The organism is Mesorhizobium sp. B2-2-4 (genome assembly GCF_006442375.1).
Taxonomy (GTDB): Bacteria; Pseudomonadota; Alphaproteobacteria; order Rhizobiales; family Rhizobiaceae; genus Mesorhizobium.
Genome location: NZ_VFWB01000006.1, coordinates 1 through 57,671, shown reverse-complemented (window position 1 = coordinate 57,671; position 57,671 = coordinate 1). Strand labels below are relative to the sequence as shown.

Genomic DNA, 57,671 nt, shown 5'->3' with positions numbered 1-57,671 from the left:
CGGATGGTTATAGACCGTGTGCCAGATGTCGAGCCGGTCCGAGAGCGGCGACAACAGATCATAATAGAACGACACCGGCGGCAGCGGCGCGCGCGCCGCCCCCTTCAGCTTGGCTGCGAACGGCATTTCGGCGGCGGTCTCGCGCATCAGCCTGTGGGAATCCTCGCCCATATTGTCTGGCATCTGCACGGCGAGCGCGCCGCCGGGCGCAAGAAAACCCATCAGCCGCTGGAAGACATCAGGATGTTCCGGCAGCCACTGGAACACGGCATTGGCGAAGATCACATCGACCGGTTGAGCCGGCGCCCATGTCGAGGCATCGGCAAGGTCGAAGCTGACATTGGGCAGGCGTGCCCTAGCCTTCTCGATCATGTCGGGAGACGTGTCGAAGCCGCTCACCTGTGCATCCGGCCAGCGCGCGACCAGAAGCTCCGTCGAATTGCCCGGCCCGCAGCCTATGTCGACAACCCTGCGGGGGAAGTCGACCGGCACCTGCGCCACCAAGTCGCGCACAGGACGCGTGCGCTCGTCCTCGAACTTCAAATATTGGGCGGCGGACCAATCGGGCTTTGCTGGGCTGTTCAACGGTAAGACCTCGCGGCGGTTGCCACCTTCCATGACCGGCGCGACAAGCCGGCTATCCCAATTGGGTGACGATCCCGTCGTCGCCGACCCGGAACCGCCACTGCAATAACGGCCCTTACCGCGTCAGCCTCTTATGCGTCATGCGGTGCGGGGCCGCCGCCTCCGCGCCCAGGCGGCGAAGCTTGTCCTTCTCATACTCCTCGAAATTGCCTTCGAACCATTCGACATGCGCGTCGCCCTCGAAGGCGAGCATGTGGGTCGCCATGCGATCGAGGAACATGCGGTCGTGGCTGATGATGACAGCGCAGCCGGCATAGGCTTCCAGCGCATCTTCGAGTGCGCTCAGCGTCTCGGTGTCGAGGTCGTTGGTCGGTTCGTCGAGCAAAAGCACATTGCCGCCGCCTTTGAGCATCTTGGCCAGATGCACGCGGTTGCGTTGGCCGCCCGAAAGGTTGCCGACCTTCTGCTGCTGATCGCCGCCACGGAAGTTGAAGGACGAGCAATAGGCGCGGCTGTTGACCTCGTGCTTGCCAAGCTTGATGACTTCGGCGCCACCGGAGATTTCTTCCCACACCGTCTTGTTCGGGTCCAGCGCGTCACGGCTCTGGTCGACATAGCCGAGCTTGACCGTCTCGCCGATGCGGATCGACCCCGCATCAGGCTTTTCCTGGCCAGTGAAGGTCTTGAACAGCGTCGTCTTGCCAGCGCCGTTCGGGCCGATGACGCCGACAATGCCGCCCGGCGGCAGCCTGAACGACAGGTCCTCGATCAAAAGCTCATCGCCGAAGCCCTTGGTGAGCCCTTCAACCTCGATGACGACATTGCCGAGGCGCTCGCCCGACGGAATGACGATCTGCGTGTCGGTCGGCTTGCGATTCTGCGACTGCTCGACCAGTTCCTCATAGGCCTTGATACGGGCCTTGGACTTGGTCTGGCGCGCCTTCGGCGAGGATTGGATCCACTCGCGCTCGCGCCAGATCGACTTCTGGCGGGCGTCGTCCTCGCGGCCTTCCTGGATCAGGCGTTTGGCCTTGGCGTCGAGATATTTGGTGTAGTTGCCCTCGTAAGGGATGCCACGGCCGCGATCGAGCTCGAGAATCCATCCCGTGACATTGTCGAGGAAGTAGCGGTCGTGGGTGATGATCAGCACCGAGCCCGGATAGTCGCGCAGGTGCTTTTCCAGCCACGCCGTGGTCTCGGCGTCGAGATGGTTGGTCGGCTCGTCGAGCAAAAGCAGGTCGGGCTGTTCCAGGAGCAGCCGGCACAGCGCCACGCGGCGGCGCTCGCCGCCCGACAGATTGGTCACCTCGGAATCGGCCGGCGGGCACTGCAGCGCGTCCATCGCCATCTCGACCTGCTGCTCGAGGTCCCAAAGGTTGAGCCGATCCATCTCGTCCTGGAGCTTGGCCGACTCGTCTGCCGTCTCGTCGGAATAGTTCATCATCAATTCGTTGTAGCGCTCGATGATGGCGGTCTTCCTGCCGACGCCGTCCATGACGTTTTCACGCACGGTCTTGCTGTTGTCGAGCTGCGGCTCCTGCGCCAGGTAGCCGACCGTGGCGCCTTCGGCCAGCCACGCCTCGCCCTGGAACTCCTTGTCGAGCCCGGCCATGATGCGCAGGATGGTCGACTTACCCGAACCGTTAGGACCGAGAATGCCGATCTTGGCGTCCGGGTAGAAGGACAGATGAACGTTATCGAGCACCTTCTTGGTGCCGTAGGCCTTTGACAGGCCTGACATGTGATAGATGAACTGGCGTGCCACGCGCGCTTTCCCTGAAAAACTGACTGATTTGTCGATCTGAATGGAGGTTGGCCGCTATGTAGGCGATGCGGAGCCGAACGGCAATCGCTTTCGCCGCATCGAACCGATCACAGGCCGCACAACAACGGGCGTTGGCGCCCCGGCCTGCCTGCCGGCTGGAATGAGCTCAGGACCTACTGGAACCCGATTGCGTCGACGGTTCCGGTCGGGCAACCGGCCTTGTTGGTCGGCACCGAGGCCAGCAGCAGGTCCTTGAGCGAGCTGTTTGGGCCGATCGGACCGGCAAGGCCAAGCGTCAACTCTCCGATCAGCCGCCGGCCGCTCGACGGATCGATGACACAGGAGACGCGCACGCGATCGCCGGCGCCGGCGCCAAAAGCCTGGTCGAAGGCGCCGCGGATCTGGTCCGCCGTCAGCTTGCCGCCGATGTTCTTGGCGAAGAGATCGCGCACCGCTGAGCCGTTCACCGCGCGCATCAGGCCGAGTGCGTCGGAAAAATACTCCTGCTGGTTCTTGCCGTAGCAGGTGCCGTGCTTGATCCATTCATGCCGCTCCAACTGCGAAGCGGTGCCCGGCATAACCTTGTCGAGTTCCGCGCGCGTGCCGGCGTCCAAATTGACAGGCGGAAGATCCTTCCAGTGCGCCGGACTGTCGTTGGCCTTGTCGCTGGCCGGTACCTGGCAATAGAAGTTCCCGTTCGGCTGCGGCCACAGGCCGTGCAAGGTGAAGTTGCTGGCATCGAATTCATTCGGGTTTTGTGCCTTGCATTCGCTCTTGCTGGACTTGGTCTCGCAAAAAGCCGGCTGCCAGCTCAGCGCGAAGACATATTCGGGTTTTCCTGACGCCGCAGGCTTGCCCTGCCCGCCGGGGGTCGCCGGCAGCGTTGCTGCGCTGCTGCCGGAGAGATGTCCGCAACTGACCTTCACCCAGCGCCGATCCGGATCTGCGCTCGGCACCAGGATGAGATAGTGCGTCGGCGCATCCTTGTTGCCCGCCAGCAGCTGATAGCTCTGTCCGGCATCAGTCGAGACATTGCCGGGATTCTTGCCGTTCTTGATGGCTTGCGTCGCTGGACAGGAGGCGTCGGCAACGAAGGTGCCACTCATCCTGACGTCGGCATGGGCCGCACCCGTTAACGATGCCGCCAACATGGCCAATCCGAAAACAACAGCAATGCGCATGGGAATCCCTGGATGAAAAAGGTGGGCGACAGACTGAAGCTGTCTCCATGTCAGAATTGCGATATTCCACCGGCCAGACGCAAGAAACATCATCGCGAGAAATCCGGAATGGCGGATTGACGCTGAACCGGCCCCGGCGCAAACAAGGCCGGCGCCACCGAGGCGGGCCAGGGTGGAAATCACTGAATGTCATTCAGCCAGCAGCGCATGGTCCGTTCGCCGACCGGCGCCGACCTCAATCTTCTGGTCCGGCAGGCCGACGGCCATCCGCGCGCCGTCATCCAGATCAATCACGGTCTGGCAGAACATGCGGCGCGCTATGATCGTTTTGCCGATTTCCTGGGCGCGCGCGGCTTTAGCGTCTATGTTCACGATCATCGCGGCCATGGCGCAACGAAGGCGCCCGACGCACCGCTGGGCAGGTTCGCGCATGAGGACGGCCCCGCCAAGGTCATCGCCGATGTCGGCGCCATCCATGATCTCATCGCCAGGGAGCAGCCGGGCCTGCCCGTCATCCTGTTCGGCCATTCGATGGGCGCGTCCGTGGCGCTGAACTTTCTCCTGGCCCATTCGAACCGCGTTCACGCCGCCGCCATCTGGAATGGCAATTTTTCAGCTGGCCTGCTCGGGCAGGTGGCGCTCGGCATCCTTGCATGGGAAAGGATGCGGCTCGGCTCGGACGTCCCATCGCGCCTGCTGCCGAAACTCACCTTCCAGGCCTGGGGTAAGGCGGTGCCCAACCACCGCACCTTGTTCGACTGGCTGTCACGCGATCCCGCCGAGGTCGACAAATACATCGCCGACCCGCTATGCGGCTGGGACGCCTCGGTGTCGATGTGGCGCGATGTCGTGCAGATGGCGCTCAATGGCGGCAGGGACGCCGGTTTCGTCGGCGTTCGGCGCGACCTCCCCGTCAGCGTCGTGGGGGGCGAAAAAGACCCTGCCTCGGATTATGGCAAAGGGATCATCCAGCTTGCCGGACGCATGCGCAAAATGGGCTTTTCGAATCTCGTTTCAAAGGTTTACAGCGAGACCCGCCACGAAAGCCTGAACGAGGTGAATCGCGACATCGTCATGGACGATTTCGCGGCATGGGCCGAGACGATCCTGACGCGATGAAGCGTTGGCCCATTGCAAGAGCCGTGACAGCGGCAATCTCTGTTGATAGAGGCTTCGGTTCCGACCAATTCTGGTGATTTATGGCTGAGCCCCCGCTGAAAGGCGTCCGCGTCGTCGAACTCGCCCGCATCCTTGCCGGGCCCTGGGCCGGGCAGTTGCTTGCCGATCTCGGCGCCGACGTCATCAAGGTCGAAAGCCCGGACGGCGGCGACGACACCCGCAAATGGGGCCCGCCCTTCGTCATGGGCAAGGATGGCGAGAACCTGTCGGCCGCCTATTACCATTCCTGCAATCGCGGCAAGCGCTCCATCGCCATCGATTTTTCGACACCGGAGGGCGCCGAAACCGTGCGCCGGCTGGTGGCAACGTCTGACGTGCTGATCGAAAACTTCAAGCTTGGCGGTTTGAAGAAATACGGACTCGACTATGACAGCCTGCGCAAGATCAATCCGCGCCTCGTTTATTGCTCGATCACCGGATTCGGCCAGGACGGTCCGTACGCGCCGCGCGCCGGCTACGATTTCATCATCCAGGGCATGGCCGGCATGATGTCGATCACCGGCGAGGCGGGACGCGAGCCGCAGAAGGCCGGCGTCGCCATCTCCGACATCTTCACTGGCCTCTATTCCGTCATCGCCATCCAGGCGGCACTTCGCCACGCCGAAAAAACCGGCGAAGGCCAGCACATCGACATGGCATTGTTCGACACCCAAATCTCGGCGCTCGGCAACCAGAACCTCAACTATATCGTCTCCGGCAAGTCGCCTGTGCAGATGGGCAACGCGCATATGAACATCGCGCCCTACGAGGTGCTGCCGGTCCGGGACGGTCACATCATCCTGGCGGTCGGCAATGACGGCCAGTTCGCCAGGTTCTGCGCGGTGGTCGGGCTGGACGAATTGCCCGGCAATGCCGATTTCGCCACCAATCCGGCCCGCGTCGCCAACCGGGCGGCGCTACGCGAGCGGATCGTCGAGGCGCTGAAGACCACGGATCGCGACCCGCTGCTGGCCAAGCTGGAAGCGGCCAGCGTGCCGGCGAGCCCGATCAACACGATCGGACAGATGTTCGCCGACCCGCAGGCGATCGCGCGCGGCATGCGGCTCGATCTCGACGACGGCCATGGCAATCTTCTGCCCTCGGTTCGCGCACCGATGATCATGTCCGAAACACCGCTCGTCTATGAGCGCCCCTCGCCCCGCCTGGGCGAACATACTGACGAAATCCTTGCCGAACTGGAGAGAGCAAAATGAAAACCGGCGGACAATTGATCGTCGACGCGCTCGAGGCCAACGGCACCGACCGTATCTTCTGCGTGCCAGGCGAATCCTACCTCGCGGTGCTCGACGCGCTGCACGATTCGGCGATCCGCACCATCGTCTGCCGCCAGGAGGGTGGCGCCGCCATGATGGCCGACTGCCAAGGCCGCCTGACCGGCAAACCCGGTATCTGCTTCGTCACCCGCGGCCCCGGCGCCACCAATGCCTCCGCCGGCATCCATATCGCCATGCAGGATTCAGTTCCCGTGATCCTGTTCATCGGCCAGGTCGCCAGCCACGCCAAGCAGCGCGAGGCCTTCCAGGAAGTGGACTATGTCAGGTTCTTTGGCGACATCGCAAAATGGGTGGTAGAGATCGACGATGCGTCGCGTATTCCCGAATTCGTCACCCGCGCCTTTGCCGTGGCGACCTCCGGACGCCCAGGTCCCGTCGTCATCTCGCTGCCGGAAGACATGCTGACCAGTGTCGTCGATGCACCGGCCGCGATCGCCTACACCCCGGTCGAGACCAGCCCCGCCGAAGCCGAACTCGACCGGCTCGAGGCGCTGCTCAATGCCGCCAAACGACCGATCGCGATCCTGGGCGGCACACGTTGGGATTTCCAGGCTGTTCAGGAAATCACCCGCATCGCCGAGGCGTGGTCGCTACCGGTCGGCTGCTCCTTCCGCCGCCAGATGCTGTTCGATCATCTGCACCCGAACTATGCCGGCGATGTCGGCATCGGCATCAACCCGAAGCTGGCGACAGCAATCAAGCAGGCCGATCTGGTGCTGCTGATCGGCGGCCGCATGGGCGAGATGCCGTCCTCGGACTATACGCTGCTGAAGAGCCCCTACCCTGACCAGACGCTGGTCCATGTCCACCCCGATGCCGGCGAACTAGGCCGCGTCTACCGTCCAACGCTTGCGATCAACGCCTCGCCCGCCGCCTTCGTGCGCGCCTTCGCCAACCGGAAGGGACCGGCATCGCCGGGCTGGGCGGCGGAGACGGCAAAGCTCCATGCCGCTTATCTCGACTGGTCGACCCCACCGGAAAGCGGTCCGGGCGCCGTCCAGATGGGGCTGATCATGACCTATCTCGAAACGGTGCTGCCCGACGATGCCATCCTGACCAACGGCGCCGGCAACTACGCCACGTGGGTGCACCGCTTCCATCGCTTCCGCCGCTTTGCCACACAGGGCGCGCCGACCTCAGGCTCGATGGGTTACGGAACGCCGGCGGCGGTAGCGGCCAAGGCGCTTTATCCGGATCGCACCGTAGTCGCTTTCGCCGGCGACGGCTGCTTCCTGATGAACGGGCAGGAATTCGCCACCGCCGTACAATACGGGTTGCCGATCATCGTCATCGTCGTCAATAATGGCATCTACGGCACCATCCGCATGCACCAGGAGCGTGAATACCCCGGGCGGGTGGTGGCCACGGACCTCAAGAATCCGGACTTCGCCGCCCTGGCGCGTGCCTATGGTGGCCATGGCGAAACGGTGGAGAAAACCGCCGACTTCGCCCCTGCCTTCGAGCGTGCTCGCGCCAGCGGCAAGCCGGCAATCGTCGAAATCCGGCTCGATCCGGAGGCAATCACCCCGACCCGAACGATGACGCAAATAAGAGACAAGGCCTGAAAGTCGGTTTCCGGCAGGAGAAAGGGCGGCGCTGTCCCGCAAAGCTTTCGCAAGCAAATACGGGCGCGCGCCCCGAGCGACGTCGCGTTACATCGACGCCGCCGCCTTTTCGATCTGACCGCGGATCTCGCCGTCCTTGTTGGCCGCGGTGTGTATGTTGACGTAATACTTGCCGGCCTCCAGATCGGTCACCTGCGTATCGGTCAATGTCGCCGATCCCTTGATCGGGCTCTTGAGTTTTTTGAACGGGATTACGGGGTCCGCATTTTCCCCCTTCGCGGCCGGGCCATGAATATGTGCGGCCGTCGCCGGCCCGCTGAGGCCGGAGTATTTGACGTTCCAACTGAGTTTCTTCTTGGCGGTGTCAAAGGTGAATGTGGCGGTTCCCTTGCCCTTGGTGGTAACGGGTGGGCTCTGCTGGCTGCCATCGAGCGTCGCCTTGAACTTCATCATGTCGGCCAGGGCCGGCGACGCGAACAGGAAAGCGGTCGAAATGGCCAGCGCCGAAAGCGTCGGCAAGACGGTCTGTGTGCGCATGAAGAACCTCCGATTGGCTGTAGCATCCGCCGTGGCTCCCCGCACGCGCATGCCTCCGACGCAACGCTCGGCCGCCCCAATGTATCCAGGCACACGCTTTTGTGATTTGGCCGCATGAAAAAGGGGCGGTCGCCCGCCCCTCCAACATCGTCCATCAAGCCCCGTCACGAGGCCGTTTTGAGGCCTACTTGATCGCCTTGTCGGTGATCGCGGTGGTATAGGCGCCCTTCGGCTCCTTGGTGATGATCTTCTGGTCGAGCAACGCCTTGGCGGTACGCTCATAGGTCGCCGGGTCGAGCTTGCCGTCGGCATTGTCGATGAGCTTGGCGACTTCGCTCATCATACGCTTCTGGTGGTTCTCGTCCTGGCCGCCGCCATCCATGACGATCTCCGCCGCTTCGTCATTGTTGTCGACGGCGTATTTCCAACCCTTCATCGAGGCGCGCACGAAACGCACCATCTTGTCCTCGAAGGCCGGATCCTTGAGCTTATCCTCCGACGCATAAAGCCCGTCCTCGAGCAGGTCGTTGCCCATCGCCGAGTAGTTGAACACGGTGAGTTGCTCCGGCTTGTAGCCGGCGTCGATCAGCTGCCAATATTCATTATAGGTCATGACCGAGATGCAATCCGCCTGCTTCTGAATCAGCGGCTGCACGTCAAAGCTCTGCTTGAGAACGGTGACGCCATCCGGGCCGCCATCGGTCTTGAGGCCAAGCTTGTTCATCCAGGCGTAGAACGGATATTCGTTGCCGAAGAACCAGACGCCGAGCGTGTGGCCCTTGAAGTCGGCTTCGGTCTTGATCGGGCCGTCTTTCGGGCAGACCAGTTCCATGCCGGCCTTCTTGAACGGCTGGGCGATGTTGACCAGCGGCACGCCCTTTTCGCGGGCTGCCAGCGCGCCGCCCATCCAGTCGACGATGACATCGGCGCCGCCGCCGGCGATCACCTGCTCGGGCGCAATGTCGGGACCGCCCGGCTTGATGTCGACGTCGAGACCCTCGGCCTCGTAGAAGCCCTTCGCCTTGGCGACGTAATAACCGGCAAACTGGGCCTGCGTGACCCATTTCAGCTGCAACGTCACCTTGTCGGCGGCCATTGCCTGGAACGCGGCCAGCGACATCGCGCCGGCCAGTACAGGAACAATCAGTCTTTTCATTTTTTTCCCTCTGGAGTTAGTGCCCAAACCCACCGCCCCTATCCACCACGGACAGAGGGATGCCAAAACGTGACGGCTCTTTCGACAAGAGCGACCACACCATAAAAGACCGAACCCGCAAGGGCTGCAACTGCGATTTCGGCCCAGACCATGTCGATGTTCATCCGTCCGACTTCGGTCGAGATGCGGAAGCCCATGCCGACGACAGGCGTGCCGAAGAACTCGGCGACGATGGCGCCGATCAGCGCCAGCGTCGAGTTGATCTTCAGCGCGTTGAAGATGAAGGGAGCGGCGGCCGGCAGCCTGAGCTTGATAAGCGTCGGCCAGTAGCCCGACGCATAGGTGCGCATCAGGTCGCGCTCCATATGGCCGGACGCGGCCAGACCGGCGACGGTGTTCACCAGCATCGGGAAGAAGGTCATGATGATGACGACAGCCGCCTTGGACTGCCAGTCGAAGCCGAACCACATCACCATGATCGGCGCCACGCCGATGATCGGCAGCGCCGAGACCATGTTGCCGATGGGCAGCAGGCCGCGCCGCAGGAACGGCACCCGGTCGGCGAGAATGGCCGTGACAAAGCCGGCGCCGCTGCCCACGATATAGCCGAAGATAACAGCCTTGAAGATGGTCTGCCGGACATCGGCGCCAAGGATCGGCAGCGAACTGGCGATGCGCGCGCCGATGGCGCTCGGCGGCGGCAACAGGATGAACGGGATGCCGGCGCCACGCGTCACCGCTTCCCAGATGATCAGGATCCAGGCGCCGAAGATGGCGGGGATGATCAGGCGCAGCGCCGTGCGCATCCAGCTTGCGGTGGGGTGCAGTCCCGATAGCACCGCGACGCAGCGCCAGCCAAGCAGCCAGGCGGCCGTGAGCAGCACGAAATACGGCGCCAGTGCCGTGCCTTCGAAACCAGCGATACCTGAGATCAGCAGCCAGGCGACGAGGTGGGCGCCGACGAACAGTACGACCGCTTCCACAAAGCGCGAAATCCTGATCATCGAGACCAGGGCCGTCAGCATGGCAAGGCCAAACATCAGGCCCTTCGTTCCGAGATAGGGATAGTTGGCGCTGGTTGTCGGGTCCGCTAGCGCCGCCGCTTCCGGCTTCGACATGGCGCCGAGTGCGACCGCCATCAGGCACAGCACGATGGCCAGCACAGCCTGCCAGGAAGGCTTCAGCCGGTTCATGCCGGCCTCCCGCCCATGGCGCGGTCGACGAGGCGCCCGGCAATGCCGACCACCATGACCAGCAGCGCGGCCACGATCGAGCCCGCGACAAGCGCCGACCAGATGTCGATGGACTGGCTGTAATAGGCGCCAGCGAGCAGCTTGGCGCCGATGCCGGCGACGGCGCCCGTCGGCAGTTCGCCGACAATGGCGCCGACCAGACTGGCCGCCACCGCCACCTTCATCGAGGTGAACAGGAACGGCACCGAGGCCGGCACGCGCAGCTTCCAGAAGGTCTGCGCACGGCTGGCATTGTAGGTGTGCATCAGGTCGAGATGCATGATCTCGGGCGAGCGCAGGCCTTTCACCATGCCAACCGTCACCGGGAAGAACGACAGATAGGTCGAAATCATCGCCTTCGGGATCAGGCCGGTGATGCCGATCGCCGCCAGCACCACGATGATCATCGGCGCCACCGCCAGGATCGGGATGGTCTGCGAGGCGATGATCCATGGCATCAGGCTGCGGTCGAGCGTCGCCACATGTACGATGCCCACCGCGATGATGATGCCGAGCGCCGTGCCGAAGGCAAAGCCCAGCAGCGTCGAGGACAGCGTCACCCAGGCATTGTAGACCAGGCTGCGGTTCGAAGTGACGTTGCGCAGGAACGTGTTCTCGAAAAAGTTCACCGCCACCTGGTGCGGCGCCGGCAGCGTCGGCTTCGGCTGCGAGAGCGTCTTGCCGATGAACTCGACGGTGCCGGGCGTTTCGTTGGCACGTTGGTCGAGATCGCGCTGGAACGGCGTGTTGAGTATGACGGCGAAGACGTACCAGAGTACGACCACGCCGGCGAGGATGGAGGTTACCGGGATGACCTTTGAGCGGAAGGTGTCCATCTAGCGCCGCCCTTCTCCTCTCCCCACCGGGGAGAGGGTGGCCGGAGCGAAGCGGAGGTCGGGGGCCCTTGCCTTCGTCATCCTAGGGCGAAGCAAGGAGCGAAGCGACGCGGCGCAGACCCTAGAATTCATGCCGTTACCTCTCCGCTCCGCGACCATTCGGAATATGGCTCCCTCCGCGCCGCTTAGCCTGCCGAATATTCTCGACTGTTTGCGCCTTTCGGCAGGCGTCACGGCATGGATCCTAGGGTCTACGTATGCCGCTTCGCGGCTACTCCGCCCTAGAATGACGAAGGCGTAGGTGGCCGCTCCTTCGTGAGGTGGAGGCGCCTTTCGGGGCGCTGCCGCCAGTCCATCCTGCCCCCGCTCAATCATCATAGCTGTGCCCTGCCCTTAAGCCGTCTCGCACCCGTGCGGCGATCGCCAGGAACTCCGGCGTCTCGCGGATGTCGAGTGGCCGCTCCTTCGGCAGCGTCGATTCGATGACGTCGCTGACGCGGCCCGGACGCGGCGACATGACGACGATGCGCGTCGATAAATACACCGCCTCGGGAATGGAGTGCGTGACGAAGCAGATGGTCTTGTTGGTGCGCGCCCACAATTGCAGCAATTGCCCGTTGAGATGGTCGCGCACGATCTCGTCCAGCGCGCCGAACGGCTCGTCCATCAACAGAAGGTCGGCATCGAAGGCGAGCGCGCGAGCGATCGAGGCGCGCTGCTGCATGCCGCCGGAAAGCTGCCAAGGATACTTCTTCTCGAAGCCGGAAAGGTTGACGAGATCGAGCGTGCGCCTGATCCGCTCTCCCTGCTCCGCCCCGGACAGACCCATGATCTCCAGCGGCAGCGCGACGTTGCGCTCGATGGTGCGCCAGGGAAACAGGGCGGCGGCCTGGAAGACATAGCCGTAGGCGCGTTTCTCGCGCGCCTGTTCTGCTGTCATGCCGTTGACCGAAATGGTCCCCGAGGTCGGCTTCTCAAGATCGGCGATGACCCGCAGCAAGGTCGTCTTGCCGCAGCCCGACGGCCCGATGAAGGAAACGAACTCACCCTTGCCGATGGTCAGGTCGACATTGGACAGCGCCTGTACCGGCCCGTCATTGGTCTGGAAGGTCAGGCCAAGCTTGCTTGCCGCGACGACGGCTGGCGAAATCCCCGTCATCGGCCGCGGCCTGCCTGTTCCTGCCCCTTTAGTGCCGGCCCGATTCCGATTGCTTTTATCGCGATGTTGTTTTCCACTCGCCCAGTCCCATTGGTCTTGTTCCACTCATTCGACGCCCGGAGTTTCCCCGATGTCGCCTCAACCCACTTGCCATCTTATCCGCCCTGAAAGCTCTTATGAAGGCAAGCAGGGATTGACCTATTTCGCCGGTATCGCCACCGAGTCGGTCGGCTCATCTGGTATCTGCATGCATGTGCTCACCATGCCGCCCGGCGCCCGCGCCAAGGCGCATCTGCATGAGAACCATGAAACGGCGATCTACGTGCTCTCCGGCGAGGTCCATACCTGGTACGGCGACCGGCTTGAGAACCACATCGTCGCCAAAGCCGGCGACCTCTTCTACATTCCGGCCGGCGTGCCGCATCTGCCCGCCAATCTGAGTGGGGCCCCGTCTTCGGCCGTCATTGCCCGCACCGATCCCAAAGAGCAGGAAAGCGTCGTCCTGCTGCCGGAACTGGATGCATTGGTCGCCTGAAGCCGGCCTTGCGGGGCTAAGCGCCCATCGGCCAATTGCTTGAGGTTTGCGCTGCCCCTCATCGCCCTGCCGGGCACTTCTCCCCGTATAGGGACGAGGAGAAGGACGATTTCGCGAAGGATTTCGCCGATTTCCAGCGTTGCCGGAAAGGGCGCCAAGATTGCGTTCAGTTCCCTTCTCCCCGTCCCTATACGGGGAGAAGGTGCCGGCAGGGCGATGAGGGGCAGCACCAACTTCGGCAATCATCAGCACCCGGAAACTTCCCCGCACACGGTGCCGTCCTTGTCGGCGATCATCAGTTTCTTGGCGCTTTTCGAGCTGCGCAAGCTCAAACCCCAGTCGCCGGAATGCCTGTCCGCTCCACCTTGCGCGGCGCGGTGATCTCCTTCCAGGTCGACAGTGCCCGGTTAACCGCCGCGTTCGGCTCGCGGCCAACGAACTGGCCATGGCCAGGCTTGGCCTTCACCTCGGTCTCCTCGATCGACAATTCGCCACGCGAGAAGACATAGCGCGGCAGGCCTGTCACTTCGACGCCTTCGAAGACATTGTAGTCGATGACCGACTGCTGCTTCTTCGAAGAAATGATCTTCTTGCGCTTGGGATCCCACACGATGATGTCGGCATCCGCGCCTTCGACAATGGCGCCCTTTTTCGGGTACATGTTGAGGATCTTGGCTATGTTGGTCGAGGTTACGGCGACGAATTCGTTCATCGTCAGCCGCCCGGTGTTGACGCCCCTGGTCCACAGCACCGGCATGCGATCCTCGAGGCCGCCCGTGCCGTTCGGGATCTTGGTGAAATTGCCGACGCCGAAGCGCTTCTGGTCCGTGGTGAAGGCGCAGTGGTCGGTCGCCACCACCTGCAACGATCCCGCCTGCAGGCCGGCCCACAGCGAATCCTGGTGTAATTTGTTGCGGAAGGGCGGGCTCATCACGCGGCGCGCCGCATGGTCCCAGTCCTTGTCGAAATACTCACTCTCGTCCAGCGTCAGGTGCTGGATCAGTGGCTCGCCGAACACCCGCATGCCTTTCTGACGCGCCCGGCGGATGGCCTCGTGCGCCTGCTCGCAGGAAACATGCACGACGTAGAGCGGCACGCCGGCCATGTCGGCGATCATGATGGCGCGGTTGGTCGCCTCGCCTTCCACTTCCGGCGGGCGCGAATAGGCGTGCCCCTCCGGGCCATTGTTGCCGGCGGCAAGCAGCTTCTGCGAGAGCGCCGCGACCACGTCGCCATTCTCGGCATGCACCAGCGGCAGCGCGCCGAGCTCGGCGCAGCGCTGGAACGACGCATACATCTCGTCGTCGTCCACCATCAGCGCGCCCTTGTAGGCCATGAAATGCTTGAACGAGGTGATGCCCTTGTCGACGACGGTGGCCATCTCGTCGAACACCTGCTTGCCCCACCAGGTGATCGCCATGTGGAAGGAATAATCGCAGGACGCCTTCGAGGTCTTGTTGTCCCACATCTGCAAGGCCTCGAGCAGCGACTGCTGCGGCGACGGCAGGCAGAAATCGACCACCATCGTCGTGCCGCCGGCTAGTGCCGCGCGCGTGCCGGACTCGAAATCGTCGGCCGAATAGGTGCCCATGAACGGCATTTCGAGATGAGTATGCGGATCGATACCACCTGGCATGACATAACAGCCGGTGGCGTCGAACTCATGGTCGCCGTGTAGGTCGGAGCCAATGGCGACGATCTTGCCGTGCTGCATCAGCACGTCGGCCTTCCATGTGCGGTCGGCGGTAACGATGGTGCCGTTTCTGATGACTTTGGTCATTTTTCTCGTTCCCTTGTTCCTTCGCGCTTCTTGCGAGCAGCGTTTGGAAATCCAGCTTTCCAGCTTACTCCACGATGACCGCTGTCTCCACCACGGCATGGAACAGCACGTCGGCTCCTGCCGCCGCCCATTCCTTGGAGATCTCCTCGGCCTCGTTGTGGCTGAGACCGTCGACGCAGGGGCACATCACCATGGCGGTCGGCGCGACGCGGTTGATCCAGCAGGCGTCGTGGCCCGCGCCCGAGACGATGTTGCGGTGCGTGTAGCCGAGCCGGTCGGCGGCATCACGGATCGCCTTGACGCAGCCCTTGTCAAAGGTGACCGGATCGAAATGGCCGACCTGCTCGATCTTGTACTGGATGTCGAGCGCCTCGCATATCGTGTCGATGCCTTCGCGGATGCGCCCATCCATGGCGTCGAGCACTTCCTTCTCCGGCGAGCGGATGTCGATGGTGAAGACCGTGCGCCCGGCGATGATGTTGCGCGAGTTCGGATAGACTTCCATGTGGCCGACCGCGCCGACGGCGTCCGGCTGGTAGTCCATGGCAATCTCGTGCACCAGTTCGATCACGCGCGCCATGCCGAGCCCGGCATTGCGGCGCTTGGGCATCGGCGTCGAGCCGGTATGCGCCTCCTTGCCGGTCAGCGTCACCTGCTGCCATTTCAGCCCCTGTCCATGGGTGACGACGCCGATGTCGATGCCTTCGTCCTCGAGGATAGGCCCTTGCTCGATATGCAGTTCGAAAAAGGCGTGGATCTTGCGATCGCCGACCTTCTCCGTGCCCTTCCAGCCGATGCGCTCCAGTTCCTCGCCGAATTTCTTGCCGTTCTTGTCCGTATGCTCGTAGACGTCGGCCTGGTCGAGCACACCGGCGAATACGCCGGACGCCATCATCGCCGGGGCAAAGCGCGAGCCTTCCTCGTTGGTCCAGTTCGTGACCACGATCGGATGTTTGGTCTTGATGCCGAGATCATTGAGCGAGCGCACGACTTCCAAGCCGCCGAGCACGCCGAGCACGCCGTCATACTTGCCGCCGGTCGGCTGCGTGTCGAGATGGCTGCCGACATAGACCGGCGGCAGGCTGGGGTCGGCGCCTTCGCGCCTGGCAAACATGGTGCCCATCTCGTCGATGCCCATTTCGAGCCCGGCGGCATCGCACCAGCGCTTGAACAGATGCCGGCCCTCGCCGTCCTCGTCGGTCACGGTCTGGCGATTGTTGCCACCGGCAATGCCGGGGCCGATCTTCGCCATCTCCATGATGGAATCCCACAAACGGTCTGAATTGATTCGCAGATTCTCGCCGGGTGCGGCCATTCAAAACCTCTCCAATTGCGTGGCGTTCCCCTCCCCCTTGAGGGGAGGGTGGCCGCGAAGCGGTCGGGTGGGGTCGCCGGACATGCGCTCGACCTTCCCTTTGACCACCTGCGCAACATGCCAAGGGTTGTTTATGACATCGGGCTCATCGACGCGAAAGACATCAAAGCCGAGCGAGCGCAGATAGGCATCACGAACGGCATCATGCCGCTTGCCCTTCTCGTGTTCGTGCAGATCGCCATCAACTTCAACGATCAGCTTCACGGCGAGGCAGGCAAAGTCAACGATATAAGGCCCGATCGGACACTGACGACGAAACTTGATGCCGGCCGATTTCAGCTCGCGCAGTTCATACCAGAGCAAGGATTCACCCCTGGTTGCGTGAACTCGAAGCGCGCGCGCCTTTTGGCGCATTTCGTAGCTCACGCGAGTGCGGGGCATCAACGGCAGCCTCGCGGCAACAGATCAGGTCGGCACCCCGTCGCACCGACCCCACTCGACCGCTTCGCGGCCACCCTCCCCTCGAGGGGGAGGGATATCCGCGCCCAGTTCTTCAATCGATCGACCTCAGTACCTCACGCACATGATCGATCAGTTCGTTGATCTGGCCCTTGGTGATGATCAGCGGCGGCGACAGCGCGATGATGTCGCCGGTAGTGCGGATCAGCGCGCCGCGCTCGAACGCCTTGACGAAGGCCGAGAAGGCACGCTTGGTCGGCTGCCCGGCGATCGGCGCCAGCTCGATCGCACCGATCAGGCCGATGTTCCTGATATCGATGACATGCGGCTCGCCCTTCAGCGAATGCAGCGCGTCTTCCCAATAGGGCGCCAGTTCCTCGCCGCGTGTGAGCAGGCCCTCTTCCTTGTAGGTGTCGAGCGTGCCGAGCGCCGCGGCGCAGGCGATCGGATTGCCGGAATAGGTGTAGCCGTGGAAGAACTCGATCATGTGCTCGGGGCCGGTCATGAAGGCGTCGTGGATTTCCTTCTTCACGAACACCGCGCCCATCGGGATGACGCCGTTGGAGACGCCCTTGGCGGTGGTCATGATATCAGGCGTGACGCCGAAATAATCGGCCGCGAACGGCGCGCCAAGACGGCCGAAACCGGTGATGACCTCGTCGAAGATCAACAGAATGCCGTGCTTGGTGCAGATTTCGCGCAGCTTCTGCAAATAGCCCTTGGGTGGCAGGATGACGCCGGTGGAGCCAGCGACCGGCTCGACGATGACGGCCGCGATGGTCGAGGCGTCATGGAGCGCAACGATGCGCTCCAGCTCGTTGGCAAGCTCCGCGCCATGTTCCGGCACGCCCTTGGAGAAGGCGTTCTTCTCCGGCAGGTGGGTGTGCGGCATATGGTCGACGCCGCCGAGCAGCGTGCCGAACATCTTGCGGTTGGTGACGATGCCGCCGACCGAGATGCCCCCGAAATTGACGCCGTGATAGCCGCGCTCGCGTCCGATCAGACGGGTGCGCGAGCCCTCGCCCTTCACGCGGTGATAGGCGATCGCCATCTTCAATGCGGTCTCGACCGATTCCGAACCGGAATTGGTGAAGAACACGTGATCCATGCCCTTCGGCGCGACGTCGACCAGGCGGTTGGCCAGTTCGAACACGATCGGGTGGCCCATCTGGAAGGCCGGAGCGTAGTCGAGCTCGGCGGCCTGCTGCTGGATCGCCTCGGTGATCTTGGGCCGGCAATGGCCGGCATTGACGCACCAGAGGCCGGCGGTGCCGTCCAGCACCTTGCGGCCATCGCTGGTCGTGTAGTGCATGTCCTTGGCGGACACGAACATGCGCGGCGCCTGCTTGAACTGCCGGTTTGCCGTGAACGGCATCCAGAATGCACTGAGATCGTTCGGCGTGACTTTCAGCCGGTTGGACATGACCAAGACTTCCCCTTGTAACCTGTTTCGGTACGTCCAACGCTTGGTCTTTGCCGCGCTTTCGTGCTACGCAAATTTTTGACCGATTGGACAAACGTTAGCACCGCCCTGTCGGCGGTCAAGGGATTACTAGCGGAAATGCGGCTCCTGAAGTGCGTTCCACAGGCCGGGGAAAAACTGGTCCAGAGAATTGGGCCAGACCGCTTTCAACACGAGGGCGCGCAACGGTGAACACCAGCACGGAAGCCCCTCGCCGTACCCGCATCCAGCAGGAGAAGCGCGAACTCATTCTCGAAGCCGCGCTCGAGGTGTTCTCCACCAATGGCTTCCGCGGCTCGACCATCGACCAGATCGCCGAAGCCGCTGGGATGTCGAAGCCCAACCTGCTCTATTACTTTCGCCGCAAGGAAGACATTCACGAGACGCTGATGCAGCGCCTGCTCGACACATGGCTGGCGCCGCTCAGGGAACTCGACGACATCGGCGATCCCCTGACCGAGCTCAGGAGCTACATCAGGCGCAAGCTTGAAATGGCGCGCGATTTTCCGCGCGAGAGCCGGCTGTTCGCCAACGAGATTCTGCAGGGCGCACCACGCATCATGCCCTTGCTGACCGGCGAACTGAAGACGCTGGTCGACGAGAAGGCAACCGTCATCAAGGGCTGGATGCGCGCTGGCAAGATCGCCAGGACGGATCCTTGGCACCTGATCTTCTCGATCTGGGCGACGACCCAGCACTATGCCGATTTCGACGTCCAGGTCCGCGCCGTGCTCGGCCCGAACCGCGGCGGCGACGGCCGCTTCGAGGACGCAGCGAGATTCCTGGAGCAATTATTTCTCGACGGGTTGAAGCCGAAGGCCTGACCCTGCGCTGAAGGCTCAGGCGCTGCGCCGCTCGGCCGGCAGTGCATCAAGCAAGCTCTGCAGCTTGGCGATCGAGTTCTGCTCGGCCAGCGGCGTGTAGACGACCAGCCGCATGTCGGATCCATCGTCAATCGACAGGCTCATATGCTCGAAGGCCATGGCGCCGGCCGTCGGATGGCGGACGTGCTTCAGACCCGTCAGCTTTCGCGCTACGTCACGTCGGGGCCACCAATCGCGGAACTCGGGGCTCGAGCGCATCATCAGCGCGATCAGCCGGTCGAAATCGGGATCACCGACATATTTGGCGCTTTCGGCGCGAAACGAAGCGAGCACCACGCGAGCAAGCTCTTCCCAGTCGACGAGCAGGCGACGGTGCTGCGGGCTTGTAAACACCATGTGGACGATGTTGCGGGCGTCGCCTTCCAGCAAGCCATAATCGCCGAACACCGCGACGGCTGCCGGGTTCCAGGCGAGCACGTCCCAGCGCCGGCCAACCACATAAGCGGGTTGCAGCACAAGACTTTGCAGCATGTGCAGCAACGGCCCGTCGACCTTTTCGGGCGTTGCCCCACGACGCTCCGGCTGTTGGCGGCCGGCGAGGATGAACAAATGCCGCTTCTCGACAGCGTCGAGGCGCAGCGCCTCGCAGAGCGCCGCCAGCACCTCCACCGAGGGCCTGACATCCCTGCCTTGTTCCAGCCAGGTGTACCAGGTGGTGCCGACACCGGCGATCATCGCCACCTCCTCGCGCCGCAGGCCCGGCGTGCGCCGCCGCGCGCCGCAGGCAATGCCGGCGGCCTGTGGCGAAAGCCTCTCGCGGCGCGAGCGCAGGAAGGCGCCGAGCTCGCGCCGGCGGCTGTCTTCAGCGGAATGAGAAGGAGCATCCATGACCCTATTATAGCAGTACCGATACCAGGATAAAGTTTGAACTGTTTGGCGCGCACCCGCTGCCCCATCTTCTGTCGAGAGCAACGAATGGAGGCTCAAACATGGACCTGAAAGACAAGACAATCCTGATCACCGGCTCGACCGACGGTGTCGGCCGGGTCGTCGCGCAACGGCTGGGCGCAGGTGGCGCCCGGGTGCTGGTGCACGGACGCGACGCGGCGCGCGGCAAGGCCACGGTCGCGGACATCGAGGCGGCCGGCGGCAAGGCCGAGTTCTTCGCAGCCGACCTCGCCTCGTTGGCCCAGGTGCGCCGGCTCGCCGAGGCCGTGCGTGAAAAAACCGCTCGGCTCGACATCCTCATCAACAATGCCGGTGTCGGCACGGCTGGCCAAAACGCCAAAAGGCAGGTCAGCGCCGACGGCTATGAACTGCGCTTCGCCGTCAACTATCTCGCCGGCTTCCTGCTTACGGAGGGATTGCTGCCCCTGCTGAAGGCCAGCGCGCCGGCGCGTATCGTCAACGTCGCCTCGGCGGGCCAGCAGGCCATCGACTTTAGCGACGTCATGCTTACCCATGGCTACAGCGGCGTGCGCGCCTACTGCCAGAGCAAGCTGGCGCAGATCCTGTTCACCATCGATCTCGCCGAGCAGCTCAAGGGCAGCGGGGTTACCGTCAACGCCCTGCACCCGGCGAGCTACATGAACACCACGATGGTCCGGCAGGCAGGCGTCACGCCATGGAGCTCGGTGGAGACCGGCGCCGAGGCCATTGTCAATCTCGCCACCTCCCCCGCGCTCGAAGCGCGCAGCGGCCTCTATTTCGACGGCCTGCGCGAATCCCGCGCCGACGCCCAGGCTTACGACGCCAGAGCAAGACAACAATTGCGCGACTTGAGCCTCGACCTTGTCGGGCAGGCTACAGTGAAGAGGGAAGAGCGTTCATGACCAGCAAGATCGAACACACAGTCGTCATCGGCGGCTCGTCTGGCATCGGCCTGGCGACGGCGCGCAAACTGCTCGGCCCCGGCATGAAGGTGACCATCACCGGGCGCAATCAGGACAAGCTCGTCAGCGCATGGAAAAGTCTCGGTGGCGCCGCTGACAAGGCGGCATTCGATGCGTCAAAGCCGAATGAAGTGCGCCACTTCTTCGAGCGTCTCGGCCCGTTCGACCATCTCGTTCTGGCCGCGAGCGGCGGCAAGGGTCTTGGCCCATTCCAGACGCTTGACCTTGCCGATATCGCTGGCGGCGTCGACGAAAAGGTGCGACCGCAATTGTCCTGCCTGCAGGCGGCCTTGCCGACGCTGGACAAATCAGGATCGGTCACCTTCATCTCGGCGGTATCCGCCCAGCTCGCCACGCCGGGCGTCGCCGGCATCGGCGCCGTCAATGGCATGCTCCTGACGGTGGCGCCGGTCCTGGCCGTCGAACTGAAGCCGCTGCGCGTCAACGTCGTGGCGCCCGGCGTCATCGACACACCCTGGTGGGACTTTCTGCCGGACGAGCAGCGACAAGCGGTCTTCGCGGAATATGCCGGCAAGACGCCGGTCGGCCGCATCGGCCGCGCCGAGGACGTCGCCTCGGCCATAGCCTTCCTCGTCTCCAACGGCTTCATGACCGGCCAGGTGCTGACCTGCGATGGTGGTTTGCGGTTCGCGGCCTAGCTGCAACCGTCAAAGCGATTGGGCGATCAGCGTCAGGAAACCGCCGCTCAGCGCGACATTGCCAACAAAACCATTGATACGCGACGCACGCTCCTGTCCCTGATGGTCCCAGAAATTGTGGACCATCGGCGTGGCGACGATCAGGAACATCACCAGCGCCATACAGGCAATCGCGGTCCAGAAGCCCGCCATCACCAGCACGCCGGCGACGATCTGCAATACGATGCCGACCGACAGCGCCAGCCGCGCCTGCGGCACGCCTCGCGCGGCCATCAGCCCCGTCAAGAAGCCCGCGTTCTGAATGTTGCGCAGGCCGGCGAAGACAAACCCGCCGCCAAGCAACAGCCGGCCGAGAACCAACAAGGCGGCGGGCAAATCGGCAAGCATCAAACGCTCTCCCTTTGAAATAATGGGAGCGCCGCCTCCCTTGGCGGCGCTCCGATCGTGATCGAACAATCAGGCGGCCTTGGCGGCAGGCATCGGATGAATGGCGTGGAACGGAATGCAAAGCCGGTTCCAGGTATTGATCATGCCCAGCGCCACGGAGAGCTTGACCAACTCCTCTTCCGAGAAATGTTCCAGCGTGCGGGCATAGAGTTCGTCCGAAACACCATTGTTGGCGATCAGCGTCACGGCCTCGGTCCAGGCCAAAGCGGCGCGCTCGCGCTCCGAAAACAGCGGCGATTCCTTCCAGGCCGAAACCAGATAAAGCCGCTGTTCGGTCTCGCCGTCGCGCCTCGCCTCACGGCTGTGCATCTCGACACAGAAGGAGCAGCCATTGATCTGTGAGGCCCTGAGCTTGATCAGGTGCAGCAGGCTTTCCTCGAGCCCGCATTCGTCGACCGCCTTATTGAGCGCCGACACCGCTTTCATGATCTCGGGCGCCTTGGCGAAGAACTGGAGCCTCTGTCTCATCATCTTTCCTTTCATGCTTGCTTGGTTGAACTGGATTTCTGCTGCCGCTGGTGGCGCTCGGTGAAAGCGCAGCTTGCCGCGACCGACCGCGGATCGGCGCCTTTCATGAAGTCCGACACGATGTCGGACAGCCTGACCTCGGCCAGCGCCGCGCGATAGGCGCGCTCCGCCTTCAGCATCGCAGCATTGATGCCGCACGGCCTGACATAGGCCGATGCATCGAGTTTCGTCGGGCCGCGCTGGCGGATTTCGCCGCATCGGAAAGCCGGCTCGCGCCCTTCGACCGCCAGCACGATGTCCAGCAGCGTGATGCGTTCGGCCGGTTTCGCCAACCGGTAGCCGCCCGCCGGCCCAGGAACGGATTCCAGGATGCGCGCAGCGGTGAGCATGTTGAGATGTTTCAGGAGATAGCTCGGCGACAGGCCAAACGCCTCCGCCAGGGCCGCACCTGGCATGGTGCTGTCGCCATCGACGCCAGCCAGCGTCGCCGCGCAGTGGATGGCCGCTTCGACGCCATCGCCGAGTTTCATGATACCAATCTCCGATACATGGATAACTTATATCCTGGATATTTTGTATCTGCAATAGCAAAATGAAAACGGCGCCCGAGGACGCCGCTTTTTCCTTGATTGTTCCGCCCTACTCCGCCGCCACCTTGGCCATTGGGTTGTTCGGGTGCGTGGTCCAGTTGGCGTAGACCGGCGACACAGGCATGCCGGTGCGCTGGTCCATCACCCCGGCGGCCAGCGGCTCCATGGTGATGCAGTTGTCAACCGGGCAGACATTGACGCAAAGATTGCAGCCGACGCATTCGGCCTCGATCACCTCGAAATGCCTGACGCCGTCGACCATGCTGGTGATCGCCTGATGCGAGGTGTCCTCGCAGGCGATGTGGCAGCGGCCGCATTTGATGCAGGCATCCTGGTCGATATGCGCCTTGGCGACATAGTTGAGGTTGAGATACTGCCAGTCCGTGACATTGGGCGTGGCACGGCCGATGATGTCGTCGAGCGAGCGATGGCCCTTCTCGTCCATCCAGTTTTCGAGACCGGCGATCATCTCCTGCACGATCTTGAAACCGTAGGTCATCGCGGCCGTGCACACCTGCACGTTTCCGGCGCCGAGCGCCATGAACTCGGCAGCGTCGCGCCAGGTGGTGATACCGCCAATGCCGGAGATCGGCAGCCCCTGCGTTTCGGGGTCGCGCGCGATCTCGGCCACCATGTTCATGGCGATCGGCTTCACCGCAGGGCCGCAATAACCGCCATGCGAGCCCTTGCCGTCGATGGTCGGCATCGGCGCGAAGCTGTCGAGATCGACGCCGGTGATCGAGTTGATGGTGTTGATCAGCGACACCGCGTCGGTGCCGCCGGCATGTGCTGCTCGCGCCGGCTTGCGGATATCGGTGACGTTGGGCGTCAGCTTGGTGATGACGGGCATGCGCGTGTACTGCTTGCACCAGCGCACAACCATTTCGATATATTCCGGCACCTGGCCGACGGCGGCGCCCATGCCGCGCTCCGACATGCCGTGCGGGCAGCCGAAATTGAGCTCGATGCCGTCGGCGCCGGTTTCCTCGACAAGCGGCAGGATCGCCTTCCAGCTTTCCTCGACGCAAGGCACCATGATCGAGGCGATCAGCGCCCGGTCGGGCCACTCCATCTTGACCTGCTTCATCTCACGCAGATTGGTCTGCAAGTCGCGGTCGGTGATCAGCTCGATGTTGTTGAGGCCGAGCAGACGGCGGTCGGCGCCCCAGATCGCGCCGTAGCGTGGGCCATTGACGTTGACCACCGGCGGGCCCTCTTCGCCCAGCGTCTTCCAGACGACACCGCCCCAACCGGCCTTGAAGGCGCGCACGACATTGTAGGCCTTGTCGGTCGGCGGCGCCGAGGCCAGCCAGAACGGATTGGGCGATTTGATGCCGACGAAATTATTCCTGATATCTGCCATGCTCATGCCCTCCCGTTCGAGGTCAGTGCCCGGTGAATGGATTCCGCCGCATCACGCCCTTGCGCCACGGCCGAGACGGTCAGGTCGTCGCCACCGAATATGCAGTCGCCGCCGGCCCAGACCTTGGCCAGCGAAGTGCGCCCTTCCGCATCGACCTTGATGCGCCCGGCCTCGAGCTCGATCGCAGCACCGCTGCCGTTGAGCGCAGCGGGGACGAAACTCTGTCCGATCGCCTTGAACACCTGGTCGGCAACGAGGGTCAGCGTCTCGCCGGTGCCGGCAAGACTGTCGCCGTTCATGGCGGTGTATTCAAGCTCGATGGCATTGACCTTGCCGCCTTCGGCAATCACCCGCTTCGGCTGTAGCCAGTGTCGGATGACGACGCCGTTGGCGGCCGCCAGGTCCTGCTCGAATTCGGAAGCATTCATATGTTCCTGGCCGCGCCGGTAGCAGATCGTCACCTCCTCGGCGCCAAGCAGCTTCGACTGCACCGCGGCATCGATCGCCGTCATGCCGCCGCCGATGACGACGACGCGGCGGCCGACCGGCAGGCCGGAGAGATCGCTGGCTTGGCGCAGCTCGGAGATGAACTCGACGGCGTTGGTGACGCCCACGGCGGCCTCGCCATCGGCGCGCAGCGCATTGACGCCGCCGAGCCCCATGCCCAGAAACACCGCGTCATAATTGCGGATCAGGTCGGAAAGCTGATAGTCGCGGCCGAGCGCCTTCCCATTTTGGATATCAATGCCGCCAATCGAGGTGACGTAGTCGACCTCGGCCTGGGCGAAATTGTCGACGCTCTTATAGGCGGCGATGCCGTATTCGTTGAGCCCTCCCGCCTTCGCGCGCGCTTCCAGGATTGTGACGTCGTGGCCATGGCGGGCGAGCCGATGGGCGGCGGCAAGGCCGGCCGGCCCGGCGCCCACCACGGCGACCGTCTTGCCTGTCGGCGCGGCACGTGGATAAAATTGCCTGTTCTCGCTCATCGCGATATCGGTGGCATAGCGCTGCAGCCGACCGATCTGCACCGGCTTGCCTTCCGCCACTTCGCGCACGCAGACCTCCTCGCACAGCGTTTCGGTCGGGCAGACGCGAGCGCACATGCCGCCCAGAATGTTCTGGTCGAAAATGGTCTTGGCCGAGCCGATCGGATTGCCCGTGGAGATCTGGCGGATGAACAGTGGAATGTCGATCGAGGTCGGGCATGCGTTCATGCACGGCGCGTCGTAGCAGAAATAGCAGCGGTCGGCTTCGACCAGCGCCTCGTGGTGGTCGAGCGGCGGATGCAGGTCGGAAAAATTGTCCGCATACTGATCGGCAGGCAGCCGGCCGCCTGCAATGCCTTCCCTGAACTGGCCTTCTGCCATCGTCAGTTCCCCTTGTTTTCGTTTTAGGGAAGGCTAGCACGTTTTATTTTTTTATCAATTGGTCAATTTTCTACATAAGCCTCTGAAAAGGCTCGAATAAAATATGATAATTTAATTCACGTTTAACATCGTAATGCGCGAATGTCGAACTTTCGAGGAAGGACGGTCCGCTAAGCGGCGAGCCGCAATCATGGCATGCCTGGCGAGCCGCAATTATTCCTCCGCTGCCGGATTTCCGTCTCGAAGATCGTCCTATGATGGATCGAAGGACGATCGACGCAAAAGGTGAGGAGACCGACGATGCCGAAATCCCCAATGCCCTTCTTCTGGTACGAATTGATGACATCAGACCTCGACGCCGCCGAGGCGTTCTATACCAAGGTGGTCGGCTGGACCGCGCAAGCCTTCGACAAGGCTCCCGGCATGCCGCGCTACATCGTCATGAATGTCGGCGAGCGTGGCGTCGGCGGGCTGATGACGATGCCTGAGGATGCCGCCAAGATGGGCATGCCTCCCGCCTGGCTTGGCTATATCCACACCAGGGATGTCGATGCTGCCACGGCGTCGCTGCAGAAGGCCGGCGGCGCCGTTCATCGCCAGCCCGACGACATTCCGGGCGTCGGCCGCTTCGCCGTCGTCGCCGATCCGCAAGGCGCGACCTTCATGTTCCTGCAGCCGAACGGGCCCGACCAGCCGGTCATGCCGGCCAGCACGCCGGGCCATATCGGCTGGCACGAGCTTTACACAACCGACTGGAAGGCCGCGTTCGACTTCTATTCCAGCCAGTTCGGATGGACCAATGCCGGCGATTTCGACATGGGGCCGATGGGAACCTATCAAACCTTCGCGGCCGGCCCCGAATCCGGTGGTGGCATCATGAACAAACCCGAACAGATCTCGGTGCCGGTCTGGCAGTTTTATTTCAACGTAACCGCCATCGACGCGGCGGCAAAACAGGTGACCGACAATGGCGGCAAGATCCTGATGGGCCCGATGGAGGTCCCCGGCGGCAGCTGGATCGTGCAGTGCCAGGATCCGCAAGGCGCCCATTTCGCCTTGATGGCGCCCGGACGGTAAGGGGCTCAACGTCGCACAGGAGGACGGCCTTTGATCGTAAGATTGCTTGGCGCCGAGCTATTCCGGCGTCAGCACCGCGACTTTCAGGCCTGCCTTTTTTGCACCGCTGAACTGGACGGTGGCCGGGCCGGGCGCAAGCTTGAACCGAACGCTCTTGCGAATGTCCGGACAGGTCTTGACCCCGCTGTAGCCGGCCAATTTCACGGTATGGCCGTCCTGAATGACATCGATCCAGGCTTCGCCCGACAAGCTTATCTGGATGCCTCCTTCCGGCGGCACAACCATGCTGGCGACAGCGCCGAACGTGCCAGGCGCCGGGGCACGTTCCGGCGGGAGGGCGAATTCCGCTGTCTCGGCCGGCACCAGAACCAGATCGGCGGCAGCGCCGACCGCCAGCGTCGTCCCGACGCAGCAGAAGGAGGCGCGGCGAACAGCGCCTGCTCGCGCGTTACCGGCCATTTGAAAGCCTCGCAGCCGGCATCCTCGGCCATCGCGAAGCTTGTACCGGCAAGGATTGCGAAAAAGCTGATGACGACTTTTTTCATGGCGAGAGACCCCCAAACGATTTCAACTATCTACAGATCGATACAACCAGAGGGATAATTATGCAACCTTAGGGAGAAAATATCGACGCATTGCGGAACATCTCGCATCACCGATTGTTGATGTCCGGTAGCGGGAAGTGAATGGTCCATCTCGGGGCGATAATCTAGGCCGGACCTGGGGGTGAAACGGAGTTTCAGATGGCGCTTTTTGAAGGCTTGGCCCGATACCAGCCACAGGCGCTCGGCGTTCTGCGCATCATAACCGCGCTGCAGTTCATCGAGCATGGCAGCCAGAAGCTGTTCAATTTCCCGGCAAGCGCCGAACCCCACGCCCTCAGCGGGTTGACGCTGACAGCCGGCATTCTCGAGTTCGCCGGCGGCATCCTGCTCGCGCTGGGGCTGTTTACCCGCCCAGTCGCCTTCCTTCTGGCGGGCGAGATGGCGATCGCCTATTTCATGGCGCACATGCCGCGCGGCTTCTTCCCGGTCAACAATGGCGGCGATTTGGCGATCTCGTTCTGCTTCATCTTCCTCTATCTGTTCTTCGCCGGCCCTGGCGCCTTTGCGCTCGACAATCGCCGCGCTGCCTGATGCGAGCCGGATGCGGATTGTTCACGCCCGCATCCGCTCCAAATTGGCGTCGAACAGCGGCACCGGCTGCATGCGTGCGGCATGGCGCTTGCCGAGGATTTCGATCTCGAAGCCTTCGCTCTCCTCGGCGATCTCCTTCGGCACGTAGCCCATGGCCACCGATTTCCTTGAATGATGCGCATAGCCGCCTGACGTCACCCAGCCACGCACCATGCCGCCGAACCAGATCGGCTCGTCGCCGATGACATCGGCGTCGGCAGCCTCGACGATGAAGGCGCGCAGCCTGAGCCTGCCGCCCTGCTTGCGCTCTGCCAACGCCGCGGTCTTGCCTATGAAATCGGCTTCCTTGCCATAGGCGACAAAGCGATCGAGCCCTGCCTCCAGCGGTCCGTAGATCGGCCGGTATTCGCGCGCCCACGAGCCATAGTTCTTTTCCAGCCGCAGTGCGTTCAGCGCACGGGAGCCGAACAGGCCAATGCCGAACTCCTCGCCCGCCGCCATCAGCGCCTGGAACGCCGCGCGCTGATATTCCGGCGCCACCCAGATTTCATAGCCGAGATCACCGGTGTAGCTGACGCGGCCTACCAGGCACGGCGCCATGCCGATATCCATCTTGCCGATGGCCATGAAGGGAAAGACGGCGTTCAAGACGTCCGTCCGCGTGACCTTGGCCAGCACGTCCCGCGCCTTCGGCCCGGCGACGGCAAGGCCGGTGAGTTTCGCGCCCGAAGCCTCGATGCGGACAGAACCATCCGCGGGCAGATGCTTTTCGAACCAGCGCATATGGTACTGCTCGGCAATGCCGGAACCGGCGATGAACCACTCCTCGCCGCCGAGATTGGCCAGCGTGAAATCGCCGATGAGCTTGCCGTCCTCCTTCAGCATAGGCGCCAGCGTCATGCGGCCTGGCCTCGGCAGCTTGCAGGCGAGCAGCCGGTCGAGCCATGCAGCAGCCCCCCCGCCTGTCACGCCGTATTTGGCGAAATTCGAAATCTCGGCGATGCCGACGCCCCCGCGAACGTTTGCAACCTCCCTGCCGACATGCGCGAAATCGCTCGAGCGACGCCACGAGAACTCGTCCTTGACGCCTTCGGGCGCGTACCAGAGCGGCACTTCCAGCCCATAGGACACGCCCCATTGCGCGCCCTTGGCCGACAGCAGGTCATAGACCGGCGTGGTCTTCAGCGGCCGTCCGGCGGGCAATTCCTCATTGGGGAAGCGTATCGAAAAGCGCCTGGAATAGTTCTCGCGCACCTTAGCGTTGGTGTAGGCCATCGTCGCCCAGTCGCCATAGCGCGACACGTCCATGGCCCAGATGTCGGCGCCGGGATCGCCCTCGATCATCCAGTTGGACAGCGCGAGCCCAACGCCGCCGCCCTGGCTGAAACCGGCCATGACGCCGCAGGCCACCCAGAAGCCCGGCAAACCGCGCACCGGCCCGACCAGCGGGTTGCCGTCAGGCGCGAAGGTGAAGGGTCCGTTGATGATCTGCTTGATGCCGGTGTTCTGAAAGGCCGGGAAATGCCGGAAGCCGACTTCCAGCGACGGCGCGATGCGGTCGATGTCCGGCTCCAGCAATTCATGGCCGAAATTCCACGGCGTCTGGTGCTCGGACCATGCCTTGTTGGCCTTCTCATAGGTGCCCATCAGCATACCGCCGCGCTCCTGGCGCAAATAGAGCTCGCCGTCGAAATCGACGGCGTGGATGATCTCGGTGCCGGTCTTGGCGTTCCAGGCGGCGACCTCCGGCATGTCCTCGGTGATCAGATACATGTGCTCCATGGCCAGCACCGGCAGTTCGAGCCCGACCATGCGGCCGACCTCGCGCGCCCAAAGGCCACCGGCGTTGACGACATGCTCGGCCACGACCTCGCCCTTGTTGGTGATGACGCGCCACAGCCCGTCGGGACGCCGCACGATGTCCTCGACCTTGGTGAAGCGCTCGACCTCGGCGCCCAGCTTACGCGCAGCCTTGGCATAGGCATGGGTGACGCCGGAGGGATCGAGATGGCCGTCCTCCTTGTTGCGGACAGCGCCGACGAACTGCTTGGGGTCGAGCAGAGGCATCAGTTCGGCCGCTTGTTTCGGCGAGATTTCTTCGAGATCGATGCCGAGATAGCGACCCTTGGCGACGACGCCACGCAGCCAGTCGAGCCGTGCCTCGGTCGCCGCCAGCAGCACGCCGCCGGTCAGATGCACGCCGGTCGCCTGGCCGGAAAGCTCCTCGATCTCCTTGTAGAGGTTGATCGTGTATTTCTGCAGCTTGGCGACGTTGGGATCGCCATTGATCGTGTGCATGCCGCCGGCCGCGTGCCACGTCGAGCCTGAAGTCAGCTCGTCTCGCTCCAGAAGCACGACGTCGGTCCAGCCATGGCGGGCGAGATGGAACAGCACGGAACACCCGACAACCCCGCCGCCAATGACCACGACCTTTGCATGCGATTTCATGGGTTCTTCTCTGATATCAGTGAGTTGGATGGGCTAGATGATTCAAAACGGGACGTTCGTGGCGCATCACGGCTCGCCCGCCCCAATCGCTTCCTTGCGCTTGGTCACGTAGGCCTCCAGCGCTTCGCGCACGGTGACGTCCATCGGCGGCTCGACATAGTCTTCGAGCGCCTTCTTCCACAACCGCGTGGCGCGCGCGGTTGCGTCGAGGCCGCCGGCTTCCTGCCAGGCTTCAAAATTCTGCCAGTTCGAAAGCATCGGCTGATAGAAGGCCGTCGCATAACGCTCCAGCGTGTGCGGCTCGCCGAAGAAATGGCCGCCGGTCGGCACCGCGCCCAGCGCCTCGACGGCAAGCTCGGCCTCGTCGACCACGATCGGGCGCAAAAATTCCATCATGTGCTGGATCATTTCGACGTCGATAATGAATTTCTCGAACGACGCCGTCAGCCCGCCCTCCTGCCAGCCGGCGGCGTGATAGACGAGGTTGCCGTGGCCGAGCACAGCGCCCCACAGCGCCATCAACGTCTCGTAAGCGCCTTGCGCATCGGCGGCGTTGGAGGCCGAGCCCGGCGTTGTCCGGTAGGGCAGCCCGTAACGCCGTGCCAATTGCCCCGACGCGATGTTGGCCTTGGTGTTTTCAGGCGTGCCGAAGGCCGGCGCGCCCGACTTCATGTCGACATTGGAGGTGAAGGCGCCATACATGACCGGCGCGCCCGGACGCACAAGTTGCGTCAGGACTACGCCGAACAGTGCTTCCGCATTCTGCTGCGCGAGCGCACCCGCCAGCGTCACCGGGCTCATCGCGCCCATCAGCGTGAACGGCGTGACTGCCACAGACTGGCCGAATTCGGCCATCGTCATCAGCCCCTCGGCCATCATCTCGTCGAAACGGCGCGGCGAGTTGACCGAGATGATGGTGGCGATGCCGGGATCGTCGCGCAACTGGTCCAGCGTCAGCCCACGCGCGATCGCCATCATCTCGATCCCGTCCAGCGCCCTGCCCCGGCCGATCGCCGAGACATGGAAGCTTTTGTCGGTCAGCGTCAGATTGGTGAAATAGGTGTCGAGATGGCGCGAATTGGCCGGCAATTCGACCGGCGCGCAGACCTGGTTACCGAGCATGTGCACGCAGTTGAAATGCTGCGCCAGCCGGGTCAGATCCGCATAGTCGCGCAAATTGCCGGGGCGGCGGCCCCGCGCCATGTCGTGCACATTGGGCGGCCCCGCAACGAGCGTGAAATTGATTGTGTTGCCGCCGAGATGAACGGCGTTGGCCGGATTGCGCGGTGTAAGGGAATAATTGGACCGCGTCGTCTTCAGCGCCTCGTCGACCATGCCGCGGTCAATGCGCACGTTCGCCGACGCGTGGTCCACGCTGGCACCGGCCTGCTCGAACAGCGAGAGCGCCCGCGGGCTCATCACCTCGATGCCGAAATTCTCCAATATGTGCATCGACGCCTGGTGGATCGCCTCGATCTGGTCGGGCGACAGCAAGGCCATCGGCGGATAAGGATTGGTCACCCGCCTCGCCGGCAGCTGCGGGATAGGCCCTGGTCCCCGGTTGCTGGTGCGCTCGGCGCCGCGCTTGCGTCTTGGTTCGTTCATGCCAGGCATCAAAGCCTCGGCAAACCGCGCCAGCTGTCAGAAATACGCCGTTTGCGGGCGCGATTTTAACCGAGGCGGCATTTTCGAAACATCGATTTATGAAAAGCGACAAGATATGTCGGGTGATCAATATGGCATTTTTCTGAAGCGCCCGCATCGGCGGCCCGTTAACGAGGGCAGCAAGATTCCCTTTATGATTTGAGCCTATTGCTCTGCCGATGCGTAGGTCGAGTTTTAGTAAAATTGTAGCGGTTGGTGTGCTGCTGGCACTTTCGGCCTGTGCGACGGCCCCCAGCCACATCAACAATGTCTGCGCCGTCTTTGACCAGAATGACGGCTGGTTCGACAATTGGCAGTCGGCCGCCGAACGCGCCGAGCAGAAATACGGCGTGCCCGTCCCCGTGCTGATGGCGACCGTGCGCAAGGAATCGGGATTCAAGAGCAACGCCCGGCCGCCGCGCACCAAACTGCTCGGTTTCATCCCATGGAAGCACGTCTCGTCGGCCACCGGCTTCTCGCAGGCGCTGGACGGCACCTGGTCGCAATATCAGAGCGAAACCGGCAACTGGGCGGCGCGCCGGACCAAATTCGCCGACGCCGTCGATTTCGTCGGCTGGTACCATTCCAAGACAGCGGATACCTACGGCGTCGCCCGCAACGACACCTACAATCTCTACCTTGCCTACTATCTCGGCTGGACCGCCTATGGCCGCGGCAATCGTGGCGATTCCGGCGTCCAGAGCTATGCCCGGGCCACCGACAAGATGGCCCGCGACTATGCCGAACAGCTAAGGCAGTGCGGCAGCTAAAGGGCTCCCGCTACAACGACAGCATCTGTCAGCGCGGCTTCCTGCCGAACACCTTGATGTATTCCGCCTCGCCGCCCTTGGCGAGCGCCTTCGCCTGCTTGACCCAGTCCTCGCGCTCGATGCGGCCCTGGAATCTCAAATGGTCGTCGACCCACTCCCGTTCGGCCTTCTTCCACGAGGCAATTTGAGCGTAGGTGAAGATACCGAGGCCATTGAGGATGGCTTCCGTCTTCGGACCCACGCCGGATATCAATTTCAAGTCGTCCGGCTTGGCAGGCTTGGAGATGCCGGCGGGTCGGTTCCTGTCGGCCGCGCCATCACGCGCCGCGCCTGGTCTGGCCGCACGGCCGCTAATTGGTGCGACACGCGCATTCTCTGCCTGGCGGCCCTCGCCAAGCGTTCTCGGCGTGAAAGGCGCGGAGGTCGCGTTGGCATCGGTCGCCGGTGCACCTGTTTCGGAGACCTCGTCGCGCACCTCGTGGCGGCGGGCTCGCCACACGGCTTCTGTCTCCTCGGCGTCCTCTCCCACCGCGCTGGCTTCCGCACTGGCGGTCTTGCCATGTGGTCGGTTGGGTGGCTGACCGGCAAAGCCCGGGCCGGCCCCATGCGGCGCGTCGTCCGGCACGCCCTCATGGTCGGCATGCTGCTTGTCGAACTTGATCACCGGCTCCATCGTCGCCAGAACGTCGTCCGAGAGCCAGCACAGGCTCATGTGCCCGTCCCCCAGGTTCTTTACCGGCGGCACCTTGGTTTCGCAGAGATTATCCGGCACCAGTCTCTTGTAGCCGCAGCGCGTCTGGAATGGACAGCCTGTCGGCGGGTTCATTGCCGAGGGTATGTCGCCCTCCAGCACGATATGCTTCTTGATCACGCTGGTGTCGGCGATCGGGATCGCCGAAAGCAGTGCCTCGGTGTACGGATGATAGGGCGGCGCGAAGATCTGGTCGGTCGTGCCTTGCTCGACGATATAGCCGAGATACATGACGACGACCCGGTCGGCGATATAGCGCACGACCGACAAATCGTGGCTGATGAACAGCATCGTCGTCTTATTCTTGCGCTGGATGTCCATCAGCAGCTCAGTCACCGCCGCCTGCACCGACACGTCGAGCGCCGAGACCGGCTCGTCGGCCACCACCACCTTGGCATCGCCGGCAAAGGCGCGCGCCACGCCGATGCGCTGCTTCTGGCCACCCGAAAGCTGGCGCGGCTTGCGGCTCTCGAAGGCGCGCGGCAGCTTCACCAGGTCAAGCAATTCCAGCATGCGCTTGCGCCGGTCGGCGACGGTCTTGCCGACGTTGAATTTTTCCAGTGTGCGGATGATCTGCGAGCCGACCGAATGGCTGGGGTTGAGCGTATCGAACGGGTTCTGGAACACCATCTGGATCGACGACACCGTGTCGACGCTGCGGCTCTCGATGCCGGTCGACTGGATTTCCTTGTTGGCGAGCGTGACCTTGCCGGAGCTCGCCGTCTCGAGCCCGAGCAGTACTTTGGCCAGCGTCGATTTTCCGCACCCGGATTCGCCGACAATGGCGACGGTTTCGGATTCGCGCGCCGTAAACGAAATCGTCTCGTTGGCCTTGACGACGCGGCCCTCGCTTGAGCCGAACACCTCACTGCCGCCAACCTTGTAGTATTTTCTCAAGTCCTCGATCTTGAGTACCGGTGCGCCCGGCACGACCTTCTCATTGACCTTTTTGGCGCCGGGCGGCAGGGCGTCCCAATCGATTTCGTTGAAGCGCACGCAGCGCGAGAAATGACCTTCATGTCCCGCGACTTCGATCATCGGGATTTCGGCGGCGTTGCAGACGCCCTCGACGAAATGGTGGCAGCGCGGACCGAAATTACAGCCCTTCGGCCTTTCATGCGGCAGGGGCAGCTGGCCGGGGATCGAGATCAGCGGCCGCGAGTTCTTGTCGGCGCCCGGCAGTGGAATCGAGCGGAAAAGGCCCTGCGTATAGGGATGGCGCATCTGGTCGAACACGTCCTTGATCTTGCCGGTCTCGACGGCCTCGCCCGAATACATCACCGTGATGCGGTCGCAGGTCTCCAGGATCAGGCCAAGATTGTGCGACACGAAGATCATCGAGGTGCCGAACTTCTCGCCCAGCCCCTTGACCAGTTCGACGATGCCCGCCTCCACCGTTACGTCGAGCGCCGTCGTCGGCTCGTCGAGGAGAAGCAGCGCCGGCTTCGACAGCAGCGCCATGGCGATGACGATGCGCTGCTGCTGGCCGCCCGAAAGCTGGTGCGGATAGGAGCGCATCATGCGTTCCGGATCGGGAAGCTTCACCGAGCGCACCATTTCGAGCGCACGTTTATAGGCCTCCTCCTTCGACACCTTGTCGTGGATCAGCGGCACTTCCATTAGCTGCTGGCCGATCTTCATCGCCGGGTTCAGGCTCGCCATCGGCTCCTGGTAGATCATGGCGATCTTGTTGCCGCGGATGCTGCGCAGCTCCTCCTCGGAGAGCTCGCCCATGTCCTTGCCCTGGAACTTGATCTTGCCGCCGACAATCTTCCCGATGTTGGAGAGGTCGCGCATGATGCCGAGCGACACGGTCGACTTGCCGCAGCCGGATTCGCCGACAATGCCCATCGCTTCGCCGGGCATGACCGTGCAGGAAAAATCCATCACGGCCGGTATCTCGCCCTTGCGGGTGAAGAAGGAGATCGACAGGTTTTCGATCTCGATGATCGGCCCATTGTTCGGCTTGGCCGGATTTCGAACTGCCTCGTTCATGGGTCGCTCCAATCCTTGGTTTTTCCGGGCAAGTAGGGTCGAGGACCCCGCCATCAATCCTTCATCGATTGCTCGCGCAGGGAATCGGCGAGCAGGTTTAGCCCCAGTACGAACGACATCAGCGCGATCGTCGGCGGCAGTGCCGGGTGGATGAAGGAACGCAGCAGCCGGCTGGCATCCTTGATCGCGGTCCCCCAGTCGGGACTTTCCGGCGCCAGCCCGAGGCCGAAATAGCCCAGCGTGCCGAGCAGGATGGTTGTGTAGCCGATGCGCAGGCAGGCATCGACGATCAGCGGTCCGCGCGCATTGGGCAGGATCTCCCACAGCATGATGTACCATGGCGATTCACCGCGCGTCTGGGCCGCCGCCACATAGTCCCGCGTCTTGATATCCATGGTCAGGCCACGCACGATGCGGAACACGCCCGGGCTAGAGGCGAACACCACCGCCACGAAGATGTTGAGCTGGTTGGGATCGATATGCACGATCTTCAGCGGGTCGGCATCGAACACCAGGCCGGCATAGATCCAGCCGCCGACCACCAGCGTCAGTCCGAGCAGGATGTAGATCGGGTCGGAACGGTTCTTGTAGCGCGTCCAGAACAGCACGCAGAAGAAAATAATCGGGAACAGGAAGAAAACGCCGGCCAGCGCGTAGGGGATCGGCGTGTCCATGATGCCCGGCGTCACCAGGAGGTAGAACAGCAGGATAACCGGGAAGGCCAGCACGAGATTGGCCAGGAACGACAAAACGGTATCGATCTTGCCGCCGTAATAGCCGGCCGGCAGGCCGAGCGTGATGCCGACCATAAGCGCGAAGCCGGTCGCCGCCGGCGCGATGATCAGGACGATCTGGCTGCCATAGACCATGCGTGAAAAGACATCGCGGGCGAGCTTGTCGCCACCGAACAGATAGGCGAGGCCCGATTGCGGTTCGATGGCTCCGGGCAATGTATCCTTCATGATGGGAATCTGGCCGAGCGGATCGAAAGGCGAGATGGTCGAGGCGAAGATCGCCGTGAACAGCCAGAACAGGCAGATGGCCACCCCCGCTATGCCGACGCCGCTGTCGAACAGTTGGCCGTAGAGAGCCAGCTTCTTCTTGTAGAGGAAGCTCGCGCCCATGACGATGAGAAGCGCGAGCCAGACCGGCCAGAAGCGCCAGAGCACTTCGAGGACGACGGTGGAGGCACCGATATATTGGGCTTGCATGCGCCGTCTCCCCTACTGGACCCGAATGCGCGGATTGAGGAACGCGTAGCCGACATCGGAAATGAGCTGCGTGATCAGGACGATGAACACCGAGACCAGCGAGCAGCCGAGCAAAAGGTCGATGTCGTTGTTGCCGGCGGCCTCGACCAGTGTGTAGCCGAAGCCCTGATATCGGAACATCACCTCGACGATGACGACGCCGGTGAGCAGCCACGGAAACTGCAGCATGATCACGGTGAAGGGCGCGATCAGAGCGTTGCGCAGCGCGTGCTTGACCACCACGCTTTTGAAGGAAAGACCCTTCAGCCGGGCGGTGCGGATATATTGCTGCGTCATCACCTCGACCATCGAGGCACGCGTCATGCGCGCGATGTAGCCGATGCCGTAGATGGCCAGCGTGATCACCGGCAGCGTGAAGTTATAGAAGGTGATGCCCTGGCTTGCCGATGCGGCGGATCCGTTCAGCCAGCCAAGCCAGGAGGCGAAGATGACGGTAAAGATGACGCCCGATACATATTCGGGCGTCGCCGTCGAGGCGATCGAGGCGACCGACAGCACCCGGTCGGTGCGCGACCCCTCGCGCATGCCGGCCAGGATGCCGATCAGCAGCGAGACCGGCACCATCACCGCCAGCACACAGAACATCAGGATGCCCGTGGCGCCGAGCGCAGGGAATAGCTTGGCCCCCACCGTGGTCTTGAATTTGGTCGAGCAGCCGAAATCACCCTGGAGCACGCCGGAGAACTTCGGCTCGGCCGGATCATTGCAGAAAGAGAAGCGCTGCGCCGGCTTACCGGTCGCCGGATCGGTTACCGGCTGCTTGGGCACGACGCCGAGCCACTGGCCGTAGCGCACGAAAAAGTTCTGCCGGTAGCCGTGATTGACCAGCCAGCTTTCCAGCTGTTCGGCCGAGGTGTGCATCTCGGTCTGGCTGATCGCCAGCTTCTTCAGGTTGGGTTCCAGATTGACGAGGAAGAAGACGACCAGCGTCAGGCACAGCATCGTGAGCAGTATCGTGCCGATGCGTCTGGCGATGAATGAGAACATTGTACCCCCCTGCCGGCCGGGTTGGGGTCAGATAGGTTCAACCCTGTATCAAAAACCTTGTGACGTCACGCCGCCGCTGCATCCAATGCAACGGCGGCGATGCCGCGGGAGCGAAAGGCGCTGGCGCCCCGCTCCCGACAGGCTGTGGGTCACGCCTGATCGAGCCAGACCTTGCCGAAGTCGTGCTCGTAGGTGGGGTGCATCGAGTGGTTCTTCACCTCGGGCTTGATGTTGATGTAGAGCTTGCGCCAGTAAGGCTGGATGATGATGCCGGAATCCTGCAGCATCTGCTCGATGTCCTTCATCACCACCTTGCGCTTCTCCGCGTCGGCGATCCCGAGCGCCTCGTTGACCTTCTTGTCGAAGTCCGGATTGGCGTAGGCCGTCTCGTTCCAGGCTTCACCTGAGCGGTAGGCGATGGCGATGACCTGGATGCCAAGTGGACGCATGTTCCAGTTGGTTTCCGAGAACGGATATTTCGTCCAGTCGTTCCAGAAGGTCGAGCTCGGCAGCACGGTGCGCTTCACCTTGATGCCAGCCTCGCGCAGTTGGGCCGCGATCGCGTCCGTGGTGTTCTTGTGGTAGTCCTCGTCGTTGCTGATCAGCTCGTGTTCGAAATCGATCACGCCGGCTTCCGTCAGCATCTGCTTGGCCTTGGCGATGTCGCGCTTGATTTTGGGCAGCTCGACATATTCGGGATGGATCGGCGCGACATGGTGGTTCTCGGCCGGCGTGCCGGCATTGCCGTAGCCGAGCTGCAGCACCACCGAGTTGTCGACGGCCAGACACATCGCCTGACGCACTTTCTGGTCGCCATAAGGCTTGGCGTTGACGTTGAAGCGCGACACCACGGTGGCGGCGGTCACGACCTCGGAAGGCGGCGCGCCGACGTCTGCGATGATCTTGACGTAGTCGGCGGTCGTCTCATGGTTGGTCTGAACTTCGCCCGATTCGAAGGCCGAAACCGTTGCGGCCGGATCGGTGCCGTAATCGATGAACTCGACGCCATCGAGGAAGGCTTCGCCCTGCCACCACTTGCCGGTCTCGCGGCGCTTGTAGACGACCTTCTGGCCGACGTCGTAGGAGACGAGCTCGAACGGACCCGTACCGATCGGGCAGTTCTTGAAGTTGGCGCCCTTCTCGTCGAAGCTCTTGTGCACCACCAGTGCCGGATAATCGGTCAGGTTGGGGATGATGGCGATATCGGGTTTGGTGAGCTTCAGCTTGACGGTCATGTCGTCGACCTTGATGACCGACCCTTCGCGCAATTTCTTGGTCTTGTCATCGACGAGGCTGCCGAGACGGCCCGGCATGGAGTTGCCTTCCGCGGCCTTGTCGGCCCAGCGGGTGAAATTGTAGATCACGTCGTCGGCGGTGAACTTGTCACCATTGTTCCATTCGACGCCCGGCCGCACATGCAGCGTGTACTCGGTGGCGTCGTCATTGATGTCCCAGCTTTCCAGGAGATAGGGCGCGAATGTGTACTGGTGGGTGTATTTCACCAGCGGCTCGAGCGCCTGCCTCTCGGCATTGGAGATTTCCGACCAGTCGGCCGTGCGCGGATCCTTGGGATCCTTGACCGACATTGCCACCTTGAGCACGCCGCCTTTCTTACCCTGCACGTCCTCGGCCTTGGCCGGCGTCGGGGCGGCGAGCCCCAGAAGGCCATAGGCCATGGCCGTCGAAGCGCCGAAGACGCTGGCGAGCGCGAGGAATTCGCGGCGATCGACCTTACCCGACTTGGCCTCTTCGGCCATGGCCAGGATGTGATCCGGAACGCTATCGCCATTACTCTTGTAGATTGTCATGACTAACTCCCATTGTTGGCTTTCCGCCGATTAACATTCCGCATCCAGGCCATGATGTCAAAGACGGCATGGTTGGGAACATATTGACGAATGTGCAACTTTGGAGGGGGAGCGGTTCGCGTGATAGCGACAGTCTTGGCGCAAAATTGCTAGTGCGCGACGGATTTCCACTAAATCTCTTCAGGCGATTAAACTGAGACATTGGCGCGGTTTGCGACAGGACCAGCCCTCGCCAGGATGAGGGCCAGCCCAAGTCTCCGCTTCAATATTCCTTCTCGTAGAAGATGCCGCCCTTGGCTTCGCCGGCGTCCGTCGCCTCGCCGCGCAGTTTGACGCCACGTCCCACGTTGAGGTCGATCGTGGCCTTGCCCGAGCCCGGCTTGTCGCCTTTCTGGATCGTCACATAGGTGCGGTCGTTGAGGTACTTGCCGGCAGAAACCGCCGTGCCGCCCTTTTCGTCGGTGGTGACATCGAGATCGTCGACGCCGATCGCGCTGCGCAGGTTTTCCAGCAGCGACGTCGAGCCGCCGACACCGGCGAGTTGCCCGGCGGCTTCGGCCAGTTGCGCGATCTGCAGCGGCGACAGGTTCGACATGGACCGCCCGAAGATCAGTTGCGCCAGCACCTCGTCCTCGGGCAGCGCCGGCACCGAGGTGAAGGTGAATTTCGGATTGGTCGCCTCGCCCGACACCACGATGGTGACGGTTGCGCTGCTCGTGGTCGTTGTCGCGGTCAGGTTGAGATAGGGCACCAGCGAGCCAGAAAAGCCGACCGTGCCCTCGGTGAAGGTCAGCCGCTTGCCGAGAATCGACAGCCGCCCGCGTTGCAGCGTGAAAGTGCCGACCGCTTGCGGCGATGAGGCCGGACCGGTCAGCCTGAGCGAGCCGCCGAGTTCGGCGTCCACGCCCCTGCCCTGGATGAAGATCTGGTTCGGCGCGTTGACGGTGACATCCAGCACAAGGCCGCTGCCACCCGTCTTGCCGCTGGTCGTGGCCGGGCGCAATGCCTTGTCCTGCGCCCTCACCGCGCCGGGCGCGTTCTTGTGTTTGACATCGAGCGCCGAAAGCGAACCTGGCAATTTGTCCGGAACGGTGATCACGGTCTTGGCAAGGTTGACGGTGCCGGCAATCACCGGCGCCGACGTCAGCGGTCCTTTGATCGTCAGGTCGCCGCCAAGATTGGCGGTGACCACCCGCCCATCGGTGTAGCGGCCGTCGGTGAGCTTGATCGACAGATCGGCCGGGAACCCCTGCGCCGGATTGATACCGACCGTGCCGCTGGCCGACAGGCTGCCGCGCGTCGACAGCGTCCCGGTCAGCCGGTTGATCCTGGCGACGCCATTGCCGATGGAAATTTCGGCTGCGATGTCGTTGACCGCAAGCCCGGAACGCGCGTCGAGCAGGCGGGCGCCCGACGTGCTGATGCTGCCGCCGATGACCGGCGATGTCGCGGGGCCGCGTACCTGCACATTGACACTCGCGGTCCCCGTCAGCGACAGGCCTTGCGCGGCGAGCTTCTGACTGAGGATTCCGAACGGCACGGCGCCATTGAAGTCGAGCGCGAGCGCCGGCGTGCCTGATGTCGTCACCGTGCCGCCGCCCTTGAGACCAAGGCCGGCCCCATCGCTGACATTGGCGTTGAAGGTCAGCTTGTTGCCGGCAAAGGTGCCGGAGGAAGAGACACTCACCGCACCGACCCCCGCGCCGCGGGTCTGGGAGGTCTGGACGCCGGCAGCATCGAGGTTGAACGCCGCACTGGGGCTGGCTGGTGCCCCGGTGACCTTCACCGTGCCCGAAATCGAACCGGCGGCATCGAGACCCCGCGAAAAACTGTTGGCAAGCGAGATCGGCACCCGCGCCAGCGCCGCGTTGATGTCGAGCGCCTGCCCGATCTTGCCGGTCACCGTCGCCGTGCCGCCGCCCAGGTTGAGCACCAGCCTGTCCAGCGTCGTCGTGCCATTGGCGATGGTGACGGTCGAAGCCTGCGCGATGGCAGCCTTTATGCCTTGGACGGTCGCCTCGCCGGAAGCAAGCTCTATGGTCGTCGTGCCGTTTGCCGCCTTCACGCGGCCCGCGGCCCTCGCCGGAATTCCTTTCACCGTCGCGCCGCCGGAAAAGCCGGTCCAGTCGCCGTCACGCTTCAGGTCGACATCGATGCCGCCGATCACCGTGCCGCCCGACGTGACGGTGTCGGCATGGATTTTTCCGGAGATGACCGGAGCGGCGAGGTAATTGGCGATCAATGCGTCGATCGACACGGCCTTCGCCTGAAGATCGCCGCGCGTGACCGAGGCGGTCGTAGCCTTGATGGCGACCTGCGGTGCGGCACCGTTCTTCGAGAACGCAATCGTGCCGCGCACATCGCCTTCCGCTTTTTCCAGCGCCAATGCGGCAAGCGGTCCTATATCGGGCAGGTCGAGAGAGATCGTGCCTTCGGGTATGAACTTGTCGTCCAGCGCCAGGTCGCCGGAAATCCTGTTTTGGCCCAGCGACAAAAGCAGGCCATTGATGGCGCTCTTGCCGTCCGCGGTCGCCAGCACCGCACTGCCTTGCAAGGGTTGGCCCGCGACATTGCCTGTCAGCTGCACATTGGCCGCCGGCTTGGCCGCGTCGGCTTTGCCGGTGGCGGTTAGTCTGAGCCCGGTGATCTCGCGCGACGCCACCGAAAGCTTGTCGCTGTCGACGGTCAGCGACAGATCCGGCGCGGTCGCCGGGCCCTGCGCATTCAGCGCAAAGGCGATGGCGCCTTTGGCATCCTTCGACAGCAGCGAAACATCGCCCAGCACGCCCTTGATGTCGGCGGCCAGCGTATTGTCGGCAAGGCTCGCCTGCCCCTGTGCGGTCAGCGCGCCGGAGGCCAGCGTCAATCCGCCTATGGCGATATTACCGTTGGGCTCGCGCTTCAGCGTGGCGCTCAACTGCGCCCGTTCGCCAAGCATGCCGCGTGCTGCGGCCGGCAGGGCCGACGATGGAGCATCCGCCTTCAGCTTGAGGTCGATGGCGCCGTCACGCAGCGACACCAGGCCGGCGACCTGGCTGTTGAGCGCGTCGCTTTTGAGCGAGCCGCTGTCGATGGCGACAGCGTCGGCTGACAGGCGCCCGCTGAGCGCGGCCGTGACCTTGCCGGCGATCAGCGGCGCGATGGTGGGATTGTCGAGCCCAACCCTATCCACCGAAACTGTGCCCGAAACCGGCCCGGCGCGGTTCTTCAGATCGAACGCATCCGAGTGCAATGCCAGGCTCAGTCCGTCCACCTTCGCCGGTCTCGTCGCGATCGAGGGCAGGATCGCGGACATATCCAATCGGGCCCGCGTGCTCTCGCCCGCCACCTTTGCCGACAGCGACCGGACCTCGATCTTGATGGGACTCTCGGCGCTTCCGACCGTGAGCGGCAGACTTGGACCGGATGAGACGAGGTCAAGGGCGAAATCGCTGGCGCCGTTCGGATTGATCGTGCCGGCGGCTTGACCGGAAACCTTGTCACCGGAGAGCGTCGCGTGATCGAGGACGACGCCGCCGGCCATGGTGTAGCGGCCGGCCGCGTCGACTGCGAGCTGCCCAAGCCCAGTCTGGCGGGTTTGGCTTGTTTCGACACCGGCCAGTTGCACATTGAACCGGACGTCCGGAGCCGACGGCGAGCCCGTTACCTCAGCGCTGCCATCAAGCGTTCCAGCGGCATCGAGGCCGGGCGAAAAGCCGTCGGCAAGGGCAGCCGGCAAGGCGGAGACCTTTGCCGCGAGATCGAGCGTCTGGCCGGCGGTACCGGACAGCGCCACCGAGCCGCCGCCGACATCGAGCGCCAATTTTTCGATGCTGGTGGTGCCATCGGCGATACTGAGCATAGATGGCTCGGCAATTGCCGCCTTGATGCCGCGAATCGTAGCCTCGCCCGAGGCGATCTCGACGCTGGTGACGCCATCGGCGATCTTCACGCGCCCCGCCGCCTTCGCTGGAATGCCGGATACGGTGGCGCCGCCGGAAAAATTCGTCCAGTCTCCGTCGCGCTTCAGATCGACGATGATGCCGCCGACTTGGGTGGTCCCCGACGTCACAGCATCGGCCTTGATCGAGCCTGAAATCGCCGGCGCCTTGAGATAGTTGGCAATCAAGGCATTGACGGCGATTGTGCTGGCCGTCACCTCGCCGCGCGCGATCGACGTGCTCTTCGCGTCAATGGCAACGGAGGGCACGTCGCCACTCTTGGCAAAGCGAATGGTGCCGTTGATGTCGCCGGTCACCGCCTGGCCGGCCAGCGCCGCAAGCTGATCGATTGCAGGCGCAGAAAGAATGAGCGTGCCCAGCGGCATGAACTTGTCATCCAGTGCCAGATCGCCCGACACCTTGTTGTCACCCAGCGACACCGCAAAGCCATTGATCGAGCGCTTGCCTTCGCTCGTCACCAGCGCCGCCTTGATGTCGAGCGGCTGGTCGTTGACGGCGCCGGTCAGCGAAACATTGGCGGAAGGGCTAGCAATGTCGGCCTTGCCGCTCGCGGTCAGCTTGATCGACTTCACCGTGCGGCCCGAGGCCGTCAGGCTATCGCTGTTGGCGGAAACCGTGAAATCCGGCGCGGTCATGGCGCCGCTTGCCGACAGGGCGAAATCGACACCGCCCTCGACCGGGACGCCGACCGTCGGCGACAGCACCGAAACATCCCCCAGCCTGCCTTTGATATCGGCCAGGATGTCGGTACCTTGCATGCTGGCGGTACCGCTGGCGCTGAGCGAACCGGACGTGAGTTCGATCGAGTTGGCGGCGAACGAGCCCTGCGGATCGCGCGACGCTGTGGCCGAGAACTTCACCCGCCCGCCGAGCACCGAGGCGATCTGCTGCGGGAAGGCGGTCGCCACGGCATCGGCATTCATCTTGAGCTGCATCGACAGGTCGGCGAGCGCCACGGTCGCCGTCAGCGAGGCATTGAGCGCATCGGACCGGAGCGTGCCCTGATCGATGACAATGGCGTCCTTGCTGAGGGAACCAGCCAGGCCGACATCGACCTTGCCAGTGACCAGCGGCGCCAGCGTCGCGACGTCGGTTTTCAGGCCACCGGCCCCAAGCTTGACGGTAACCGGCCCGGTGCGGTTCTGGATGTCGAAACCGTCGGAGTGTATCTGCGCCGCCAGGTCGTCTAGCCGCGTGCCGCCGACGACGATCGAAACGAAGGAGGCGCCGATATCGACGACCGGCGCCTTGCCGTCGCCGAACGCCCGGGCGGTGGCATTCTTGATCGCCAGCGTGATCGGCTGCGCCTTGCTGCCGACGCTAACCACCACGGGTGGCCCCTTGGCGGCGAGTTCGACCGAAAGATCGCTGGCTCCGGCGGGATCGACGATACCGGTCGCGGTGCCGTGCACGGCATCACTGTCGATGTTGGCCCGGTCGACACTGATCCCGCCCGCCGTCGTGGCGGTGCCCGCCATATCGAAGCTGGTCTTACCGGCAAACAATGGTTTCAGGTTCTCCGGCAGGAAGCGGGCGAAATCGCCGTCGCCCTTGGCTTCGAGATAGTTACCCTTGTCGGTGAGCTGATGGCGGCCGGTGAGCTGGGTTACGATCCGATGATCGACAAGGAAGGTACCGACGCCACTCCAGTTGGCCAGCGGGCCGGTGCCCGAGACGACGATGTCGACCGGCGGCGTGTCCGGCAGATTGAGCAGATTGGCGATGATGCCGCCGGCCGGTTCCGACGCCTTGAGGTTGAGGTCGAGCTTGTTGTCCGCTGGCGCGAAATGGATCTGCGCGTCGACATTGCCCTGTTTGCCGTCATGGCGGGTAATGTTGAGCACCGTCTCGACCGACAGCGGTGCGGCGTCGGCCTTCACCGAGGCCTTGGCGGCGAGTTCGGCGATGCCGCTGCCGGCCAGTTGTTGGCCAAGCGCGACTTCCGGCAAGTCGATCTGCTTGATATCAATGGAAACCGGCAGCGTCGTCGCGCCGCCTTGCGCCGGCTGCTGCGTGCCGGCCACCGGCAGACGCGCAAGTTCGATGCGCTCCGCCGCGATGCGGTCGGCGCTGAAGTTTTTGGACAACAGTGCCAGCGGCGACCAGTCGATGGCCACCTTGCGCGCCACCAGCCAGGCGCCCTCGCGGTCCTCCAGCACGACATGGTCGACACTGAGCGCGCCCGACCAGATACCGTCGATGCCGCTGACGGTGACCTTACGCTCGTCGCTCGAGGCCAGGCGCGAAATGATGCCGGCGAGATTGTCGCGTCCACGCTCGGTCTTGGTCAGCACGAAAAGCGCGCCGATGGCGCCTGCTACCACGATCAGCAGCGTGTAGAGAAAAATGCGAAGGATGCGCCAGACCGTCTTCATGTTCAAAACGCTTGACCAATGCCGGCATAGATGCCGAAATGAGGGTCGCCTGGGTCGCGGTTGAGCGGCACGGCGGCGTCGATACGCAGCGGCCCGAATGGCGTCACATAGCGCAAGCCGACGCCGGCGCCCACCTTGACGTCGGAAAAATCGGCGAACGACTTGGTCGATACCGTGCCGGCATCGACGAACGGCACGATGCCGATCGTGTCGGTGATGGCGATACGCATTTCAACCGAGGTCTCGAAGAAGGACAGGCCGCCGATCGGCTGGCCGGTGAAATCCTTGGGGCCGATGCCCTGATAGGCATAGCCGCGCACCGAGCCGCCGCCGCCGGAATAGAAACGCCGGTCGGCAGGCACGTTCTGCAGGCTGGTGCCGACGATCGAGCCAAGTGCGACACGTTCCGCCAGCACGAATTTCGAAGCGGTATCCAGCGACTGATAGGCCGATCCCTCGCCCTTCAGCTTGAGGAAGGCGGCACCGCTCAATATGTCGTAGCTCGGCTCGGCATAGGCCAGCAACCTGAAACCCTTGGTCGGGTTCAGCCTGACGTCCCTGTTGTCATAGACATATTGCAGCGGGATGCTGGCGATCAGGTATTTATGTTTGCCAAAGGAATCGTGGATGCGTGAATAGTCGAGCGCGACCTCGGCCGACACGGTTTGGTTCTTGGTCAGTTCATAGGACAGGCCGGTGTTGCCCTTGACCGAGAAATGGTCGTAGGCGTCGGGATGTTCGAGCACGGTCTTGATGCCGGCGAAGAATTTAGATGCCGGCCCGATCACGCCGGGTTTCTCGAACATGATGCCGGCATTGTAGTTCAATTCGGACAGGTCATTGCTGCCGATGCCGCTGATGGCTCCGTCGATGCGCAGCTTCTCGGCCCGGCCGAACAGGTTGCGATGGCCCCAATACCCCTCCAGCCCCAGCCCTTCCGTATTCGAGAAGGTGCCGCCCAGCCCGAAATAACGCGGCTTGCGCTCGCTGACCTGGACACCGATCGGAATGTTGCCCTCGGCATCGAGCTTGTCGGCCTCCTTGAAAGTCACGCTGTTGAAGACCTCGAGCGCCAGCAGCCTGTCGCGCGCATCGTCGATCTCCTGAGGCGAGTATTGCCGGCCACGTTTCAGCCCGGTCATGTATTCGGTGAAGTCGCGGTCGACCTTCTCGGTGCCTTCCACCGTGGTCGCGCCATAGCCGGCGACTGGCCCGGCAGCAACCGTCAGCGTCACGTCGAGGGTCGACGTGTCATGGTCGGCGACGATGTGCCTGCTGGTCACCTCGGCCAGCGGCCTGCCCTGCTCCTTCAGCGTGCGCACGATCAGCGCCTCGGCCTTGAGCACCGCGCCAGACCCAGCGTCGCCGCCTGATATCAGGCCGTAATCGGCGCTCATCAGTCCAGCGGCGTCACCCTCCAGCCGGATATCGCCGAGGGTGAATTTGGGACCCGCGGCGATGTTGACGGCCACGGGAATGGGCTGCGGACCCTTGAATTCGGCGTCCGGCGGCAATTCGTCCAGCGGCTTGCCCTCGATGGTGATGGTGACGACGCCTTCGTAGCGGGCATCGGCGTAGAGCGCCGCCACAAGCTGTTCTCGATCGCTGCGCGCCTTGGCCATCAGACCGAGCGAGCCGGAGACGGGATGGTCTTCGTCGCTCTTCAGCGCCGAGGCGTTTTCGAGCTTTTTTACCAGGTCCTTGTCGGCGTCGGGCGCGGAGATGGTCACGGCGTAGCGCATCGGATCGACGATGTCGGCATCCTCATCGCTCGATGAGCCCCACAGCTTGATGCCGAAGATTTCGAAGGCGGCCGCCGGTCCCAGCCCGGCGATCAGCGAGCAGCAGATCACGGCCAGAAGCAGCGCGCGCGAAAGCACGCGCTTTGGCTCGGTACCCCCTGACATCTGCCTTTCATACGCCGGCATTAAGACAACCTACTTTACAAACCTAAAATTGGAATGAAGTTCTGAAGCGCTCGTAAAGGGGCCACAATCCAATTGTCTGAAATAGGACGGGCTTGGAATTCACACCTTTTGCATTGCCGCAAGAATGCGTGATCCCCTGTCCTATGGAGGTACTACCGGCTGTTGGCCGGAAAGGAAACCGTTGGCAGGCGGAACCCTGCCGCGTCCTCATGTTGACAAGCCTGAGTGAAGCTTGAACATGCCCGGACGTCTGCAAATTGTCTGGAGGGTGTTATGGCAATGCGCGCGGCTCGTCGTCTGTCTTTCCTGATCCTTCTCTTCTTCGCCTGGGCCAATGTCTTGGCCTGGGGTAACGTCGCGCAAGCGGCCGAAGCACGGCGAGTCGCAACGACCGACAATTCCGACTATTTCGGTTTCGACCTCCGGTCCGACCAGAACGTCACGCTCGATCAATGCAAGACCACCTGCCTGGGCGATCCCGCCTGCCGCGCCTTCACCTATAACACCAAGGCCAAATGGTGCTTCCTCAAATCCGATTATAACCAGTTGAAGCCCTTCAACGGCGCGGTCGCGGGCAAGGTCGTCAATATCGACGGCGACCCCGACATCGGCGCGCCGCCGGAACTCGCCTTCTTCCCCAACTGGATGGCTGACCAGGCCCAGCAATACCGTAACCGGCTGCTCGGCCCGGCCTATGACAGGCCGACCGAGGGCATGGCCGCGCTGACCACGGCGGCCGAGCAGGCGGTGCTCACCGGCGATCATCGCACTGCCGTGCAGAAATACGAGGCCGCGGTCTCTGTCATGCCCGACGATGGCCAGCTCTGGCTCAACCTGGCGCGCGAAATGCTTGCCGTGCAGCCGGCGGCCAACACATCCGAGGCCTCCACCTTGCCGGCAAACGGTACGTCGGCCGCCTTCAATGCCTACAAGCTCCTGCGTACAGCCAGGACGCGGGCGGAGACGCTGGCGCTCATCGGCTCCGGCCTCGACAAGCGCGACCTCTATCGCCCCGCCCTGCAGGCCTATGAAGCCAGCCTTGCCCTGGTACCTTCGCCTGCGGTCCAGGCCGACTATTCCGATCTCAAGGCTCGCAAGGGTTTCCGCGTCATCGACCACACCGTCGATGCCGACACCAGCGCCCCGCGCATCTGCGCCCAATTCTCCGAGGAATTGGTCAAGACCGGCGTCGATTACGCACAATTCGTCACCGTCGACAACCAGCCGCCCAAAGGCGTTGAAGCCAAGGACAAGCAGATTTGCGTCGAAGGACTGGAACACGGCCAGCATTATGACGTGACCTTCCGCGCCGGCCTGCCGGCCGCCATCGGCGAAGTGACCGCCGCGCCTGTCGTGCTGTCGATCTACGTGCAGGACCGTGCGCCTTCGGCCCGCTTCACCGGCGACAGCTTCGTGCTGCCGGCCGGTGCGCGCCGCGGCATCCCCGTCGTCACCGTCAACATGAACGCCGCCGAGATGAAGCTCTATCGCATCGGCGACCGCTCGCTGGCCCAGCTTCTGTCCGGCTACCAGTTCCTGCATCAGCTCGACAGCTACGACATCTCAAACATTTCCGAGCAGATGGGCGAGCCGGTCTGGGAAGGCCAGCTCGACATCGCCAACGACCTGAACAAGGAGGTCACCACCTCCTTCCCGGTCGACGAGGCGCTGCCGCGGCGCAAGCCCGGCGTCTATGTGCTGACTGCCCAGGCTGTCAGCGAGAAGAGCGACGACTACAACTCGATGGCCACGCAATGGTTCGTCGTTTCCGATATCGGCCTCTCGACCTATACCGGTCAGGACGGGCTCAATGTCTATGCCCGTTCGCTGGGCAGCGCCAAGCCGATAGCGGGCGCCGAACTGACGCTGGTTGCCCGCAACAACGAGATCCTCGGCACCGCGACTTCGGATGCCGATGGTCATGCCGTGTTCAATCCCGGCCTGACGCGCGGCGACGGCGGCATGGTGCCCGCCGTGCTGATGGCCAGGCAGGGCGATAACGACTTTGTCTTCCTCGACATGGCCCGCGCCGGTTTCGACCTGTCCGACCGCGGCGTCACTGGACGCGCAGCGCCGGGCGCGCTCGATGTCTTCGCCTGGACCGAGCGCGGCATCTACCGCGCCGGCGAGGAGGTGCATGTTGCGGCTCTTGCCCGTGACGGCGCCGCCAAGGCGGTCGAGAACCTGCCGCTGACCTTCATCTTCTCGCGCCCGGACGGCGTCGAGGATCGCCGCGTCGTCAGCGATGGCGCGTCAGCCGGCGGGCACGCCGTCGATCTGCCGCTCCAGCCAAACGCCATGCGCGGCACCTGGTCGGTATCGATCTATACCGATCCCAAGCAACCGGCCGTCGCCAGCCAGATGTTCCTGGTCGAGGATTTCGTGCCGGACCGCATCGAATTCGACATGAAGGCCGACAAGCAGGAGATCGCGCAGGGCGAAACCGCCAACATCACCGTCGACGGCCGCTTTCTCTATGGCGCACCGGCTGCTGGCCTCGCGCTCGAAGGCGAACTGACCTTGTCGACCGCGCGTGACTGGGACCGCTTCAACGGCTATTCCTTTGGCCTTGCCGACGAGCAGTCGTCGGAACCGACCGTCACCCCGTTCACCGATCTTCCGGTGGTCGGCGAGGATGGCAAGGCGACCTTCCCGGTCTCCGTCGAGCAACTGCCGTCGACCACGAAGCTCATCGACGCCAAGGTGACGGTCCGCATGCGTGAGACCGGCGGCCGCGCAATCGAGCGCTCGCTCAACATCGGCATCCGCCCGCAAGGCCACATGATCGGCATCCGGCCGGATTTCGCTGACGACGAGGTGCCGCAGGGCGGCACGGCGAAGTTCAGCCTGATCGCCGTCGACCCCGACGGCAAGCGCGAGGCGCTGAAAGGCGCGCAATGGTCGCTGGTCAAGGTCGAGCGCAATTACCAGTGGTACCGCTCCAACAACTCATGGAATTACGAACCTGTCACCTTCACCAAATCGATCGCCAATGGCCAGGTCGACCTTAGCGCCGATGGCGAGGCGACAGTGTCGATCCCGGTCGACTGGGGCCGCTACCGGCTCGAGGTCGAGACAGCGGATCCGGAAGGACCCGCGACCAGTTATGAGTTCGATGGCGGCTGGTATGTCTCCTCCACCACTACCGAAACGCCTGATGGTCTCGAGATCGCCCTCGACAAGGACAATTATGCCGCCGGCGAAGTGGCCAGGCTCAAGGTCTCGCCGCACTTTGCCGGCGAACTTCTGGTCAACATCGGTTCCGACAAGCTGTTGAAGACCGTCACGGCGTCGGTGCCGGCCGGCGGCGGCACGGTCGACATCCCGGTCGGCGACGACTGGGGCGCCGGCGCCTATGTCACGGCAACCCTGTTCCGGCCTGGCGACGCGCAGGAAAGCCGCATGCCGGCCCGCGCCATCGGCGTGAAATGGCTGAAGGTCGATCCGGGCTCGAAGAAGCTCGCCGTCAGCCTTACCCCGCCGGACAAGACCATGCCGCGCCAGCAGCTGTCGATCCCGGTCGCGGTCGCCGGCGTAGAGCCCGGCAGCAACGCCTATGTCACTGTCGCCGCCGTCGATGTCGGCATCCTCAACCTGACCAACTACAAGGCGCCGGATCCTGAGAACTGGTTTTTCGGCCAGCGCATGCTGGGCATGGAAATCCGTGATCTCTACGGCCGCCTGATCGACGGCTCTCTCGGCACCATGGGCAAGCTCAGGACCGGCGGCGACGGCGCCAACATGCAGGCGCAGGGCAGCCCGCCGACCGAAAAGCTGGTCGCCTTCTTTTCCGGCCCGGTGCAGCTCGATGCCGACGGCAAGGCACGCGTAGACTTCGACATTCCGCAGTTCAACGGCACGGTTCGCGTCATGGCCGTCGCCTGGACCAAGGAAGCGGTCGGCCACGCCCAGTCGGACGTGATCGTGCGCGATCCGGTGGTGATCACCGCCGGCCTGCCGCGCTTCCTGGCGCCCGGTGACGCCGCCGTCATGCGGCTCGACATTGCGGACACCGACGGCCCGGCCGGCGACTACGCGCTGTCGATCGACACGACGAGGGACCTCTCGACGGGCGACAAGCCCCTGCCCCAGAAACTGACGCTGGCGCAGGGCAAGCGCCAGACCCTGACCGTGCCGCTGATCGCACAGACGGCAGGCAATGCCTCGCTCACCATCAAGCTGGCGCACGCCGATGGCATCAAGGTCGAGCAGACGCTCTACGTGCCGGTCCGTCCAGCACAACTGCCGGTCACCACCCGCATGGTGGTCGACCTCAAGGGCGATGGCGGCGCGCTGCGCGTCGACAAGGAGCTTTTGGCGGCAAGCCTGCTCGACGGCGCTTCGGTCAGTGTCGGCGTTTCGCAGGCGGCGGCCTTCGATGTGCCCTCGCTCCTGATGACGCTCGACCGCTATCCCTATGGCTGCGCCGAGCAGACCACCAGCCGGGCGATGCCCCTGCTCTATGTCAACGAAATGGCCTCGGGCGTCGGCATGGAGAGCGATCCCGAGCTGCGTGGCCGCATCCAGGACGCGATCTACAAGGTGCTGAGCTACCAGGCTTCGGGCGGCAGCTTCGGCCTGTGGGGCCCGGGCTCCGGCGATCTGTGGCTCGACGCCTATGTCACCGACTTCCTGACCAGGGCGCGCGAGCAGAAATACGACGTGCCGGCGCTCGCCATGAACCAGGCACTGGGCAATCTTCAGAACTCGCTTGGGTACGATCAGGACGTCCAGGACCGCGGCAGCGAGATCGCCTACGCGCTCTATGTGCTCGCCCGCAACAAGAAGGCCTCGATCGGCGATCTGCGCTATTACGCGGACACCCAGCTCGAGGCCTTCACCAGCCCGATGGCTGTCGCCCAGCTGGCGGCGAGCCTGGCGCTCTATGGCGACGCCCAGCGTTCGGAAGCGACCTTCCAGACGGCGCTGCGGCTCGCCAAGTCGAGCACGGACTATGACTATTACCGGTCGGACTATGGCTCGGCGCTGCGGGACGGCGCCGCGATGCTGGCGCTGGCGGCGGAATCAAAACCGGCGCCGACGATCGTGCCGGAATTGATCAAGCTGGTGACCAAACAACGCGCCGAGGTCCGCTGGACCAGCACCCAGGATGAATCCTGGATGCTGCTGGCGGCCCGGGCACTGAAGGAAGGCAATGATTCGATCACGCTTTCCGTCAATGGCGCGCCGCATTCCGGCGGCTATTCCAGCCAGGTCAACGGCAGCGATCTGGCCGACAGCCCGCTCACCATCGCCAACACCGGCAAGACCCCGCTGCAGGCCGTCGTCACCACCGTGGCGTCGCCGGTACAGCCCTTGCCGGCGGGAGGTGACGGCTTCACTATCGAGCGCACCTACTACAAGCTCGACGGCACCGAAGCCAATGTGACGGAGGCAACCCAGAACGAACGCTATGTCGTCGTGCTCAAGGTCAACGAACAGAACAACTGGCCTTCGCGCCTTTTGATTACCGACCTTTTGCCGGCCGGCTTCGAGATCGACAATCCCGGCCTGGTCTCCAGCGCGCAATTGTCGAACTTCTCCTGGCTGGCACAGACCGACGCCGCGCATCTGGAATTCCGCGACGACCGTTTCGTCGCCGCCTTCAACCCCAGTGACGGCGACCACGACCACAATCTGACACTCGCCTATGTCGTGCGCGCCGTGACGCCGGGCACCTACGCCCATCCGGCCGCAACGGTGGAGGACATGTACCGGCCGCAATATTCGGCCCGTACCGCCACCGGCATGATGGAGGTCAAGGCGCCGTAAGGTGTCGAGGCGGACATGAACGTGAAGTTTGCGCTGCCCCTCATTGCCCTGCCGGCACCTTCTCCCCGTTTAGTGACGGGGAGAAAGGGGCCTGCACCAAGGCTTTCGCCAATTTTCAACGTTACAGAAAAGGCGCCGACGATTGCGACAGCTCCCTTCTCCCCGCCACTATGCGGGGAGAAGGTGCCGGCAGGCGGATGAGGGGCAGCGCCATGCCCTCAAGAAAATTCCTGCGCCGCGCGGCTATCGCTAGCACCTCCTTGGTGGCTGTTATTGCTGTTTCCGCCGCTACCCTGTGGCAGCTCGACCGCGCCTTCCCGCCTCCGCTTCCTGAAAAGCTTACCGTCTCGACGGAAGTCCAGGACCGCGACGGCCAGCTTTTGCGCGCCTTCGCCACGCCTGACGGCTATTGGCGGCTCGAAACCCGCCTCGACCAGGTCGACAAGCAGTTCGTCGACATGTTGGTCACCTATGAGGACAAGCGCTTCTGGAACCATGAAGGCGTCGATGTGCTGGCGCTTGCCCGCGCCGCCGGCCAGTTCGCCACCAGTGGCCACATCGTGTCCGGCGGCTCGACGCTGTCGATGCAACTCGCCCGCCTGATCGAGCCGCGCGACAGCCGCAGCCTCGGCTCCAAGCTCAAGCAGATGCTGCGCGCCATCCAGATCGAGCGGCGGCTGTCCAAGCACGAGATCCTCGAACGCTATCTGACGCTGGCGCCCTATGGCGGCAATCTCGAAGGCGTGCGCGCCGCTTCGCTCGCCTATTTCGGTAAGGAGCCGAAGCGGCTCACCGTCTCGGAAGCCGCGCTTCTCGTCGCCCTGCCGCAGCTGCCGGAGAAGCGCCGGCCCGACCGCAACCTCGCGATCGCGCACGCCGCCCGCGACCGCGTGCTGTCCCGCATGGCCTCGGCTGGCCTGCTTGGCGAACGCGAGGCCGCGCGCGCCGCGCTCGACGATGTGTCTGGCCTACGCCGTAGCTTGCCGGCGCTCGCCGCGCACGCCGCCTATGCGATGCTGCCCAAGGCGGTTCCCGGCCAGCCGCTCAAGCTGACGATCCGCAAGAGCGTCCAGGAAGGGCTGGAACAGGTAGCGCGCGACGCCGCCGCCAAGCTTGGGGCGCGTCTCTCCGTCGCCATGGTGCTGGCCGATTCCCGCACCGGCGATATTCTGGGCGAAGTCGGCTCGGCCAATTTCTTCGACGCCAGCCGCTCCGGCTGGATCGACATGACCAAGGTCGTGCGTTCGCCCGGCTCGACGCTGAAGCCGTTCATCTACGGTCTTGCCTTCGAACAGGGACTGGTGGCGCAGGAAATGCTGATCGAGGACAGCCCGGCCGATTTCGGCGGCTACCGGCCGAAGAATTTCGATATGGGCTACCAGGGCGACGTCAGCATCCGCGAGGCGCTGCAATTGTCGCTCAACGTGCCGGCGATCCGCGTGCTCGACGCGGTCGGTCCCGCGCGGCTGACGGCCCGCTTTCGCCAGGCTGGGGTAAACCCGATCCTGCCGGTCAACGAGGCGCCGGGCCTGGCCATCGGCCTCGGTGGCGTCGGCGTCACGTTGCGCGATCTGGTCCAACTCTATACGGGCCTTGCCAATGGCGGCAAGACGCACACGCTGCATGATGGCACCGAGCCGGCCGATGCCGAGCGCACCACCGCGACCATCCTCGATGCCCAGGCGAGCTGGCAGATCATCGACATTCTGTCGGGCGTCAAGCCGCCCGAGGGTGCGTTGCAGCGCGGCATCGCCTACAAGACCGGCACCTCCTACGGCTACCGAGACGCCTGGTCGGTCGGCTTCGACGGCCGTTACGTGCTGGGCGTCTGGGTCGGCCGGGCCGATGCCGGCGCGGTGCCTGGCCTGTCCGGCTATGTGTCGGCAGCCCCAATTCTGTTCGAGGGCTTTGTCCGCTCGGGTCTCGCCACCGTGCCGCTGCCGGGCAAGCCCCCCGGCGCCTTCACTCCTCGACGTAACGACCTGCCTGTGACGCTTGCCCGCTTCGGCGCCGGGTCCGACGGGCTGGTTCAGGCCTCGACCCCCACAGAGCCCGCGCCGACCATTATCTTTCCGCCCGACGGCGCCCGCGTCGATCTCGCCACCAACTCGGCCGACGCCTCGCCGCTGATAATGAAGCTGCAAGGCGGGCGCGCGCCGTTCCGCTGGCTGGCCAACGGCAAGCCGCTGACCGGCATCGACCGCCGGCGCACCGCGACATGGCAACCGGACGGCACCGGCTACTCGACCTTGACCGTAATCGATGCGGCGGGACGCGCGGCAAGTGTGAAGGTGTTTGTTGAATAAGATTGCGCAAGCGATTCAGGGGATTGCGCTTCTTCGCCGAGGTACGGCGCCTCGCGACAATACTCGCGACGCTAGTTCCTTTACCCGCAATCTCCTCCCAGCCCGCGCCGACGCCCTGCCCGCCGACTTCGTCCGCGTTGCCGGCCCCTCGATCCGCAGGATATCCGTTACGCCGGAACGGACAATTTTCCTGTACCGCAAGCGAAGCGACGGCAAACTGCAAGCTGCTGCTCGGCGCGATGCACTCGGCCGGATTCAAGAACTATGCACGCGAATGGCGGCACCTTCACGCTGAACCACGATCCCTCCGCCAAGCAGCGCTTCGATTTCCCAGTCCAGCCGGATAGCGTGCCGACCAAATGCCACAGCCTTGCTTCGGCACCGCTTGTTCCTAGATAGATCGATGGGGATTCGCCAAGGGGACGTTTGAGGGAAAATGTTTCTCCGCACCGCGAAATCAGGTCCAAGATTTTCTCCAAAACGGCAAAAAAGGCAACATTTAATGCATCTAAATTCTACCAATTCGGTAGATTTGACGTGGGTTCAACGGAGGCAGAAATGACCAAACCTCGTTTCAGGAGACTGCTCGGCGCACTGGTCGCCACGTCTGTCCAGTTCGGCACGCTCGGTTTCGCGTTCGCCGATACCACCATTCTCAACGTGTCGTACGATCCGACACGCGAGCTCTACAAGGCCTATGACGAGGCCTTCGCCGCTCACTGGAAAGCCGAGACAGGGGAAACGGTCACCATACAGCAGTCGCACGGTGGATCGGGCGCACAGGCCCGGGCCGTGATCGACGGCCTCGACGCCGACGTGGTGACGCTGGCGCTCGAAGGCGATATCAACGCCATCGTCTCCAAGTCGAAAAAGATCAATCCGGACTGGCGCACGAAATTCGAGAACAATTCGGCACCCTACACCTCGACCATCATCTTCCTCGTCCGCAAAGGAAACCCCAAGGGCATCCACGACTGGAACGACCTGGTCAAGGACGGCGTCCAGGTGATTACGCCCAACCCGAAGACATCGGGCGGCGCACGCTGGAACTATCTCGCCGCCTGGGCTTATGCCAACGCCAATGACGGTGGCGACGAGGCCAAGACGAAGGAGTTCGTCGGCAAGCTCTATGCCAACGCTCCGGTGCTCGATACCGGTGCGCGCGGCTCGACGGTGACCTTCGCGCAAAAGGGCCTGGGCGACGTGCTGATTGCCTGGGAAAACGAGGCCTATCTAGCGCTCGACGAGTTCGGTGCCGAAAATTTCGATATCGTCTATCCACCGACCTCGATCCTGGCCGAGCCGCCGGTCGCTTTGGTCGACGCCAATGTCGATGCCAAGGGCACGCGCAAGGTCGCCGAAGCCTATCTGGGCTGGCTCTATTCCAAGGAAGCGCAGACGATCATCGCCAAGAACCACTATCGTCCGGCCAAGCCCGATCTGGTGCCGGCAGAGGACCTGGCCAAGCTACCGTCGATCAAGCTGGTCACCATCGACGACCCACAATTCGGCGGCTGGAAGAAAGCACAGCCTTACCATTTCGGCGATGGTGGTATATTCGACCAGATCTACAAGCCCCAGTAAGCAGTCGATATTCAGGACGATATGATCACAGCACCCGCTCGGGCGGGTTGGCGGTTTCGACAGCCGAGCGTCATTCCGGGTTTCGGATTGACGCTCGGCTTCTCGCTTGCCTACCTGACCCTCATCATCCTCATTCCGCTGTCGGGGCTGATCTGGCGCTCTGCGGCGCTCGGCTGGACCGATTTCTGGGCGATCGCCACCGACCGCCGCACCATCAACGCGCTGGAGATCAGCTTCGGCACCGCCTT

39 protein-coding genes and 3 pseudogenes (1 of these 42 running past the window's edge) are annotated in these 57,671 nt (G+C 63.4%); 15 read left to right on the top strand and 27 right to left on the bottom strand.

Annotated elements, in window-relative coordinates:
• From tam to FJ959_RS16300, 3 genes are all read right to left on the bottom strand, one after another.
• On the bottom strand, nt 1–585 hold the 5' portion of the coding sequence (gene tam, locus FJ959_RS16310) for a trans-aconitate 2-methyltransferase (RefSeq protein WP_246678942.1). Its footprint begins 198 nt before the window's first position; the window shows 585 of its 783 coding nt (coding positions 1–585); it begins with the start codon at nt 583–585; its stop codon lies off the left edge, out of view.
• Nucleotides 586–700: 115 nt separating this feature from the next.
• Nucleotides 701–2,350 carry an energy-dependent translational throttle protein EttA gene (gene ettA / locus FJ959_RS16305; RefSeq protein WP_140495150.1) on the bottom strand — a complete coding sequence of 550 codons (1,650 nt, stop codon included), beginning with the start codon at nt 2,348–2,350 and terminating at the stop codon, nt 701–703.
• Nucleotides 2,351–2,523: 173 nt separating this feature from the next.
• Nucleotides 2,524–3,531 (bottom strand): ribonuclease, encoded by a 1,008-nt coding sequence (locus tag FJ959_RS16300; RefSeq protein WP_140630887.1) that lies wholly within the window; start codon nt 3,529–3,531, stop codon nt 2,524–2,526.
• A gap of 186 nt (nt 3,532–3,717) precedes the next feature.
• Between FJ959_RS16300 and FJ959_RS16295 the strand changes: the two genes are divergently transcribed.
• The 3 genes from FJ959_RS16295 (at nt 3,718) to FJ959_RS16285 (ending at nt 7,549) form a co-directional block, all read left to right on the top strand.
• Nucleotides 3,718–4,650 (top strand): alpha/beta hydrolase, encoded by a 933-nt coding sequence (locus tag FJ959_RS16295; protein WP_140521230.1) that lies wholly within the window; start codon nt 3,718–3,720, stop codon nt 4,648–4,650.
• An 80-nt stretch (nt 4,651–4,730) separates the two neighbouring features.
• The gene (locus FJ959_RS16290; RefSeq protein WP_140630884.1) at nt 4,731–5,903 is read left to right on the top strand and encodes a CaiB/BaiF CoA-transferase family protein; all 1,173 of its coding nucleotides are present in this window, start codon (nt 4,731–4,733) and stop codon (nt 5,901–5,903) included.
• Complete coding sequence (locus FJ959_RS16285; RefSeq protein WP_140630881.1) at nt 5,900–7,549, top strand: thiamine pyrophosphate-binding protein; 1,650 nt, start codon at nt 5,900–5,902, stop codon at nt 7,547–7,549. Before FJ959_RS16290 ends, FJ959_RS16285 begins: the two co-directional genes overlap by 4 nt.
• Nucleotides 7,550–7,636: 87 nt before the next feature.
• Here FJ959_RS16285 and FJ959_RS16280 read toward each other — a convergent pair whose 3' ends face one another.
• From FJ959_RS16280 to FJ959_RS16255, 5 genes are all read right to left on the bottom strand, one after another.
• Nucleotides 7,637–8,086 carry a CHRD domain-containing protein gene (locus FJ959_RS16280; RefSeq protein WP_140557483.1) on the bottom strand — a complete coding sequence of 150 codons (450 nt, stop codon included), beginning with the start codon at nt 8,084–8,086 and terminating at the stop codon, nt 7,637–7,639.
• A 184-nt stretch (nt 8,087–8,270) separates the two neighbouring features.
• The gene (locus FJ959_RS16275) at nt 8,271–9,242 is read right to left on the bottom strand and encodes an ABC transporter substrate-binding protein (RefSeq protein WP_140495139.1); all 972 of its coding nucleotides are present in this window, start codon (nt 9,240–9,242) and stop codon (nt 8,271–8,273) included.
• Nucleotides 9,243–9,280: 38 nt separating this feature from the next.
• The gene (locus FJ959_RS16270) at nt 9,281–10,435 is read right to left on the bottom strand and encodes an ABC transporter permease (protein ID WP_140580026.1); all 1,155 of its coding nucleotides are present in this window, start codon (nt 10,433–10,435) and stop codon (nt 9,281–9,283) included.
• The gene (locus FJ959_RS16265; RefSeq protein WP_140495135.1) at nt 10,432–11,310 is read right to left on the bottom strand and encodes an ABC transporter permease; all 879 of its coding nucleotides are present in this window, start codon (nt 11,308–11,310) and stop codon (nt 10,432–10,434) included. The genes FJ959_RS16270 and FJ959_RS16265 overlap by 4 nt, the downstream gene beginning before the upstream one ends.
• Before the next feature lie 367 nt (nt 11,311–11,677).
• Nucleotides 11,678–12,469 carry an ABC transporter ATP-binding protein gene (locus tag FJ959_RS16255; RefSeq protein ID WP_140495131.1) on the bottom strand — a complete coding sequence of 264 codons (792 nt, stop codon included), beginning with the start codon at nt 12,467–12,469 and terminating at the stop codon, nt 11,678–11,680.
• Between the two features lie 130 nt (nt 12,470–12,599).
• Here FJ959_RS16255 and FJ959_RS16250 point away from each other — a divergent pair, with 130 nt between their 5' ends.
• The gene (locus FJ959_RS16250; protein ID WP_140495129.1) at nt 12,600–13,004 is read left to right on the top strand and encodes a cupin domain-containing protein; all 405 of its coding nucleotides are present in this window, start codon (nt 12,600–12,602) and stop codon (nt 13,002–13,004) included.
• Nucleotides 13,005–13,332: 328 nt separating this feature from the next.
• On the opposite strand, the gene hydA is transcribed toward FJ959_RS16250, so the two are convergent.
• The 4 genes from hydA to FJ959_RS16225 all read right to left on the bottom strand — a co-directional run bounded on the left by hydA (nt 13,333) and on the right by FJ959_RS16225 (nt 17,981).
• Nucleotides 13,333–14,784 carry a dihydropyrimidinase gene (hydA, locus tag FJ959_RS16240; RefSeq protein ID WP_140495127.1) on the bottom strand — a complete coding sequence of 484 codons (1,452 nt, stop codon included), beginning with the start codon at nt 14,782–14,784 and terminating at the stop codon, nt 13,333–13,335.
• Between the two features lie 64 nt (nt 14,785–14,848).
• The gene (locus FJ959_RS16235; protein ID WP_140630879.1) at nt 14,849–16,099 is read right to left on the bottom strand and encodes a Zn-dependent hydrolase; all 1,251 of its coding nucleotides are present in this window, start codon (nt 16,097–16,099) and stop codon (nt 14,849–14,851) included.
• Nucleotides 16,100–16,513 carry an endonuclease domain-containing protein gene (locus FJ959_RS16230; protein ID WP_224646776.1) on the bottom strand — a complete coding sequence of 138 codons (414 nt, stop codon included), beginning with the start codon at nt 16,511–16,513 and terminating at the stop codon, nt 16,100–16,102.
• A 139-nt stretch (nt 16,514–16,652) separates the two neighbouring features.
• Nucleotides 16,653–17,981 carry an aspartate aminotransferase family protein gene (locus FJ959_RS16225; RefSeq protein ID WP_140495122.1) on the bottom strand — a complete coding sequence of 443 codons (1,329 nt, stop codon included), beginning with the start codon at nt 17,979–17,981 and terminating at the stop codon, nt 16,653–16,655.
• A 227-nt stretch (nt 17,982–18,208) separates the two neighbouring features.
• Here FJ959_RS16225 and FJ959_RS16220 point away from each other — a divergent pair, with 227 nt between their 5' ends.
• Nucleotides 18,209–18,844 carry a TetR family transcriptional regulator C-terminal domain-containing protein gene (locus tag FJ959_RS16220; protein ID WP_140495120.1) on the top strand — a complete coding sequence of 212 codons (636 nt, stop codon included), beginning with the start codon at nt 18,209–18,211 and terminating at the stop codon, nt 18,842–18,844.
• Between the two features lie 15 nt (nt 18,845–18,859).
• Here the strand turns inward: FJ959_RS16220 and FJ959_RS16215 are convergent, their stop codons facing one another.
• A complete protein-coding gene (locus FJ959_RS16215; RefSeq protein WP_140495117.1) occupies nt 18,860–19,732 on the bottom strand; it encodes a helix-turn-helix transcriptional regulator in 873 nt (290 codons plus the stop codon).
• Nucleotides 19,733–19,833: 101 nt separating this feature from the next.
• Between FJ959_RS16215 and FJ959_RS16210 the strand changes: the two genes are divergently transcribed.
• Together FJ959_RS16210 and FJ959_RS16205 are read left to right on the top strand one after the other, a co-directional pair.
• The gene (locus FJ959_RS16210; protein WP_140630877.1) at nt 19,834–20,676 is read left to right on the top strand and encodes an SDR family NAD(P)-dependent oxidoreductase; all 843 of its coding nucleotides are present in this window, start codon (nt 19,834–19,836) and stop codon (nt 20,674–20,676) included.
• The gene (locus tag FJ959_RS16205) at nt 20,673–21,395 is read left to right on the top strand and encodes an SDR family oxidoreductase (RefSeq protein WP_140559502.1); all 723 of its coding nucleotides are present in this window, start codon (nt 20,673–20,675) and stop codon (nt 21,393–21,395) included. The genes FJ959_RS16210 and FJ959_RS16205 overlap by 4 nt, the downstream gene beginning before the upstream one ends.
• Before the next feature lie 9 nt (nt 21,396–21,404).
• Here FJ959_RS16205 and FJ959_RS16200 read toward each other — a convergent pair whose 3' ends face one another.
• The 5 genes from FJ959_RS16200 to FJ959_RS16180 form a co-directional block, all read right to left on the bottom strand.
• On the bottom strand, nt 21,405–21,782 hold the full coding sequence (locus FJ959_RS16200; protein WP_140559665.1) for a DoxX family protein: 378 nt from the start codon (nt 21,780–21,782) through the stop codon (nt 21,405–21,407).
• Between the two features lie 69 nt (nt 21,783–21,851).
• Complete coding sequence (locus FJ959_RS16195) at nt 21,852–22,310, bottom strand: carboxymuconolactone decarboxylase family protein (RefSeq protein WP_140495113.1); 459 nt, start codon at nt 22,308–22,310, stop codon at nt 21,852–21,854.
• A gap of 11 nt (nt 22,311–22,321) precedes the next feature.
• On the bottom strand, nt 22,322–22,840 hold the full coding sequence (locus tag FJ959_RS16190; protein ID WP_140495111.1) for an Rrf2 family transcriptional regulator: 519 nt from the start codon (nt 22,838–22,840) through the stop codon (nt 22,322–22,324).
• Between the two features lie 109 nt (nt 22,841–22,949).
• Nucleotides 22,950–24,263 (bottom strand): NAD-dependent dihydropyrimidine dehydrogenase subunit PreA, encoded by a 1,314-nt coding sequence (preA, locus tag FJ959_RS16185; protein ID WP_140495109.1) that lies wholly within the window; start codon nt 24,261–24,263, stop codon nt 22,950–22,952.
• A gap of 2 nt (nt 24,264–24,265) precedes the next feature.
• Nucleotides 24,266–25,630 carry an NAD(P)-dependent oxidoreductase gene (locus FJ959_RS16180; protein ID WP_140630875.1) on the bottom strand — a complete coding sequence of 455 codons (1,365 nt, stop codon included), beginning with the start codon at nt 25,628–25,630 and terminating at the stop codon, nt 24,266–24,268.
• Between the two features lie 300 nt (nt 25,631–25,930).
• On the opposite strand from FJ959_RS16180, the gene FJ959_RS16175 reads away from it, so the two are divergent.
• Nucleotides 25,931–26,707, top strand: a complete 777-nt coding sequence (locus tag FJ959_RS16175) for a VOC family protein (RefSeq protein WP_140559499.1) — start codon at nt 25,931–25,933, stop codon at nt 26,705–26,707.
• 57 nt (nt 26,708–26,764) lie between these two features.
• Here FJ959_RS16175 and FJ959_RS16170 read toward each other — a convergent pair.
• Nucleotides 26,765–27,252: pseudogene (locus FJ959_RS16170) on the bottom strand (hypothetical protein).
• A 198-nt stretch (nt 27,253–27,450) separates the two neighbouring features.
• Here FJ959_RS16170 and FJ959_RS16165 point away from each other — a divergent pair.
• A complete protein-coding gene (locus tag FJ959_RS16165) occupies nt 27,451–27,843 on the top strand; it encodes a DoxX family protein (RefSeq protein ID WP_140495101.1) in 393 nt (130 codons plus the stop codon).
• Nucleotides 27,844–27,864: 21 nt separating this feature from the next.
• On the opposite strand, the gene FJ959_RS16160 is transcribed toward FJ959_RS16165, so the two are convergent.
• Nucleotides 27,865–30,291: an FAD-dependent oxidoreductase gene (locus FJ959_RS16160; protein WP_140630872.1), complete on the bottom strand. Its 2,427-nt coding sequence runs from the start codon at nt 30,289–30,291 to the stop codon at nt 27,865–27,867.
• Between the two features lie 66 nt (nt 30,292–30,357).
• Complete coding sequence (locus FJ959_RS16155; protein WP_140495097.1) at nt 30,358–31,896, bottom strand: trimethylamine methyltransferase family protein; 1,539 nt, start codon at nt 31,894–31,896, stop codon at nt 30,358–30,360.
• Between FJ959_RS16155 and FJ959_RS16150 the strand changes: the two genes are divergently transcribed.
• Nucleotides 31,895–32,098, top strand: a complete 204-nt coding sequence (locus FJ959_RS16150) for a hypothetical protein (RefSeq protein ID WP_140516680.1) — start codon at nt 31,895–31,897, stop codon at nt 32,096–32,098. The genes FJ959_RS16155 and FJ959_RS16150 overlap by 2 nt on opposite strands.
• 16 nt (nt 32,099–32,114) lie before the next feature.
• The gene (locus FJ959_RS16145; protein ID WP_140630870.1) at nt 32,115–32,705 is read left to right on the top strand and encodes a transglycosylase SLT domain-containing protein; all 591 of its coding nucleotides are present in this window, start codon (nt 32,115–32,117) and stop codon (nt 32,703–32,705) included.
• 544 nt (nt 32,706–33,249) lie between these two features.
• On the opposite strand, the pseudogene FJ959_RS16140 reads toward FJ959_RS16145, so the two are convergent.
• From FJ959_RS16140 to FJ959_RS16115, 6 genes and pseudogenes are all read right to left on the bottom strand, one after another.
• Nucleotides 33,250–35,451, bottom strand: a pseudogene (locus tag FJ959_RS16140) (ABC transporter ATP-binding protein); the annotation flags it as partial.
• A 53-nt stretch (nt 35,452–35,504) separates the two neighbouring features.
• Entirely contained in the window at nt 35,505–36,662 is a 1,158-nt protein-coding gene (locus FJ959_RS16135) for an ABC transporter permease (RefSeq protein ID WP_140630865.1), read from the bottom strand.
• Between the two features lie 12 nt (nt 36,663–36,674).
• A complete protein-coding gene (locus tag FJ959_RS16130; RefSeq protein WP_140521245.1) occupies nt 36,675–37,709 on the bottom strand; it encodes an ABC transporter permease in 1,035 nt (344 codons plus the stop codon).
• 149 nt (nt 37,710–37,858) lie between these two features.
• A complete protein-coding gene (locus FJ959_RS16125) occupies nt 37,859–39,517 on the bottom strand; it encodes an ABC transporter substrate-binding protein (RefSeq protein WP_140495085.1) in 1,659 nt (552 codons plus the stop codon).
• A gap of 262 nt (nt 39,518–39,779) precedes the next feature.
• Nucleotides 39,780–45,833 (bottom strand): translocation/assembly module TamB domain-containing protein, encoded by a 6,054-nt coding sequence (locus FJ959_RS16120; RefSeq protein ID WP_140630862.1) that lies wholly within the window; start codon nt 45,831–45,833, stop codon nt 39,780–39,782.
• A gap of 2 nt (nt 45,834–45,835) precedes the next feature.
• Nucleotides 45,836–47,761, bottom strand: coding sequence for an autotransporter assembly complex family protein (locus FJ959_RS16115; RefSeq protein WP_140630860.1), 1,926 nt, complete (start codon nt 47,759–47,761; stop codon nt 45,836–45,838).
• Nucleotides 47,762–48,034: 273 nt separating this feature from the next.
• Here FJ959_RS16115 and FJ959_RS16110 point away from each other — a divergent pair, with 273 nt between their 5' ends.
• The 4 genes and pseudogenes from FJ959_RS16110 to FJ959_RS16090 form a co-directional block, all read left to right on the top strand.
• Nucleotides 48,035–53,533, top strand: coding sequence for an alpha-2-macroglobulin family protein (locus tag FJ959_RS16110; protein WP_140630857.1), 5,499 nt, complete (start codon nt 48,035–48,037; stop codon nt 53,531–53,533).
• Nucleotides 53,534–53,745: 212 nt separating this feature from the next.
• Nucleotides 53,746–55,839: a penicillin-binding protein 1C gene (pbpC, locus tag FJ959_RS16100; RefSeq protein ID WP_140630854.1), complete on the top strand. Its 2,094-nt coding sequence runs from the start codon at nt 53,746–53,748 to the stop codon at nt 55,837–55,839.
• Nucleotides 55,840–56,397: 558 nt separating this feature from the next.
• Nucleotides 56,398–57,423 carry a sulfate ABC transporter substrate-binding protein gene (locus FJ959_RS16095; RefSeq protein WP_140630852.1) on the top strand — a complete coding sequence of 342 codons (1,026 nt, stop codon included), beginning with the start codon at nt 56,398–56,400 and terminating at the stop codon, nt 57,421–57,423.
• Nucleotides 57,424–57,444: 21 nt separating this feature from the next.
• Nucleotides 57,445–57,671 (top strand): annotated as a pseudogene (locus tag FJ959_RS16090) (molybdate ABC transporter permease subunit); the annotation flags it as partial.

Excerpts from the sequence above, each read along its gene's own strand:
- FJ959_RS16300 (WP_140630887.1), bottom strand. The coding sequence starts at position 3,531 with ATGCGCATTGCTGTTGTTTTCGGATTGGCCATGTTGGCGGCATCGTTA.
- FJ959_RS16295 (WP_140521230.1), top strand. The coding sequence starts at position 3,718 with ATGTCATTCAGCCAGCAGCGCATGGTCCGTTCGCCGACCGGCGCCGAC.
- FJ959_RS16290 (WP_140630884.1), top strand. The coding sequence starts at position 4,731 with ATGGCTGAGCCCCCGCTGAAAGGCGTCCGCGTCGTCGAACTCGCCCGC.
- FJ959_RS16285 (WP_140630881.1), top strand. The coding sequence starts at position 5,900 with ATGAAAACCGGCGGACAATTGATCGTCGACGCGCTCGAGGCCAACGGC.
- FJ959_RS16280 (WP_140557483.1), bottom strand. The coding sequence starts at position 8,086 with ATGCGCACACAGACCGTCTTGCCGACGCTTTCGGCGCTGGCCATTTCG.
- FJ959_RS16275 (WP_140495139.1), bottom strand. The coding sequence starts at position 9,242 with ATGAAAAGACTGATTGTTCCTGTACTGGCCGGCGCGATGTCGCTGGCC.
- FJ959_RS16270 (WP_140580026.1), bottom strand. The coding sequence starts at position 10,435 with ATGAACCGGCTGAAGCCTTCCTGGCAGGCTGTGCTGGCCATCGTGCTG.
- FJ959_RS16265 (WP_140495135.1), bottom strand. The coding sequence starts at position 11,310 with ATGGACACCTTCCGCTCAAAGGTCATCCCGGTAACCTCCATCCTCGCC.
- FJ959_RS16255 (WP_140495131.1), bottom strand. The coding sequence starts at position 12,469 with ATGACGGGGATTTCGCCAGCCGTCGTCGCGGCAAGCAAGCTTGGCCTG.
- FJ959_RS16250 (WP_140495129.1), top strand. The coding sequence starts at position 12,600 with ATGTCGCCTCAACCCACTTGCCATCTTATCCGCCCTGAAAGCTCTTAT.
- hydA (WP_140495127.1), bottom strand. The coding sequence starts at position 14,784 with ATGACCAAAGTCATCAGAAACGGCACCATCGTTACCGCCGACCGCACA.
- FJ959_RS16235 (WP_140630879.1), bottom strand. The coding sequence starts at position 16,099 with ATGGCCGCACCCGGCGAGAATCTGCGAATCAATTCAGACCGTTTGTGG.
- FJ959_RS16230 (WP_224646776.1), bottom strand. The coding sequence starts at position 16,513 with ATGCGCCAAAAGGCGCGCGCGCTTCGAGTTCACGCAACCAGGGGTGAA.
- FJ959_RS16225 (WP_140495122.1), bottom strand. The coding sequence starts at position 17,981 with ATGTCCAACCGGCTGAAAGTCACGCCGAACGATCTCAGTGCATTCTGG.
- FJ959_RS16215 (WP_140495117.1), bottom strand. The coding sequence starts at position 19,732 with ATGGATGCTCCTTCTCATTCCGCTGAAGACAGCCGCCGGCGCGAGCTC.
- FJ959_RS16210 (WP_140630877.1), top strand. The coding sequence starts at position 19,834 with ATGGACCTGAAAGACAAGACAATCCTGATCACCGGCTCGACCGACGGT.
- FJ959_RS16205 (WP_140559502.1), top strand. The coding sequence starts at position 20,673 with ATGACCAGCAAGATCGAACACACAGTCGTCATCGGCGGCTCGTCTGGC.
- FJ959_RS16200 (WP_140559665.1), bottom strand. The coding sequence starts at position 21,782 with ATGCTTGCCGATTTGCCCGCCGCCTTGTTGGTTCTCGGCCGGCTGTTG.
- FJ959_RS16195 (WP_140495113.1), bottom strand. The coding sequence starts at position 22,310 with ATGAGACAGAGGCTCCAGTTCTTCGCCAAGGCGCCCGAGATCATGAAA.
- FJ959_RS16190 (WP_140495111.1), bottom strand. The coding sequence starts at position 22,840 with ATGAAACTCGGCGATGGCGTCGAAGCGGCCATCCACTGCGCGGCGACG.
- preA (WP_140495109.1), bottom strand. The coding sequence starts at position 24,263 with ATGGCAGATATCAGGAATAATTTCGTCGGCATCAAATCGCCCAATCCG.
- FJ959_RS16180 (WP_140630875.1), bottom strand. The coding sequence starts at position 25,630 with ATGGCAGAAGGCCAGTTCAGGGAAGGCATTGCAGGCGGCCGGCTGCCT.
- FJ959_RS16175 (WP_140559499.1), top strand. The coding sequence starts at position 25,931 with ATGCCGAAATCCCCAATGCCCTTCTTCTGGTACGAATTGATGACATCA.
- FJ959_RS16165 (WP_140495101.1), top strand. The coding sequence starts at position 27,451 with ATGGCGCTTTTTGAAGGCTTGGCCCGATACCAGCCACAGGCGCTCGGC.
- FJ959_RS16160 (WP_140630872.1), bottom strand. The coding sequence starts at position 30,291 with ATGAAATCGCATGCAAAGGTCGTGGTCATTGGCGGCGGGGTTGTCGGG.
- FJ959_RS16150 (WP_140516680.1), top strand. The coding sequence starts at position 31,895 with ATGCCAGGCATCAAAGCCTCGGCAAACCGCGCCAGCTGTCAGAAATAC.
- FJ959_RS16155 (WP_140495097.1), bottom strand. The coding sequence starts at position 31,896 with ATGAACGAACCAAGACGCAAGCGCGGCGCCGAGCGCACCAGCAACCGG.
- FJ959_RS16145 (WP_140630870.1), top strand. The coding sequence starts at position 32,115 with ATGCGTAGGTCGAGTTTTAGTAAAATTGTAGCGGTTGGTGTGCTGCTG.
- FJ959_RS16135 (WP_140630865.1), bottom strand. The coding sequence starts at position 36,662 with ATGCAAGCCCAATATATCGGTGCCTCCACCGTCGTCCTCGAAGTGCTC.
- FJ959_RS16130 (WP_140521245.1), bottom strand. The coding sequence starts at position 37,709 with ATGTTCTCATTCATCGCCAGACGCATCGGCACGATACTGCTCACGATG.
- FJ959_RS16125 (WP_140495085.1), bottom strand. The coding sequence starts at position 39,517 with ATGACAATCTACAAGAGTAATGGCGATAGCGTTCCGGATCACATCCTG.
- FJ959_RS16120 (WP_140630862.1), bottom strand. The coding sequence starts at position 45,833 with ATGAAGACGGTCTGGCGCATCCTTCGCATTTTTCTCTACACGCTGCTG.
- FJ959_RS16115 (WP_140630860.1), bottom strand. The coding sequence starts at position 47,761 with ATGCCGGCGTATGAAAGGCAGATGTCAGGGGGTACCGAGCCAAAGCGC.
- FJ959_RS16110 (WP_140630857.1), top strand. The coding sequence starts at position 48,035 with ATGGCAATGCGCGCGGCTCGTCGTCTGTCTTTCCTGATCCTTCTCTTC.
- pbpC (WP_140630854.1), top strand. The coding sequence starts at position 53,746 with ATGCCCTCAAGAAAATTCCTGCGCCGCGCGGCTATCGCTAGCACCTCC.
- FJ959_RS16095 (WP_140630852.1), top strand. The coding sequence starts at position 56,398 with ATGACCAAACCTCGTTTCAGGAGACTGCTCGGCGCACTGGTCGCCACG.